We start from the raw sequence: 57,671 nt of genomic DNA on the forward strand, positions 1-57,671 counted from the left end.
CCATGTAGTGAAACAACATCTTGGATCTGTATTAAGTTGATTTGAAATGGCCTTCTTCCTGAGTATATCAGGAGGGTTAACATAAGGTAGTTTGAAAAAGTTATTTGTTGATGCTGAAAAGCTAACGTACTCAGCCTGATTATTTCATTTAACTGTTTGTCGCTAAATGGACCTTTATCATAATCGTGAGTATTTACGTTTTTCTTAGCGTCAGGTTTTTTTACTCTTACATTTTGTATTAGCTCTTTCACACTGTTGTCTAATAAATTGGGAAATTGGGAGTTTAACTTTAGAAGAAAATACTTCATGGTTTCTGAATGAGTATAGTTATCACATTCAAAACGATTAAAATAGTTTGCAACTTCTCCGTAGCTAAATTCTATAACACCCCCTTTAACTTCTTTCTGGTAATGCTTTATAGCGAAGAACATTTTTCTAACATAGCTTACGCTATGCTTTTTTAAGCAATACGCAAAAGTACATTTTATAAGCATTAAGAATTTGTCTGTGCCTATAAGCTGGTTGAAGTTAATCTTTATCCCGTAATCTAAGCTCCATATTGAATCAGAAAAACAGACTTTCTTTTTTCCGTTCACAGTTTCAAAATCCGAATATTGATTTTCTGGTTTTTGTAATATTTTGTGCATGCTTTTTCGGTTCCTTTTCAAGAAGGCTAGTAGCGTTCATAAATTGCATTATCTTATATGACTCATTTATGAGATAACGTTGTGTATATACTTCAGAAGTTTTACTTCTCCTGCTCCAACCCATTAGATAATTTCTGACTTTTTCATACATTTCGTAGTTAGCTGGGTTAGCTAATTGGTATACATGTTCTGAGTAATTCACGTTCCAGGTATGCCGTAGCGAATGCGCGACAAAATTCTTTAGCAAAGCTTCATTCATCCTAATAATATTGAATATTTTTTGGTAGCCCGAAATAGTTAATGGACTCCCCATAACAAAGTTAGAACTATGTGTTACCATCAGATAATTATGTCCTTTGGATAGTTTTTGATTACTCCTCTCCTTATCTATATAAATTTTTATTCTTTCACAAAGTGCCTTAGTCAAAGGTATCTTACGTTCAGCCGTTTTAACTAATGGTTGCCTTAACCTTGTTTCTTCTTTATCGTCGGGCCTTCTGATTATATGAAGTTCCTTTTTATTGTATTTAAAGTCATCAGTTTTTAGGTTAAGTAGCTCACCACCTCTTATGCCTGTCTCTAATAAAATACTTATTATCACTTCGTTTCTGAATTTCACACAGTCTTTAAAGGGATTGCTCTCACTGTCAATTTTGATCAATTCCTTTAGTGCTTTAATCTGATCTTTATCTAATGACTTATTCTCAAGCTCTGAGTATGACTTTCTTACCTTAATGTTTGGCCTTACATATTCAAAGTTACGTGAAATCAGTTCTGCATCTTTATTGTTGCTCTCTATAACATTTAAGAAAAACCATACTAGGTATTTTTCTATGACGCTTAACTTATAGTGAAGAGAGCATTCTGATATGATTCGTTCTTCTTTAATTTTTGTTACTTTTGCTTCTTTATGTTTAGATGAAAAATGAATCATTGTGTCATATGCTAATCTACCCTCTAATAACCTTTCTTTATTAACTTTGCTATCAAGTGTTATGCCTTTGTCATTTAGATATTTTGCATATGACATTAGCACTCCTGCAATTGATTCAATTGTTGAGTATGAATAGTTTTTGGTACGAGACAATACAGCCACATATAAATTCTCATATACTAACGGCAGGCCATTACTTGCATTTACTATCATGCAAGTACGAACACCATTATCATTCCTTAGCCTTTTTAATTTTAATACACAGTCCATTTACACCCTCTATTTACATTTTATTATTGAGTGGTACTAAATAAATCATATGAAAAAAGCTATTTACAAAAATATATTTGTTTTAAGTGTAAGAATGTTTTGCCGCTGGGGTTTGCAGCCCGGAAATTTTAATAACCCTCTAGAGGGTTATTAAAATCCTTTAGTTTTACTTTGAAAACTTAACTCTTTAATAAATAAAGTTATTTACTAACTTTGCAAATAAAACTGTAAACAGCAAACTGTTAACTTATAAACCTGTTTACAAATCAATCAGGATTTATTAGATAGTTTAAATGTAATAAACTTAAGAATTAGATTTTCCATGTCGTCTCTTTCCTTAAATAAACGAATCCAAGTTTCATATACTCTCAGTTCCTCCGAGTCATTAAATGTTTCAACAATACGGAATGAAACATATGAATTCCCTAATAAGTACATATTTAAAAGATTAATTACTGCACGATTAAAATCGTCATCTGATAAATCTTCAATTATTGATAAATCAAACCTTCTTTCAATCTCTTCAAAGTCTAAATTTTCAAAATAACCATTCCCCATAATAAAATCTGAAATATTCATATTGTTATCCTTCTAATTTAGTCAATGAGCGTGATTTACTGATCAATTCCTGAAGAAAATCTTCGATTTCGCTTTCAATAAATGCCACCGCACGAGAGCCAATTTTGATAGGTTGAGGAAACTGCTTTTGATTAATCAACTCATAGATCCAGGAACGACTGAAGCCGGTTCTCTCAATCACAATAGGTAAACGGATTAGTTTCGTATTATGTCGGTTCATGGTGCTCTCCTCGATTGGTTTCAATGAGAGCAACTGTAACGAAGACAGGAAGGCACGAGTTAGTGTGGTCCCTGACAGCAGGACCACTGAAGACTGGGTCAGTTGGAATCCGAGAGTTTCATGACGTCTGAAACTCTCATATTTTTAAGGTGGGGGTTTCGATTTATGAAGAAGTTGAATTGGCGAACGAAATCAATCGTTGCTGCTTTCATAGCCAGTGGTCTATCAGCGTCTTTGATATGGTAGCTAAGACGGATAACTGCCTCATCGTCTTCATCTGTGTACAGCAGTCTGGAAAGCCGATCGTCTGAAACGCGCAAGTCATACACCTTTGCCCATAAAAGAACGTCGAGCATTGCTATGAGACGATAAGAGATAACCTTCTTGATTGTGCCGTAGCCGAAGCGCACAGCCCCTGACTCGTCAGCTTCAATCCCCTTCACGCGTCTCCATTGCGGAAGAGCTGATTTGATAGACTCTGCAATTTCATCGTCTGTACCACTGGCAAGGTCGATTTCTAAAAGGACGGTGCTTTCACATATCGCTGACATAACCGTAGATACATATGCTTCATGGTGGGGAAGGTTTACGCAGTACTCGTCACTACCTTGCTCCCAGGAGAACAGATTTACCCGGAGACCAGTTACACTGAGTTGAGCAAGGCGGCTTATGTCTGTAATGAAGATATGTGGTGGGCTTTGAAGAGTTTGATAATCTTGCATGTAGTTAAGCTGTTCGGGCTCGAAGAGGAAAGGCTTCCCATTGAAGATCTGTCTCATATAACCACCGAGGCCGACCTTTTCTTCTTCACTAGGCCATGGCTTAAAAAGAAGGGCTCTTGCCCATAACTCATGATAGAGACAGTTAAGCGTGGTCTCTTCGAACTTTCTATAGTTTGAAATGTTCAGCCAAGCTTTAACTGCTCTTGTATCCTCAGTAGACCAATTTTTCACCACTTCGCTCCTAGCCATATTCTCGAACCATAATCATTACTGAGATTACGACCTCAGGCTATAGCCATATGCAAATCCGCTTCAAATGACATGTCAGAATGCTGTACCCTTAACGACTATCTTATAAAAATATGTAAAATATTTAATTCAGACTTATAAATAACATTCATTATGTTTTTTGGTTCCTTTTTAGAGCCTTTATATAATTTTAAAATAAATAATCTTTATTCTTATTAAATAGATAAAAGCTCAATTACAGAGACGCCAGCCCACCAAAATTCTTGGTTGATGGTTACCAGAACCATCATCGAAGTCCTGTAAGCCCGCACGGTGAAAGCATTGCGGGCTTTTTTGTGTCCTTAATTTGTCCCGCGAAGTCCGAAGGGAATTAATTAATTACCAATCTTTTAGGCACCTCTGACCTGCTCCCCGTTGATTAGTACACACCGATATTAGTAATGTTTTCATAAGCCACATGAGGACATCCCTATCAACAAGAGATTTTCCTACGCCACCTTTTACACGTGGCGTAGGAAGTATGACGGTATGTTAGTGCCCGAGGTTAAACGTCTTAAGTCGCCTAAGGAAGAGAACGCCAGATTCAAGAAGCTGCCTGCAGGCTTAAGCGTTTGCCCCTATCGACCTGCCGTTATTATGCTCAGCGTCCATCTGCTGATGCACATTTATCAAGGCGTATCAGTTGACCGGTGCTTGAACGTAGGCGTTTTGGTTATCGGCGCATCTCGCAGCTACTGCGTCGGGAGGATCTTAACGTTAATCAACAAGCGGGTATACCGCAGACTGGCGGCAGGACTATAACGAGTCCAGAGCTCATTCATCGCTGAATTATCAGACGCCAGTTGAATTTGCAGCAGGCTGGAGAAATGGAAAATTAGAAGGTAAACAAACCGACATTACTAACTGATCGTTGTATCTAATACTGGGAGCAAGCCAGCCGCTTTCAATGTCATAAAGATTTGATATATAAACCAATACTTTGCCTAAATCATTAGACACATTTACAATATCCTGCATGATTGAAGTATCAATGGACAAAACAGACTTAAATTTTTAACTAAGCAACTGTTTCAATGGAGGAAATCACATGCCGCGCAATCTGGCCCCCGCTTACTGTGTAGTTCAACAACCTGGCAACCTCGGATTCCAGGCAAGAATGCTCTTTAATGACAGTAACTCTGAAGCAGCTCGTCTCTTTATGCAGACCAATGCAGACACACCATGGCTTAGTCCGGGCCAGATAGTTATCGTAGCAGATCCAGCTTCTTCACAAACTATGCAAATGTTGGGCGCTTTAAGGCAGGCCAAACAGAAAACTAATACTGCATTTGTTGGAGTGACTCCTGACGAAGCAGGTTTCATGCAGCAGCATTATGGTTTAATCGCTGCATTGACCGCTGCGGGTGATAAAGTGTTTGGAATTATTGGTGACGCCGGTGAGAGATACTTTTCTGAGATCGAGAATACCCTCAAAAAGATAGAGATCAGTTACCAAAATCAGTTCCGTACTCAGGGAACACTGATTAGTCAGCAATTCTTCGCAGAGCGTAACCAACTCTTTAATCAGCTAAAAGAACTTGTGAACAAACCGATACTGAAATCATTGATACGTTATGCGGTGAAGTTCAAGCCTTACGACGACATGCGTAGAGCGCTAAATCTATCCAGCCGCTCCATAGTACATGAATGGTCTACAGTGGGACTGGCAGGGATACCAGGATATTCAAGTTATATCGGCAATGCAGCAAAAGCGGCAAAGTTTTTAAAATCAGGTGGTTACATAGGGATGGGATTTGCCTTTGCTGGAACTACCAATGACGTAGTCAATGCCTGCGTTAAAGGTCGTGAGAGTGAATGTAAAAGAACTGCGTTCAAAGAGTACGGTAAGTTCGGCGCTTCGACTTTAGCAGGTATAGGAGGTGGTGCAGCAGGTTCTCTGGCAGGAGTAGGTGTGTGCGCAGCAATAGGAATCGCCACCGCAGGAACCGGCGCAGTAGTATGCGCAGCAGTTGGCTCAATCGCTGGAGGTTACGCAGGTGGCAAAGCGAGCGACTCAGTTATGGATACTATCTATGAATACATGGGAATTTGAAAATGAAATCGGCCCTGATGGTTTTGATTATGCTTCCTTTGGTTTGCTTAATAGTAAGTGTTCTATTGTATCTAATAAACAGATCCCGTTACCAGGAATTGATCTCAGACTTCCAACAAAAGCATACACTTCCCACTCCTTACTTGTTGCACTGCAATATGGGATATATAGGTTCACCTCTAATGACATATTTTTTTATGCGATTAAAACAAAACAAAAAAATCCCTTTTTTAAACAGGAGCGACAATGCTTATAGCTTTGCATATGAAGATAAAAATCTTAAAAAAATAAATACTCTCAAACCACTTTACTATACTTTTGCATTTGGTTTTTCATGCTGTTTGTTATTTGGACTTATCGCATTTTTGATCCGGCTTAATATTATTTAACTTTTCCAGCATGAGGATAGTCATGGAACAAACTCTCTCGGTAAGACTTGTTGAGAAAAGTAAAGCGACTGATTTTCAGCAAGCCGTTTCTGAAGTATTGATCGATAACAAACCGACGGGTATCACTGTAAAAGGACAGGTACTCGAAGCATCCGTTAAAATCGACAATGACAGGTATATTCTTTTCACAACGGATGATGTGAGCTTTGAGGAGTTCCTTACTGTTACTCTCATCAGCCTGAGTCAGGGTATTGTTGAAAGTTTGCAGGTTGGCAATGAGTATTCGTCAGGCTCTTTCGAGGCGCTGTCTGTCAATCACGAAACCATTGAGTTCAATTTCATTGGCGGGTCTGTCCGGACAATTAAAGTGAACGGCTCGCCAAAGCTCCGAGTCCCTTTTTTTTCCGATCCGCGTGGCGTAAAACGCTCTTCAGGTCTGAAAGCGTATCTGACGATAGATGCAAAGCCATCGCCCTCACCTGCATAAAAAACCATTTAACAGAAGCAATTGGTATATGTTTATATATACCAATAATTTTATAATTAATAATTTTCATTTAAATTCATAAAGATAAAAAATCCATTCAGATTCCACCAGCAAAAAATTAAAGGGTTACGTTCCAGCGCAACCCTTTTTCTTTTTCTGTTGCGGCAAATCGACGACAGCGAAAGTCATCCGCCCCCAATGGTTTGATAATTGTTATGATGCCTGTGCTCTTGCTACTTTTCCCAGTGTGAGTAAGGTGCCTGGTATGCTTCATAACGATCCGAAAACGTTTATATACCACAAACAACCCTTCAGGTTTGCTGTGCTCTACTTCTTTTTAACCTTACATTCCAGTATTCACCACACAGCCAGATCACATAGTGGTTAAAGGATCACCAGAAATTACTACATAGAGCACATCCTTGAGATATGCTGGTTTTGATAAGAGAAAGTACGCAATAAAAAAGGCCATGATTAGTATCATGGCTTTGGCGTTTAATATCATAACTTACAGATTATGTGACATAATAATCATGCTTCACCTTTTAGCTTATCCATTAGATAAGCGATAAACCAGGCCAGTATGAAAAAACCAAAAAAACCAACAATCTTTAATGGCCAGCCTTCAAATATAAACAACGAGAAAAATGCTGCGAAGGAGCAGATCCCCGTGGAAAAAGCTTCAACCACATTAGTAGTTTGTATACCTATGAACTTAACAAATTTTAGTAGAAATGATTTTGCAGAGTTCATTCTGTATACCTTTACACATTAACGTATGGCTGTTGATGTACATCAGATAGGGTTCAAGTGGCTTCTCAACTAGAAAATAGACCATATCCAAATTCAGTCGGGAAACCTTAGAATAGGTCTTTGGGAATCTGCTTTTCATCCGTCTTGATGCGAGTGAAGCCTCTTCGATTAACCCTTGAATCATGAGAAGGTTCAACGATAGCGACGAACCAACTCTCACAAACCGCTTAAAGGTCTCAGCAGTAACAATACGAGTTAATATTTTTTTAGCTATAAACTGGGCCAGAATAAATTGTGAACCTACCCTTCCCCCTAGCCTGCCAGCACCATAACCCAGTTTACTATCAATAGCTTGCTTACTCTCATTATCGAGCTTTGCATAAAAATCGAAAATCACAATAGTAATCAGCTATCGGATTGGTTCATGCCTGCCTGTATTGGCCTTAACCAACCGCATAAATCGTTCTGTTTCCCTTCGATTCCGGTTCTTAAGATCGCTCCCTGCAAGGCCGCTACCCTGCCACGTTCTTTTAACTCCCTGATACATGCTCGAAGGAATCGATGACATACCATCCACAATTCCATAAGCAATTTGCTTTGCGTCCATACTCTTCCTTATAAGCAAATTATGTCCCGGGTTGAGAATATCTAATCTGACGCAGGATTTCCATTGGAACTATATTCCAGCACCACCACTAATTAGACCCCATGTTAAAAATTGATTTATATAGTTATTTAACGATTATAATTATAAACATGTTATCTAAAAGACGATCCATTTAAATATACATAAACAGAATTATTTTAAGCTATAAAAATAAGTTATGTTTTTCTTTAGCTCCTTTTGGAGATCCTATTACTAAAAATTCCTGAAATTCTTTTCACTCTTTTCAATTGTCGAACTTTGGCAGAAACTCAGCAGCGGCTGGCCTGTTGTGCGGTTTCGCGGCGTCCAGGCGATTGTCATGGTGTCGCTGTTCAGCTGCATCTTTGTGACCCGCTGGCCGTGCACCTCCACGCCCGGACGCAGTGACTGGACACAGGTACGGTCAGCAGAAGAAACTATATCGAAAGCGCTTTTCGCTAACCGTGACGAAATAAAATCGGTGTTGAGCGGAGGCAGGCTGACTATTCGCAATGCATCTGGCAAAGCAATCGGCTATGGTTTCCGGCGCGGAGGTAGCCAGCGAATAGTCATGAAAAATGTGAGAGTTGTTATCGAGTTTCAGCAATATAACGGCAAACCCTACTACCTTCTCACAGCATTCCCGGATTTATAGGTAGAAAATGCAAAAATTCCACTTTCTTGACCAACTGATTTTCGGTTATTTCAATCAGGACGCAGACATCATCAATGATGGCGAGGATACGATCAAAGGCATCGTGCGGCTTTTCAAAAAGTCAGTACCAGACTGGATGCTTAATGATCTCGTTGAAGAAGTTGACGATTTTATCTCAGCCTATGGTGGCAATGTCGAAGAGGAATTCAGGAAACGATATGGGTTTGATTTTGCCCCTGAACTTTGGGAAACCACTGCTCATGAATTCCTGATGACTGTTCGTCAGATCTCTTCAGAGAAATAAGGCTTTCAGGAGTACATTTTCCTGGTTGATGATTACCCGATCCATCATCAAACTCCCTAAAGCCCCGAAGATGAAAACCCTACGGGCTATTTGCGTTTCCAGTTTTTTCATACAGCCTGAATCTACCCATTCCATACCCAATCTTTCAGCCACCGGTTAAAGCTCTTTACGACAGCCCCTATCAGCGCATCATCCTAAAAACCAAAACCACCGGCTACCTTTCTGACCACCAGCGCTTTCCCACGCACCATCTCAGCGCACTAAATCTTTGCACTTCATCACACTAAACCTCTAAGCCATCTTATTACATGTTGATATTAATGGTTATTTTTGTTGGCACATTTTCTGCTTAATTCTCTTCTTACACCTATGTACCGGCATATCGGTCTCAGTAATCTGGCATTAGCAGCAGGCAAAGGTTTGGAACTGCGCAATGCCAGAACAGTGTGTAAACAGAGCAGACTGATTTCAGCTGTGTAGCAGAGCGTAAAGTGGAGACATAATAATGACCTCGATAAGCGAACCGGTGGTAATAGCGAAAAACAGCAAATGGGTGCAGCTTCTGCTTGGACTCATTTGCATGGCGGCTATTTCCAGCCCGCAGTACGTCTGGACGCTGTTAACCAAACCGATGATTGCCAAACTCGGCGTCGGGCTGGCGGAACTGCAGGTCACGTTCTCGCTGCTGATTATTCTGCAGACCTTTTTTTCACCCTTCCAGGGCCGGCTGGTTGAGCGCTTTGGTCCACGTCTGCTGATCTCCATCGGTACGCTGATGGCGGGCTTCAGCTGGGTAATCGCGGCCCGGGTCGATAGCCTGACGGCTCTCTATCTGGTCTATGGCTGCCTGGGCGGACTGGGGACGGGGATTGTGTATATCGGCGTAGTGGGACTGGTGATGAAGTGGTTTCCACAGCAACGCGGTTTTGCCGCCGGAACAGTGGCGGCAGGCTATGGCATGGGTGCGATTTTTACCACCTTCCCGATTTCCATTTCTCTTAATAGCTACGGGCTGGAACAGACGATGACGACATTTGGTCTCATCTTCGCCGCTGTGGGCCTTCTCGCCAGCCAGAACCTGAGGCTGCCTGAAAGCAGCGCGATGATGCCGGTCAGCAACACATCGTCACCCGTACGAGGCCAGCGCCAGTTTAAATCCAGAGAAATGCTGCGCCAGCCGCTGTTCTGGCTGATGTTCATGATGATGACAATGATGTCGACCTCAGGGTTGATGGTCACTTCGCAGATGGCGATTTTTGCCGAAGACTTCGGCATCAGCAAAGCTGTCGTTTTCGGTATGGCCGCCCTGCCCCTGGCGCTGACCATCGACCGTTTCACCAATGGTTTGACGCGCCCGCTGTTTGGTTTTATTTCCGACCGCTACGGCCGCGAAAATACCATGTTTATTGCCTTCGCACTGGAAGGTGTCGCGATGACGTTGTGGCTCGCCTGCCGTGAAGATCCCGTGCTGTTCGTACTGCTTTCAGGCGTCGTGTTCTTCGGGTGGGGTGAAATCTTCTCGCTGTTCCCCTCCACACTAACCGATACTTTTGGCAGTGAAAATGCCTCCACGAATTATGGCTGGCTCTATATGTCTCAGGGAATTGGCTCGATCTTTGGTGGGCCGCTGGCGGCGCTGATGTATCAGCACACCCATAACTGGCACCTGGTCTTTGGCTGCGCGATTACCTTCGACTTTATCACGGCCGGTCTGGCGTTGTGGGTGCTCAAGCCCTGGCGTGCACGCTTTATGCACGCGCAAAATAATCGTGCACATTAATTGTCGGTGAGTGACATCGCTGAATGAGATCAGAACTGAACAGGCATCTTCTGCGTTCTTACAATGCATCGTCAGGACGGACTGATTCTGATGTCAGGCTCTGATGGAACCCGTAGTAACCACTTAAAGCGCAAAAACAGCCGGGACTGCTGATGTCCCGGCCGGCGCTGACGATCAGAAACTGTAATCAACAGCCGCGAAATATCTGCGGCCATCTTCGTTATAGCTGTAGTCGTCGCGGTTGAGATCTTTATCGGTCAGGTTCAGAACGCCAGCATTGATTTTCACCGCTTTGTTCACCTGATATGACCCGCCGGTATTCCAGGTGGTATATCCGCCTGGTGTTGCATTGCCATCGGTCACCGTGCGGCTCTTGCCTTTGTAATTCGCGGAAAGATAGAAGCTCCAGTCCTCCAGCGGTTTCCAGTCAAGCGTCGCATTTGTCGTGTGGAACGGCAGTTCAGACAGCGGTTTGTTGCCGCCGTTACTCAGATCGCGGGCGTCATTGTAGGTGTAATTCAGCCGGAGATTCAGCTTGTCGGCGACCGGCAGACCGAGCTCCGTTTCCAGCCCGCGGATCCGTGCTTTATTCACGTTGTAATAGCGGAAGATCGGATTGCCGCTGGCATCAAATCCGGCAAAGTTTGGATAGGATGGCGCCAGACTGCGGTTGGCGGTGCGGATAACCGTAATCATGTCGTCAATGTCGTTCTGAAACACCGTCGCGCTGGCGGTAACATCTTCAAGCCACCCTCTCTGACCGGCGTAATAGAGTCCGAACTCCATGCTTTCGCTGGTTTCTGCTTTCAGATCCTTATTGCCCACCACATTGCAGCTCCCGCGGCATGAACCACTGAGCCAGTCCGGGCTCAGTTGAAGCAGAGAAGGCGCTTTGAAAGCGGATGCCCAGCCGCCTTTCAACGTGACCGTATCGGTGGCGTTGTAGACCAGATAGGCACGCGGGCTCCAGTTGACGCCGTAGTTCTCGTGGTCATCCATGCGTACGCCGCCAGTCAGCGTCAGGTTTTCGAAGATGTGCCATTCATCTTCCAGGAACAGCGCATACTGATTAGCCTGCACGCTGCCGCCATTTTTCATGTTTACCGCATCTTCCAGCTTATCATTGCGGTATTCACCGCCGAACGTCAGGAATTGAGTGTAATCACCCAGCGGGATCACGACTTTGCCGTCGAGAGAATTGTTTTTCGAGGTAATGGTTTTGGCGTTTTTATTTTCGATTTTTTCACCGTAAAAACGCAGTTCGGTATTCGCCACTCCCCAGCGGCCAGCGTGGCCGAGCGAGTAGTTTTCGCGCTCGATACGGTTTTTATCCAGCGTGTCGGAATCCCGATCCTGACGATCCATCCCGTAACCGAACGTGATGTCCTGATCTTTATCCGGCGTCAGTGAGAATTCCACATTAGCATTACGCGATGTGTAACCTTCAATGCGCGGCTGACCAGTGCTGCCACTGGCGGAACTGGCCTGATCTTTATTGCGTTTACCCAGCGCACCATAAACTTTCACGCCCAGTAAATCGTCAACCAGCGGGCCGCTGGCAAAGAAATTGCCGTTGCCGCTGTCACCGCGATCGCGGTGTTCCTGAACGGTGGTGTCTGCGCTCAGCGTGCCGTGCCACTGGGTGCCGACTTTACGGGTGATAATGTTGACCACACCACCCAGCGCATCGGACCCATATAAAGAGGACATTGGCCCGCGCACCACTTCAATACGTTCGATCGATTCTGCCGGGATCCAGCTCAGATCAAAATCGTTATGGCGGAAGACGGCGTTGCGGGAATTCACGCGTTTGCCGTCGACCAGGATCAGCGTGTAGCTGCTGCCCAGTCCGCGAATGCTGACACCCTGTCGGTTATCGCTTTCATTGGTGAGCTGTACGCCGGGAACGTCTTTCAGCACCTCTTTGAGGTTTTGTACCGGTTTTCTCTGCAGATCTTCGCGAGTGATTACGCTGATACTGGCGGGGGCATCTTTGAGATTTTGTTCGACAGAGGAGGCTGTAACCACCATCTGATCTTCATTTTCTTTCACCTCGCTGGCCTCTTCTGCCATCACCGGCATCGTGGCAGTAATCAGTTGTGCAAACAGCCCCGCTTTAACGGCAGGTGTAAAGTTAGTCTTAACCATTTCTTCTCTCCGAGAGGTAAAACGCCCCGGCAGCCGGGGCAAAGTTCCTTTTACTCTGTCCAGTAAGTGCCGGTCGGTTCGACAGCGAGGAACTGTTTATAAAGTTGTTTTTGTGTTTTCTGCGGATCGAGCCCGGCAAACTTTTGCGGATAAAATGCTTTGGCAAAGTACTGAACGGCCAGCACGTTATAGGGAGAGTTGTAATAGTTGTGCCAGATGCCAAAACTGCGCCCCTCTTGCACGGCTTTCAGCGTGCTGATGCCTTTACGCGCCAGCAGCGGCTTCAGGCTGGCGCTTGCCTGTTCTGGTGAGGTCTGCGCGCCCAGCACTAAACTGACCGGCTGCGGATCACCCGCTTTCGGTGGTCTGGCACCGCCGCTGACCAGATAGACATCCGGCTGCGCGGCAATGACTTTTTCCAGATTCACCTGACCGAGCGCGCCCGGCAGCAGAGGTTTGGCGATATTCACGCCACCCGCCAGATCGATAAAATCACCCATGTTGCCGTTACCGGCTGAGCGGCAACATTCATCTGCTGTGGAGGCTCGCAGTTCGATAAAGACTTTCGGTTTATTCTGCAGCGGGATATCGCGGGTCACATCGGTGACGCGTTTAATATTTTCCTGATAGAAGCGGATGTACTCCTGCGCCTGTTTCTCACGATTCAGTACTTTGCCCAACAGTTCCATACTCGGCAGAGTGTTTTTGAGCGGAGAGGTGCGGAAGTCCACAAACACCACGGGCACACCGGCGTTTTGCAGCTGTTTCACCAGCTCACTTCCTTTGCCCGGACCGTGACCCGACAAACCGAAAATCGCCAGCTGCGGATTCAGTGTCAGCACTTTTTCAGGGCTGATGGTGTCGGCACTGGTCGTGCCGATCAACGGAATGTTGTCGATTTGCGGGAACTTCGCCCGATAGGTGGCGTAGGTTTGCGGGTCAAGTTTACGGAAATCGCCCTGCCAGCCGACGATTCGGTCAAACGGTTTCTGGCCCTCAAGCAGCGAAAGAGCGAAGAACAAGCGGCCTTCTCCGAGTACCACACGCTGAACATCATCCGGCACGGTAACCGTGCGTCCCGCAACGTCTGTGACGGTGACCGCCTGTGCCGTTACACTAAGCAAACCGAACGTGAGGCCTGCGAATCCGGCAGCTACCTGCTTGCCAGAAAGCACTTTTACTAATTTCTGAGGATAATTCATCTTCTTCCGATTCCTTTGCGTTTCCCTGAAGAAGAACGAACAATAATGTAAACGATAACTATTATCAATTACATTTACATTTGTACGTAGCCCGGTGATTGAGCGCACTAAAGCGCCCATAAACAACGGTCAGAGAGTCACAAAACTGAAAGATGAAAAGCGTGAACGAGGCTGCGCATTCCATTACGGCAGTCTCGTGATCATAAAAGCAGAAACCGCTCAGCGGAAGAACCATTGCCGGAACAGCTTGATTTTCGTCTGAATCACCAGGACTGAGTCTGTTATTTTTTCTCTTTCCATCACCCTCAGGTGACTTAACAGGAACGCTGAGAAAGTCAGGCGTGGATTTAAACGGTCAAACCCACACAAACGGTCATAAACAGTCACGCCATAGCAACAATGTCTATATAGTTTATTAACCCTTTTGGTGATTGCTACCTGCCGTATAAGGCTAATTATGTGAGCAAAATCACTAAATAATGCAATGAGCCGCAATATTTTTCATGAAATATTTCGACTTCATCACCTTATAAACGCCAGCGAAATTTACCCACGTGGACTCCTGCCCAGTCCACATTTTCCCGTGTCTGCTTCCAGTACTTTATATCCATCGGAGGATAAGTATGTTGCCGATTGAAAGACAGCAAAGAATTATTAATGAGATTAATATAAATGGCCGGGTAATTGTCTCAGAACTGGTCACTCTGTGTCAGGTTTCACAGGAAACTATTCGGCGTGATTTAAGCCAGCTTGAAAAGCGCGGTTTATTACAACGCAGCCATGGCGGCGCCGTTCTGATAAAAAAACAGAACACTGGCACACAAGGAAATAGCAGAATCGCTAACCAAAGTGAATTAACTTTTCGGCAGCGAATTAATGAGCACGTTGATGAAAAAATGATTATTGCCAAACGCGCGCTCGACTTTATCAGCCCCGGCGACTGTATTTTACTGGATAGCAGTACCACCTGCTGGTATCTGGCGCGACAGTTGCCAGACATTGAATTAACGGTATTAACCAATTCGCTGCGCATCGTACAGACGCTTGCCGCTCGCGGCAGTATTCGCACTATCTGTCTGGGCGGTGAATATTCCGATCGTGATGAGGCTTTCCATGGGGTGGTGGCTGAGCAACCACTACGGGAATTTCAGATTAATAAAATATTTTTTTCCTGTAGCAGTCTGGGTAACGACGGATATTTACGCGAAGGCAATGAGAATAATGCACACCTGAAACAACAGATGCTGCTGGCCGCCGAAAAAAAACATCTTTTAATGGATGGCAGTAAATTTCTGCGGCCCTCGTTCGCCCGGATATGTCATTACCGCGATGTCGATTTTCTTATTACTGACCAATTAAAAGATAAAGAGCTTGAACAGGAACTGGCGTGGAATGGCGTTAATGTCATCGTCTGTTCACAGCGTTATCAATCCATGCAGCTAATTAAAAATTAACCCGGAGTCTGTATGAAAAAACATCTTATCGCCTGCTCTTTACTTGCTCTGTTTGCCGCCACGGGCGCGCAAGCTGCTGATAAATTGCGTATGGGTATTGTGGTCAAAATTGGCGGTATTCCCTGGTTCAATGCCATGGAAACCGGCATTAAAAGTGAAGCAGCGAAGCGCGGTATTGATGCGTGGATGGTCGGCCCTACTGCCGCTGACCCGGCACTTCAGGTGCGTGCCATTGAAGATTTGATTGCGCAGAAAGTCGATATCATCGGCGTGGTCCCCAACGATCCAAAAGTGCTGGAGCCGGTGCTGAAACGGGCACGCGATGCCGGTATCGAAGTCATTACCCATGAGTCTCCCGGTCAGCAGGGCGCCAACTGGGATTTTGAACTGGTCGATGCGACAACCCATGGCATCAATCATATGAAAGCACTGGCGAAGTGCATGCACGATGAAGGCAAATACGCCATGTATGTGGGCAGCCTGACGGTGCCGCTGCATCAGCAGTGGACTGACGCCGCACTCGCTTATCAGAAAGAGCACTACCCCAAAATGCAGCTGGTCACCGACAAATTTGGCGTTGGTGAATCACTGGATGACTCCATCCGTACCACAAATGAGCTGATGTCTAAATATCCGGATCTGAAAGGCATCCTGGCGTTTGGTTCGCAGGGGCCAATCGGTGCCGGACGTGCGGTCATGAACCGTAAAAAAATCGATCAGGTTTGTGTCCTTGGCTCTTTCAGTCCGGGACAGGGTGCCTCCCTGGTTCAGCGTAACGCCATCAAAGGAGGCTACATCTGGAATCCTGAGACCGCAGGCGAAGTCTTTGTGCGTATTGCCGACATGATGCAGAAGAAAGAGCCGATTACTGACGGCATGACGATTGAGGGGCTGGGCAAGGTAAAAGTGGATGAAAAGACCCACACCATTCTCGGTAACAACACAGAGAGTCTGGATAAAGAAAACCTGCCAAAACTGGTAAAAATGGGGCTTTGATATGCAAGAGGTCACTCCACAGACACTGATTGCGCTCGATAACCTGTCGAAAACATTTGGTGGTAACCGCGCGCTGAGCGATATCTCCCTGACCTTACTGGCAGGCGAAGTGCACTGTCTCGCTGGCACCAACGGCTGTGGCAAGAGCACTCTGATCAAAGTGATTTCCGGGGTGCACGCCCCGGACAGCGGCAGCCGCATCACCCTGGGCGACGGCGCGCCACTGCCGCGCCTCACTACCCGGCAGGCGCGCGACTTCGGTATCCAGGTGATTTATCAGGATCTGTCGCTGTTTCCCAACCTGAGCGTGGCAGAGAACATCGCCTTTGAGCATAACCTCAACGGCCTGCTGCGCTGGCACCACCGCACGCGGCTGCAGGAAAGCGCGCGCAGCATTATTAATGAGTTAAAGTTCGACCTGAATCTGGATGAAAAGGTCGCAGCGCTCTCCATCGCGCAGCGTCAGCAGGTGGCGATCTGCCGTGCCCTGGTCGCCGATGCGCGGCTGGTGATCATGGATGAACCCACCGCCTCCCTGACCCGAACCGAAGTAAATCAGCTGCTGCGAACCGTACGCTATCTGAAAGACAAAAATATCTGCGTGGTGTTTGTCAGCCACCGGCTTGATGAAGTGCTGGAGATTTCTGACCGCGTTACGGTAATCCGTGACGGGCGCAAAATGGGCTGCTGGCCCGCGCAGGAGATGACGCCGCACCACCTGACGGAGCTGATGACCGGTCTGAAACTCGACTATCAGCTGAAAGCGCCGACGCGCAACGATGACCGCGCCATTCTGGAGATAGAAGATTTAACCCGCGCCGGCCAGTATCACAACGTCAATTTTAAATTGTATGAAGGCGAGGTGCTTGGGCTGTGCGGCCTGCTCGGCTCCGGACGCACTGAACTGGCACTCTCACTATTCGGCATGACACGTCCCGACAGCGGTAAAATTTGGCTCGACAGTAAGCCGGTACGCTTTCGCGGCCATGAAGATGCAATCAAAGCGGGTATCGGCTATGTGTCGGAAGATCGCCTGACGCTGGGCCTGGTGCAGCAGCAGTCTGTGGCAGACAACATGGTGCTGCCGATCCTCGACAAACTCCAGAACCGGTTTCACCTGATTGATGAATACCGCAAGAACAAGCTGATCCTGCAGTGGATCCAGCAGCTTGGCGTGCGCGTGGCCGATCCGAACCTCGCCATTTCTACCCTCTCCGGCGGCAATCAGCAGAAAATTGTGCTGGCGAAATGGGTGCTGACCCAGCCGCGAATTCTGATCCTCGACTCGCCTACCGTTGGGGTAGATGTGGGTGCCAAGGCCAGTATTTACCAGTTGATCCATGAGCTGGCGAAAGAGGGCCTGTCGATCATTCTGATTTCCGATGAAGTGCCAGAGGTCTGGTACAACTGCGACCGCATCCTGCATTTCCGCGATGGCACGATCCATGCCGAATATCAACCTGATAGCGTCGAGCAGCAGCAGCTGGCGGAGGTGATCAATGCCTGACTTTTCCCGTTTTCGTCCGCACTCCAGTCAGGGCTGGCTCGCCTGGGTACTGCTGGCATTCATTCTGTTTTTCTCGGTTGCCAGCGATCAGTTTCTCACCATGCAGAATCTGCTGGATCTGGCAGAGAGCTATGCCGTCACCGGCATCTTTGCACTGGGTCTGTTTGTGGTGCTGGTCACCGGCGGTATCGATATCTCCTTTGCGGCTGTCGCCTCCGTGGTGCAGTACCTGCTTGCGTCACTCTTTGTGCAGTTCCAGTTCGATAATGCGCTGCTCAGCATTGTGCTGGCGGTGATGTGCGGCACGCTGTTCGGCGTAATCAATGCGCTCCTGATTACCACGCTGCGGGTGGTCTCCATCATCATCACCATCAGCATGCAATCGCTGCTGTTCGGACTGCTGATGTGGGTAACCGGTGGCCGCAGCCTCTATTCGCTGCCGGAGTGGTGGATCACGCTGCGCAACGTGCTGCCGTTCAGCTGGCAGGGAGAGAGCTTTCAGGTGGGCCTGCCCCTGGTCACGATGCTGCTGATTGCTGCAGTAACGGCCCTGCTGCTGAACAAAACCAATCTGGGCCGTCAGCTTTACGCCGTCGGAGGGGATGCGGAGTCAGCCCATCGTATTGGTATTCGCGTTGGACTGATCCACGTTTTCGCCTATGGCTGGCTGGGCGCGATGGCGGCGATTGGCGGGCTGGTACAGGTCTATCGCATGGGCGAAGTGGTGCCGAATGCGCTGGTTGGCGGTGAGCTTGATGTCCTGGCGGCGACAGTGCTGGGCGGCGCCAGCCTGATGGGCGGCAAAGGCACAGTCAGCGGCACACTGATGGGGGTTTTCCTGATCGCCATTCTGAAGAACGGCCTCAATCTGGTGGGAGTATCGAACTACTTCATGAATATCGTGGTTGGCGGCGTCATCATGATTGCGATCGCCGTGACCCATTACAAAAAACGCAAAGAAACTGACGTCAGTTTCGTGTGACAGAGGGCACTGATGATGAAATCACTGACTGCACTGCGCCCGGACGGCACCAACATCGGCCTGATGCTGCTTATCGCGCTGGCGCTGGCCATCTTTACGGTGATGCTGCCGGGTCGCTTCCTGACCGACTCAACCTTTATGAGTATGGCATTTCAGCTGCCGGAGCTGGGCTTACTCACACTGGCGATGTTTATCGCCATCCTCAGCGGCGGCCTGAACCTTGCCATTATCGCGACCGCTAACCTGACGGCGCTGTTTATCGCCTGGACGCTGATGAGCGCCCTGCCCGCCGGAGCCGGCATGGCGCTGCAATTGCTCTGGCTGTTCATCGCCATCATTGGCGCCATGCTGATCGCCGCCGTAATCGGCGTGGTAACGGGTCTGATGGTAACGCGAATCGGCGCGCACCCGATTCTGGTCACACTCGCAACAATGATGACGCTGAACGGTATCGGTATCTGGCTGACCAAAGGGGCTGCCGTCAGCGGCATGCCGCCGGTGGTACAGGCGCTGGGTGCTGATACGCTGCTGGGTATGCCGCTGCCGCTCTGGGTATTCCTGATCGCCGCCGCGCTACTGGCACTGTTTCTCGGTAAAACCCGCGCGGGAAAATGCATTTACATGGGCGGCAGCAATATCAACGCCACCTGGTTCAGCGGCATCAATACCCATCGCATGGTGATGCTGGTCTATGTGATCTCCAGCCTGCTCTGCGTACTGGCAGGCCTGATTATGATGGCGCGCTTTAACTCCGCGCGCATGGGTTACGGCGATGCTTATCTGTTACTGACGGTACTGGCGATTATTCTTGGCGGCACCGATCCCAACGGCGGATTCGGTCGCGTCACCGGTGTGGTGCTGGCACTGATTGCGCTGCAGGTACTTTCAACCGGTTTCAATCTGATGAACATCAGTCAGCACGTCAGCCTGGCAATGTGGGGCGCGGTATTGATTGTGGTCCTCGCCTTTAAACAATTTAAAACCCGATTCAACGAACACCGTGCAGTAAAGCTCAGCAGGCTGGCCGCGGTGCTTAATCCTCTGTCTGAAAAGAAGGAAGTATGATGCGTACTCAAATCTCCCCGTCACTGATGTGTATGAACCTGATGGAGATCAAGCACCAGCTACAGGTTCTCGACTCGCGCGCTGACTTTCTTCATGTGGATATCATGGATGGTCATTACGTTAAAAATATAACGCTCTCCCCTTTCTTCATTGAGCAGATCCGTCCTTTCACCCGCGTGGCGATCGACGTGCATCTGATGGTGGAAGAGCCGACTAATTTTATCGAGGCGGTTGCAAAAGCGGGGGCTGACTATATCTGTCCGCACGCGGAGACGATCAACCGCGACGCGTTTCGCGTCATTAATCTGATCCGCAGTTATGGTAAAAAAGTGGGCGTGGTGCTCAATCCAGCCACCCCAATCTCATATATTCAGCACTATATCCATTTGCTCGACAAGATCACCGTGATGACGGTGGATCCGGGCTACGCCGGCCAGCCTTTTATCCCGGAAATGGTTGAAAAGGTGCGTGAGCTGAAAGCACTGAAGCAGCAGCACGGATATCACTATCTGATCGAAATCGACGGCTCCTGTAACACCCGCACTTATCACCAGCTTATTGGCGCGGGCGCAGAAGTCCTGATTGTCGGTACCTCGGGCTTATTTAACATTCATGACGATTTAGCCACCGCGTGGAAGATGATGCGCGACAGCATTGATGAAGCCCAGGGGCTGGCGCAGGTGTCTGCATGAAACCGCGCTGGCTCGGTATCGACATTGGCGGCACCGGTACCCGGCTGCAGCTCATGGAAGCGGGAGGCGTCTGGAGCAGCTTTCGCAAGGTGCCCACCGCCAGCTGGGCCCGGCAGCCGGACGCGCTGCAGGCACTGGCTCAGCTTATTGATGATACGCTGGAACAGCAGCCGGTCAGCGGCATTATGCTGGGCCTGCCGGGTATCCTCAGCCGCGACAGAATGCAGGTGATTTCGCTGCCTTTTATCCAGGCGCTGGACCACCAGCCTGTGGCGGCACGTCTGGCAGCGGAGCTCGGTGTGCCCGTGGCGATGGACAAAGATGTGAACCATCTGATGCTGTGGGATCTGCTGCAGCTGGAGCAACTGCCGGATAACGCCGTCGGCCTCTATCCCGGCACCGGAATGGGCAACAGTCTGTGGCTCAATGGCCAGTTTTATCATGGCGAGCATGGCGGTGCTGGCGAACTGGGGCATGTGCCGGTGGCAGGCAATGATCTTCCCTGCCCGTGCGGTAATCGCGGCTGTGCGGAGACCCTGACCTCAGGCCACTGGCTGAGTCACTGGGCCGAGCTGAACGCCGCCGACACGCCTATTTCTGCGCTGTTTACCCATCACGGCGACCAGCCTGAACTTCAGGCATTTGTGCGACGGCTGGCGCAGCTGATTGCAACTGAGATGAATATACTCGACCCGGAATATCTGATCCTCGGCGGCGGTGTGCTGGCGATGGCTGATTTTCCGCTGGCGTTGCTGCGCAACCAGATTCAGCAGCATCTTCGGCCACCGGTCACGCGCGAAAACCTGAAGATCATTTTCAGCCACTCAACCGACTACACGGGCTGTCGCGGTGCCTGTCTCGCCGCCGAACGCCTGTTCAGGAGCGCAGGATGAAAGGAAAAGTATGTGTTTTCGGTTCCTTTAACCTCGATGTTGTTGCCGTGATGCGTCGCTTTCCGCTACCAGGGGAGTCGCTGACAGCGCACAACAGCATGATGGGCGCGGGCGGTAAAGGCGCCAATCAGGCTACGGCGGCGCTGCGCGCTGGTGCTCGGGTGCACTACATCGGTAAAGTGGGCAATGACGATTTTGGCCTTTTCGCGCGACGTCATCTGGAGAAAACCGGCTTTGACGCCATTACGCTGTTTACCTGTAAAGAGAAACCCACCGGTAACGCGCTGATTTACGTCGCAGGCGACGACGCTGAAAATATGATTTCTGTCTATCCGGGCGCCAATACCACCGTGACCGCTGCAGAGGTCACGCGCTGCCAGCCTACGGTAGCCGCTGCCGATATTCTGCTGGTACAGCTGGAAAACAACCTGAGTGCCATTCAACGCATGGTTGATAACGCGCGTGCCAGCGGCACCTTTGTGATTCTCAACCCGGCGCCGTGGCAAAAAATCAGCGATGCGCTGCTGGCAAAGGTTGATTTGCTGACGCCTAACAGCACGGAAGCGAGCCAGCTTAGCGGGGTAACCGTTACTGATTTTGCCAGCGCACGTCGCGCCGCTGAGGTACTGCATCGTAAGGGTGCGCGTCAGGTCATTATCACGCTGGGCATTGCTGGCGCCCTGCTCTCTACACCTGCGCAGCAGCAGCGTATTCCGCTTTTTCCGGCACAGCCGCGCGATACCACAGGTGCTGGCGACGCGTTTAATGGCGCGCTTGCCGCCCGGCTCGCGTCCGGCGAGGATCTGCCCCAGGCGGCGCGATTTGCTGCGGCATTTGCCTCACTCTGTGTCGAACGTGCCGGCGCAGCCGACTCGATGCCCTCCTATGCCGAGGCTTTCGCGCGGCTGCAGGCGCATCCGGAATGTATTATCGAGCCGATTGAGAGCGTAATCGCGTGATGCAGACCGGCAAGCTGATCTTCATCAGTTCCACTCTGAACTCGCGCTGAACAGCGCGAGGATTTTCAGGAGAGTGCTCATCGGGCATCTCCTCCCGTGCCTGGCAGGAAACCGTCGTGCTGCGACGTGTTGATGGCGTTAAAGCCCGGCGATCAGTTATCAGGAGGGGAATCGTTTTTTGCTCAGTATAAAATGCTCAACGCCTGAAGATGTGCGCTGAAGCCCTTCCCCCTTTACAGCTCCCGCCCAAACACGAAATAATCTCCTTTTGAGCCATGCCACGAACGACGGTGAGGCCTTAACGTAACTTCAACGCTGCGGACACCCTATGAATAACGAAATTTCTCTCAAATATTATGATGTCGCAGATGAGTATGCGACGGAGTCTGCTAAGCCGGTAAGCGAAGCAGAACGTACCCCGCTGGCCCATTACTTCCAGCTGCTGATCACCCGTTTGATGAACAACGAAGAGATCAGTGAAGCGTCGCAGCAGGATATGGCGCGTGAAGCCGGCATTGATGAGCAGCGTATTGATGATATCGCGGAGTTCCTGAACCGCTGGGGCAACGAGTAACTGTTACTCATCGCCAGACGAGTGAGCGCCATACCGTCGCTCCCTGGCGCAGCTGAAAATTATCATCCAGACTTGTATAGTCTGTGCAGGCATTGTGTTTTACACTGCGCGCTGTAAAAAACTGAGTAGATTAAGCAGGCAAAAATGGCGATGAACGGAACGATCACAACGTGGTTTGAAGATAAAGGTTTTGGCTTTATCAAAGATGAAAACGGCGATAACCGCTATTTTCATGTGATTAAGGTCGCCAACCCTGACCTGATCAAAAAAGATGCGGCGGTGACCTTTGAACCCACCACCAACAACAAAGGCTTATCTGCCTATGCGGTGAAAGTCGCGCCGACAAGTAAATACATCTATATCGCAGGCGAGCGGCTGAAGATCACCTCGATCAAATCTTACCTGGTCTACAGCGAAGAAGTCCCGGTCGATGCCGGTGTCGACAAAGAGAACGCGGTGCTGTCAGTCGGCCTGTTGCTGAATAATATCCGGCCGAAATCCGACACGAAAGCGAATGAAATGCGTTCGCTGAAAAAGCTGGCGGTCACCACATTCCAGGGAACCACGCTGACCTTCTCTGAAGATGAGATCGACATCGACAGCACGGTTAATGTGCTTAAAAGCCTGAAATAATCCCGCAGGTGGGCCAGTATCCTGTGAAAAGGATGCTGGCCTGACAGACCGCTTCGGTCTGCTCTACAGGTTTTTCCCCGGATACATCATCCCTGCCAGCTGTGCGCAGTGGCCAGAAAACGATACTCGTGCAGATCAAACTGCCCTGCTCTTCCAGCTAATCCATTGTTTATGAAAAAACAAAGGTCAAACGCGCTGGTCATCAAGGATCATCCCCATAAAGCCACATTCCAGGGTAGAATCAGATTCTTTGTTCAGTCATTGCCAATATTTCCATCATCGCAAATTGATACGAAAAGTGGGTGAAATAAGGTATAAAGCCGCATGAAAATCCCAAACAGAATCCAGCCACTGGTCGATGACGGCCTGATTGACGATGTCCTGCAGCGGCTGAAAAGCGGCAAAGAAGCAGACGTCTATACCGTGCTTTGCGGCGGCAAGGTGCAGTGCGCCAAAGTCTATAAAGAAGCGACTCAGCGTAGCTTCAAGCAGGCGGTGCAGTATCAGGAAGGACGTAAAACCCGCAACAGCCGTAACGCCCGCGCCATGCAGAAAGGCACGAAATTTGGCCGTAAGCAGCAGGAAGAGTCCTGGCAGACTGCCGAAGTAGACGCATTGTTCCGCCTGGCTAACGCCGGTGTTCGTGTGCCGCAGCCTTATCTCTGCATCGACGGTGTGTTACTGATGGAGCTGGTAACTGACGCCAACGGTGCGGTTGCGCCTCGCCTCAGCGATGTCATGCTCTCCGAAGAGCAGGCAATCACCGATTTCAACACCATGATCCGTAACATCGTCCGCATGCTCTGTGCAGGTATCGTGCATGGTGACTTATCCGAGTTCAACGTGCTGCTGGACGATCAGGGACCGGTGATTATTGACCTGCCCCAGGCGGTTGATGCGGCGGCCAATAACCATGCCGAGTCGATGTTCGAACGTGACGTAAACAACATCACTTCATACTATGGTCAGTTCGCTCCGCAGCTGCTTAAGACGCGCTATGCCAAAGAGATCTGGTTGCTGTATGAGGATGGCAAGCTCACACCAGAAACGCCGCTTACCGGAGAGTTTGTGGAAGAGGAGCGCGTGGTTGATATGGATTCGCTGATGGATGAGATCATCACTGCAGAGGATGAATATTACGAACGCCAGCGCGCCAGCCGTGAGCGCGACGAAGAGTAATCGCCCATTAATAAAAAAGGCAGTGAGTCGCCTCGCTGCCTTTTAATGTTCGCAGTTTTACAACGCTATCATCGCACCACGACCGTCAGCGCAATCAGAGTTAAGCCGATAATCATCACGCCGACAAAAACTTTATCGAGCCTGCCTTTTTTCATCTTCTCCTCCCTAGAACCACTGACCAAACCTGCGGATGTAGACATGTTTCATTCCCTGCGCCACCAGGCAGTAGCTGAACAGCGTCAGCACCAGCCACGGGAAGTATTGCCATGGCAGTGGCACCAGACCGACCATCGCGCCCAGCGGTGAGAACGGAATCAGGATGCCCAGCGCCATAATCGTCAGCGTGGTCAGCATCACCGGTAAGGTGGCGCGACTCTGGATAAACGGAATCTTCCGGGTACGCAGCATATGCACTACCAGCGTCTGTGACAGCAATCCCTCGATAAACCAGCCGGACTGGAACAGCGACTGCACGCCCGCATGATTCGCGCCAAAAACGAACCACATCAGCGCAAAGGTCGTGACGTCAAAAATTGACGACGTCGGCCCCATCCACAGCATGAAGCGTTTAATGTTGCCGGCATCCCATTTACGCGGCTTATTCAGAAACTCACGGTCAACCTTGTCCCACGGCAGTGCCAGCTGGGAAATGTCATACATCAGGTTCTGAATCAGCAGATGAATGGAGAGCATCGGCAGAAACGGAATAAAGGCACTGGCCACCAGCAGCGAGAAAACATTGCCGAAGTTGGAACTGGCGGTCATGTTCAGGTACTTGATGATGTTGCCAAAGGTCTCGCGTCCTTTGAGGACACCTTCATTCAGCACCTGTAAATCTTTCTCCAGCAGGATGATGTCCGAGGAGGCTTTCGCCACATCTGCCGCGCTGTCCACGGAAATCCCGGTATCCGCCGCCCGGAGTGCAGGCGCGTCATTAATGCCATCTCCCAGGAAACCGACGGTGTGACCATTCTGCTGCATCAGCCGCACCAGACGTGATTTCTGCAGCGGCGTAAGCTGGGCAAACAGCGTGCAACGTTCCACTTCCTGCGCCAGTTCGTCATCGTTCATCGCCTCAATCTGATCGCCGGTCAGCATCGCCGGATCGGTCAGTCCGACATCGGCACAGACACGCAGCGTCACCAATGGGTTGTCGCCGGTCAGCACTTTCACCGCCACACCACTGTCGCGCAGGGCTTTAATCGCTTTACCCGCGCTGGCTTTTGGCGGATCGCGGAAGGTCAGCATGCCCTGAATAACCAGATCGCGCTCGTCACTGTCGTTGAGCGGCGCGCGCAGCTCCTCATCACGGGTTGCCACGAGCAGCACACGATAACCCTGCTGATGATAGTGTTCGGTCTGTGTCAGCAGCGCCGCTCGCTGCGCCGCATCCAGTGCAACGACCGCATCGCCCTTGCGCACGGCGATACTTACCGCCAGCATCTCTTTGACTGCGCCTTTGCAGATCAGCTGTGAACGATGCTGAGCCAGATCTTCCACCAGCACTGAAACCCGGCGGCGATCAAAATCAAACGGCAACTCATCCACCAGTTGAAACTGGCTGCGCAGAGACTGCGAAATGATTTTATCGCCCGCGCTGAGTACGGCGCGGTCCATCAGGTTTTTCGCGCCACTCTGGCTGCTGCCGTTCAGCCATGCCAGCAGCAGGACCTGAGCATCTTCATTGCCCTGTGCATCCAGATGATGCGCCAGCAGAATGGTGTCCTGAGTCAGCGTGCCGGTTTTATCCGTGCAGAGCACGTCCATTGCCCCAAGGTTCTGAATGGCATTGAGCTTTTTAACGATGACTTTGCGACGAGACATCGCAATTGCGCCTTTGGCCAGGTTGGCGCTGACAATCATCGGCAGCATTTCCGGGGTCAGCCCGACCGCAACCGCCAGTGCAAATAGCGTGGCATCCATCCAGTCACCTTTGGTGAAGCCATTTATCAGCAGCACCACCGGCACCATCACCAGCATAAAGCGGATCAGCAGTTTGCTGACGCTATTCACCCCGCGATCAAATGCAGTTTGCGGACGGCTTCCGGTCAGCGATGAGGCCAGCGAGCCAAACCAGGTTTCGCCACCGGTCGCGACGACGACGGCGCTGGCTGTACCGCTGGCTACGCTGGTACCCATCAGGCAGATATTCGCTGACGCCAGCAGCTCTTTAGCAGTCTGGCCTGTGCCGTCAATACCCGCATCACTGCTGTGTTTCTCAACCGGCAGCGACTCGCCGGTCAGCACCGCTTCACTGATAAACAGGTTACGTGAACTCAGGAGGCGCACATCGGCTGGCACCTGGTCGCCAGTGCTGAGCAGAATAATATCGCCCGGCACCAGTTCACTCATATCCACATCCTGGCGCTGTGCGGTTTCGCTGTCCGCCTCACGCCGCAGCACGGTAACCTGGCTACGAACCAGTGACTGCAGCGCCTGCGCCGCACGGTTGGTGCGAAACTCCTGCCAGAAGCGCAGCAGCCCGCTCAGCATCACCATGGTGCAGATGATGATCACCCCGGAAAGATCGGTCTCCTGACCGGCGCGCAGCGGCAGCCAGTAGTCCGTTACAAAACTCACCAGCGCCAGGACCAGCAATACGTAGATAAACGGGTTATTAAACGCCATCAGCAGCTGAATCAGCGCCGGTGGCGCTTTCTCATGCGCGACTTCATTGCGGCCGTACAGGCTCAGGCGTTTCGCCGCTTCAGCCTGAGTCAGGCCCTGGTGGTGGCTGCGCAGGTTTGCCAGCGTCGTCTCAATGTGCTGGCCTGCCTGCTGTGCCACAGCAAACATTTTTTTACTTTTTTTATCGTTACGGTTGCCGGATGAAGTGATCGCAACCTGCTCCAGTTTCATGTCGCTCATTTCGACATCTCCCTGATTTAAAGCAATAGTTGTCCTGCACGCAAAATAAGGTGCATGGATAAAACCTGGCGAAGCCGGGTTATTTAATGCGGTGACCTTCAGGAATAATCACGTTATTCCGCCTGCACGCAAAATAATGACGCGCACAGGATTAGCCGACGTCGGTTAAACGCAGCATGTTGAAAGTCTGAGATCGTCAATCGGGCGTAGCATGCGCTACGCCAATCGGGGCGGAGGAAAAAGAGCGAATATAAACAGCAGCATAAGGCGCACTCCTGTGAATGACAGGATTTAAAAAAGGAGCGCGATCGTTAATTAAAGCGGGGATCGCTGCTCGCCGGTTGGCAAGCAGCAAAGAAAATTCAGCTTGCCAGAATTAAAGTTAATCGGGTATCACTGTCCAACTGAATTCTCCTGAAATTATCTGCAGCCATTATAAAGAGCGTCTGGCTGCGGTAAAGCAATAATAACCTGAATAATGGTTTCGTTGAGGTTTTGTTTCTGCTCAGCTTACCGCTTCGTTAACAGAGTGGCGATCTTCTTATAACCAGCAGGTAACCCTTATAACCTTTTGGCATATGATTAGCCCATATTCGACTATTCTTCACACCGGCCCTTTCGTAAACTCGCGTAACTTTTTAGAGGCAAGGAAATTTCATGAAAACTATAATTCCATCACTGCTGGCGCTGACGCTGGCTGGCGCCTTCACAGCACAGGCCGCAACACCAAAAGATACGCTGGTAATTGCACAATCTACTGACGACGCCGACAGCTTCGATCCGGCCAAAGGGTTTGAACTGACCAGCGTTCAGGCTTTTACAAACATCTATCAGCGTCTGGTCCAGTCCGATCCGCAGAACCCGGTGGACCTGAAGCCTACTCTGGCGACCTCATGGCAGCCCGGCAGCGACAACCGCAGCCTGACCTTTGAACTGCGCAAAGATGCGAAATTCTCTACCGGCAACCCACTGCGTCCGGAAGATGTGATCTTCTCGCTGGGCCGCGTGGTAAAGCTGAACCTCGATCCCTCTTTCATCCTGACACAGCTTGGCTGGACTAAAGATAACGTCGACGGCTTCCTGAAGAAGGTCGACGACAATCACGTGCAGATTAGCTGGACGGCTAACGTCAGCCCGACCTACGTGCTGAGCCTGCTCTCTGCCCCGGTTTCTTCCATCATTGATGAAAAAACCGCGATGGCGAACGCGAAGAACGGCGATTTTGGTAACGCCTGGCTGGCAACTCACTCTGCGGGCAGCGGTCCGTATCAGATCCGTAAAGTGGTGATGCATCAGGTGGTACTGCTCAGCGCTAACCCGACCTCACCGGCGGGCGCGCCAAAGATGAAAAATATCCTGATCAAAAACGTACCGGAACCGGCTGCGCGTCGTCTGCTGCTGGAACAGGGCGATGCCGATATCGCCCGTAACCTGGGTGCCGATCAGATCGCTGCGCTGAACGGCAAGAAAGGCGTGAAGACGGAAGCGATTCCCATGGCGTCGCTCTACTACATCCAGTTCAACATCGGCGCAAACGAGACGATGAAGAATCCGGCCTTCTGGGAAGCAGCACGCTACCTGTGGGATTACAAAGGTATTGCCAACGAACTGCTGAAAGGCCAGTTTGACGTGCATCAGAGCTTCCTGCCGAAGGGCTTCCTGGGCGCAATCAACGACACGCCATACAGCTACGATCCGGAAAAAGCCAAAGCGATCCTGAAGAAAGCGGGCCTGAGCAACGTGACCTTCAAGCTCTCTACCAGCAACCAGCCGCCTTATCTGGATATCGCACAGGCGCTGCAGGGCAGCTTCGCCAAAGCAGGCGTGAAAGTGGAAGTGGTGCCGGGCCTGAGCTCAGAAGTGTCGACCAATGTGAAAGCGCATAAATATGAAGCGACGCTGAACGCCTGGGGTTCTGACTACTTCGATCCCAATACCAATGCCGCCTCGTTTGCTTACAACCCGGAAGATGGCAGCAAAACCATCGCTTACCGTTCAGACTGGCATATTCCTGAGCTGAACAAGCAGGTGATTGCGGCGACAGCAGAAAGCGATCCGAAAAAACGCGTGGCGCTGTATGAAGCAATGCAGCGTGAAGTAATGAAAAATTCACCTTACGTGATTGGGATGCAGGCGAAGAACCTGATCGCCCTGCGCGACAACCTGAAAGGCTACGTGCAGGGTATCAACCCTGACATGGTGTATTATTCGCAGGTTACTAAGTAATGGCACAGTCTGTCCCTTCAGCCGGGTTCGCCCGGCTTTTTTGGCAGCGTGGCGGACGGCTGATCGGTAGCGTATTGTCGCTGCTGGTCACGTTGCTTGGCCTGCTTGCCTTCACCTTTATGCTGTCGCATCTGTCGCCGATTGATCCGGTGCAGCAGATTGCCGGCGATCACGCCAGTGAAGCGACTTACGCGCAGGTGCGTCATGACCTGGGTCTCGACGAGCCGGTGCTGATGCAGTTCTGGCGCTATGTCGAACATCTGGCGCACGGCGATCTGGGTGTCTCCCGTCTGACCAATCAGTCGGTGAGTGGCGATCTGATGTCCACGTTCCCGGCCACCATTGAGCTGGCGACCTGCGCGATGATCTTCGCGGTGGTATTCGGCGTCGCGCTGGCGCTGCTGGCGGCCTGGAAACCGGGCAGCTGGATCGATAACCTCGCCCGCTTTATCTCGCTGCTGGGCTACTCGGTGCCGGTGTTCTGGCTCGGCCTGCTGGGTCTGCTGCTCTTTTATGCGGTGCTGCACTGGTCCGCCGGACCGGGACGACTGGATGATATCTGGGTCTATACCCTTGAGCCGAAAACCGGCTTTGTGCTGATCGACAGCTGGCTCTCAGGTGAACCGGAGATGTTCCGCAACGCGATTGCGCACCTCTGGCTGCCGGTGGTGATTCTCGGTCTGCTGGCGATGGCGGGCATTACCCGCCTGCTGCGTGCGGCGCTGCTGGAAGAGAGCAGTAAAGAGTATGTGGTGCTGGCGCGTGCCAAAGGTGCCGGTCGGGTGCGCATCCTGCTGCGCCATATATTCCCTAACGTGCTGGGCACGCTGGTTACGGTGATCGCCCTCTCCTACGCTACGCTGCTGGAAGGCTCGGTGCTAACCGAAACCGTCTTCGCCTGGCCGGGTGTGGGTCGCTATATGACCAATGCGCTGTTCTCCGGCGATGTGCCGGCGATTCTGGGCTCAACCCTGTTGATTGGCAGCTGCTTTATCCTGATTAACACCCTGGCAGATGTTTTAACCTGGTTAACCGATCCGAGAACCCGATGACGCAACAACTCTCTGAACCCGAAACGCTACGACCACGCCGTCGCCGTCAACGCGTGACCTCGTTAACCGTTGGCCTGACGCTGGTCGCGATTCTTATCCTGATGGCGCTGCTGGCACCGCTGATTGCACCTTTCGACCCGAATGTGCAGACCATGTCGAGCCGCCTGCTGGCGCCGTCAGCACAGCACTGGTTTGGCACCGATGGCTTTGGCCGCGATCTGCTGTCGCGCGTGATTTACGGCACACGCCCTACGCTGCTGCTGGTATCGCTGATTCTGGTGCTGACTATTCCGGCCGGACTGCTGATCGGCATCACCGCCGGTTACGTTGGCGGCTGGACCGAACGCCTGCTGATGCGCATCACCGATATTTTCCTGTCGCTGCCCAACCTGGTAATCGCGCTGGCGCTGGTGGCGATTCTCGGCCCTGGCCTGATGAACGGCGCGCTGGCACTGGCGCTGACCAGCTGGCCGCCGTTTGCCCGTCAGGCACGCGCTGAAACGCTGGCACTGCGCCGCAGCGATTACCTCGCCGCCGCGCGGATGCAGGGCATTACGGGCTTTCGCCTGATGTTCGGTCATATCCTGCCGCTCTGCATGCCGACGGCGGTGGTCCGCGCTGCGCTAAGCCTGGGCGGGATTATCCTGGCTGCTGCCGGACTCGGTTTCCTCGGTATGGGCGTTCAGCCGCCGACGGCTGAATGGGGCTCAATGGTCGCCGAAGGCAGTAAAGTGATCTTCGATCAGTGGTGGGTTGCGGCTGCACCGGGTGCGGCGATTCTGTTTGCCAGCCTGGCCTTTAACCTGACAGGCGATGGCCTGCGCGACCGACTGGATACCCGTCATGCAAAATAATCTGCTCCTTGCCGAAGGGCTGACCATTCGCAGTGATGAAGCACTGCTGGTCGATAACATCAGCTTTTCCGTGGGCCGCGAACGTGTGGCGCTGGTCGGTGAGTCCGGCTCCGGGAAGTCGCTGACCGCCCGCAGCCTGATGGGACTGCTCTCGCCCGCGCTGCATCTGCAGGCCAGCCAGCTTCAGGTGGCCGGTGAGAATGCGCTGACGCTGAGTGAGCGTCACTGGAACCAGCTGCGCGGTAACCGCGTGGCGATGGTGATGCAGGACCCGAAATATGCCCTTAATCCGACGCGCACCATTGGCTGGCAGGTGGAAGAACCGCTGATGCTGCATCGCCGCCTGAGCCGTGCCGAGCGTAAAGAGAAAGTGTGTGAGATGCTGGATGCGGTCGGCCTGCCCGATCCGCGTCGGCTGATGCAGCAGTATCCGCATCAGCTCTCGGGCGGCATGGGCCAGCGTGTGATGCTGGCAATCGCACTGATCACCGATCCTGACTTCCTGATCGCTGATGAACCCACCTCTGCACTGGATCATGCCATGCGCGATCAGGTGCTGGCGCTGATTCGCGGTCTGGTGGAAGCGCGTAACATGGGTCTGCTGCTGATCAGCCACGATTTGCAGCAGGTTTCGGAACATTGCGAGCGGGTGATGGTGATGTACAAAGGCCGGTTGCTGGATACGCTGCCCGCCGCTGAACTGCCTCACGCGACCCATCCTTACACCCGCACACTGTGGGCCTGCCGTCCGGGTAAAGCGACCCACGGACAGACTTTACCGGTGCTGGATCGCGCTGCGCTGGAGGCGAATTATGATTGAGTTACACAATCTCAGCGTCGCCCACAAACAGGGTTATGACCTTCGCACCGTGGTGCATGAGGTTAATCTTGAGGTTAACGCGGGCGAGTGTTTTGGTCTGGTGGGTCCTTCGGGCTGCGGCAAATCGTCACTGCTGTGGGTGCTGGCAGGTCTGAACCCACACTGGCAGGGCCAGATGCAGCTTGCCGGTCATACTGTTCAGCCGGGCAAAGCCTTTACCGGTGCGCTGCGTCAGGAAGTGCAGATGGTGTTCCAGGACCCTTATGCCTCGCTGCATCCGCGTCACCGGCTGCGTCGCACCCTGTCGGAGCCGCTGAAGCTGCTGAAACGCGAGAATATCAACGATCGTATCGATCAGGGTTTCCGTCACGTCGGACTCGATCCTGCACTGGCAGATCGCTATCCACATCAGCTCTCCGGCGGTCAGCGTCAGCGCGTCGCCATCGTGCGCGCCCTGCTGCTGCAGCCAAAGATCCTGCTGCTGGATGAGCCGACATCGGCACTGGATATGTCAGTGCAGGCGGAGATCCTCAACCTGCTCAACGATCTGAAACAGCAGGATGGTCTGACAATGGTGCTGGTCAGCCACGATCCCGATGTTATCGATCATATGTGCGATCGCGCAGTGCGTATGGCACAGGGCCGCATCATCGAACAGATCTCTGCCTGAAACCCGGCCGGACGGCGTTAATCTGCCGTCCGGCGCTGTTTCACTCGTCGCGCATTTCGTAACTCGCCTCTTAATCGGCATTAACCCCTCTTCTCTCCTGCCGGACGGTGTGTGGTTCTCTCACAGCCATCTTGATTGCCACGCTACGCTATTGTCGGTTGTACGATAAAGCAGCGCCCCTATACGACTGCACAAAACGCAGCACCAGGCTGATGCGGTATACTCGCGGCAACTATTTCATGAGAGGAAAAAGCGATGACGGTAAAACTGCGTCCACTGGAGCGGGAAGACCTGCACTTTGTCCATCAGCTGGATAACAACGCCAGCGTGATGCGCTACTGGTTTGAGGAGCCCTATGAAGCGTTTGTGGAGCTGTCCGATCTCTACAACAAGCACATTCATGATCAGACGGAACGCCGCTTTGTGGTGGAGCATAGCGGGCAGAAAGCGGGATTAGTGGAACTGGTGGAGATTAACCATGTGCACCGCCGCGCCGAGTTTCAGATCATTATCGATCCGGCGCATCAGGGCAAAGGGCTGGCAACCCAGGCGGCAAAGCTGGCGATGGATTACGGCTTTTCGGTTCTCAATCTCTATAAGCTCTACCTGATTGTCGATCAGGAAAACGAGAAAGCGATCCATATCTATACCAAGCTCGGCTTCGAGATCGAAGGCGTGCTTAAACATGAATTTTTCATCAATGGGGAGTACCGCAACACCATCCGCATGTGCATTTTCCAGCATCAGTATCTGGAACGCCATAAAACGCCAGGCGGGATGGTGAAGCCGACCGCGCAGTGATCAGCCGCGCGCGCCAACCGGATTCATGAAGGGACGTGGATGTTCCGGCTTGAGGTCGTACATGCCGCCATAGAAAGGATCGACCAGCAACCAGCCGGGGAATCCACCTAATGGGATATTGCCCAGCAGATACCAGAGGTTAGCGCGAGCCTCGATAGGCACTGTAACCGGCACGTAGCCCGGGCTTTCCAGCATCAGCAGATAGTGCTTTTTGCCGAAGTAGCGGCCGGTGGATTTTGCCAGCTCAACGGTCTGCGGCGTGAAACCCTGCGCAACTGCGTAGCCACGCTCATCCTGCACGGTAAAGCGCGCGCCCTGCGGCAGAGAGTCGATGCGCACCATTTGGGTTTCAGTGCCGACAATGGTGGCACAGCCGCTAAGCAGCAGCGCGGCGGCCAGAGCCAGAATTCGCTGTTTCATGAAGGGGTCCACAGAGTGATCAGTGCTCAAAGTGTAGACCGCCTTCTTTGTCTCAATCGGGCTATCATCGCCCGATTCAGCCAGCTTATTGCGGTTGACAAGCGCGGGCGATAGCCGCGATGTCGTTGGGTGAGGTGCGACAGCAGCCGCCAATCAGCTTCGCGCCCGCCTGCTGCCACTCATCCAGCTTGTCGTGCAGCGTGCAGCCCGACGGCGCGGAATGCCAGGTTTTGCTGCTGGCAGCATACTGCTCGCCGGAGTTGGGATAGACCACCAGCGGTTTGTCGGTCAGCCTCTGCAACTGCTGCAGCGCAGGCGTTACGCTCTCCAGCGCTACGCAGTTGATCCCCAGCGCTATCACCTGCGGCTGCTGATTCAGCCAGCTCACCACCTCTGACAGCGGCGTGCCGTCGCTGATATGCCCGGCATCACGCAGCGTAAACGTGAACCACGCGCGGCCTTCCGGGAATTCAGCCAGCAGCTTCACCAGTGCCTGCGCTTCCGCAAACGAAGGCAGGGTTTCACAGGCCAGCAGATCGGCACCCGCCGCCAGCAGCGCCTGCACGCGCGGACGGTGAAACGCCATCATTTCCGCTTCCGGCAGTGCATAGTCACCGCGATATTCCGAACCATCCGCCAGGAAAGCACCATATGGCCCCACCGATCCCGCCACCAGCAGCGTTTTCGCATCGGGCCGGACCGCCAGATAATCCTGACGTGCGCGGCGCGCCAGCTCGACGCTCTGGGCGATCAACGCCAGTGACTGCGCTTCATCAAGACCACGTGTGGCAAAGCCCTGCGGCGTCGCCTGATAGCTGGCGGTAATGGCACAACGCGCACCGGCGACAAAATAGTCGTAGTGCACCTGATAGATGAGCTCAGGATTTTCCATCAGCACCTTTGCTGACCAGAGCGCATCGGCCAGATGGCAGCCGCGGGCTTCCAGTTCGGTGGCCAGCGCGCCATCCAGAATCAGCAATGGTGACTCTGTTAAAGCCTGCGCGACAGGGTTATGCGACATCTTTGGCCTCCTCAGGCTTCGGGGATGATTTGTGGGTCAGATGGTATGCGGCGTAGCAGAACAGGACAAACGGGATGCCACACCATAGCGCGATACGCTGAGTTGGATCGAATGCCAGACCAACACAGGCCAGCAGACAGAGCAGAAAGCCCAGAATCGGCGTCAGCGGATAGAGCGGCGCGCGGTAAGCCAGATCGGCCAGCGATTTGCCCTGCTGAAGGTGACGGCGACGGAAAACAAAATGCGAGGCGCAGATGCTGAGCCAGACCGCGACCACCGCAAAGCCAGAGATAGCCGACAGCGCCACAAACACCGTGTCTGGCGCAACCACGCTGGAAACCAGCGCCAGCAAACCGCCCACCATGCTGACAGTAATTGCCAGCATGGGTACGCCGCGCTTGTTCACCCGGGAAAAGGCACGCGGCAGCGTATTTTCGTTGGCCAGCGACCAGAGCATACGGCCCGATGCGTAAAGGCCGGAGTTGGCTGCTGACAGGATTGCAGTCAGGATCACAAAGTTAATGATGTCAGCCGCATACGGGATGCCGATCTTTTCGAACACCAGCACAAACGGACTTTTTACGATGCCAGCCTGATCCATCGGAATCAGCGCCGCCAGCACAAAGACTGTGCCGATGAAGAAGATGATCAGCCTGGCCACGGTGGTGCGGATCGCCAGCGGCAGCACTTTCTCCGGCTGCTGGGTTTCACCGGCCGCAATCCCGATCAGCTCGGTGCCAGAGAAGGCGAAGTTCACCGCCACCATCGTCATCAGAATCGGCAGTACGCCATTGGGCAGCCAGCCGTGCGCGGTAAGATTGCTCAGACCGGGCGCGGGCGTGCCATCTTTCATCGGGATAAAGCCAAACATCGCTGCGCCGCCCAGCACGATAAAGGCAACGATCGTGACCACCTTAATCAGCGAGAACCAGAACTCCCCTTCGGCGAAGAAGCGGGTTGAGATGACGTTCAGCAGATAGATAGCGCAGCAGAAGACCAGGCACCATATCCATACCGGAATCTGCGGGAACCAGTACTGCATACAGAAGCCCGCTGCCGTCAGGCTGGAGCCCAGGGCCACCGTCCAGGTCAGCCAGTAGAGCCATGCCACGGTATAACCGGTTGCCGGACTGAGATAACGCGCAGCGTAAACGTGGAACGCGCCGGTTTCCGGCATCGCCACAGAGAGTTCACCCAGACAGACCATCACCAGCCAGACCACCAGCGCGCCAATCAGATAGGCAAGCAGCGTACCCGCTGCTCCGGTAGTAGAAATGATATAGCCGGTGTTAAAAAACAGGCCAGTACCGATCACGCCGCCCAGCGATAACATCACCAGATGGCGCACTTTCATGGTGCGTTTAAATTGTTCCTGCGAGGGAGTTGGCTGTTCGCTCATCTTTTTTATCCGTATGGACGTCTAAACATCTATAGTGGACAATTTTATACGCGTCACAGCGGGTAATTGCAACGGCAGGAAACAGGGAGGATGGAAAGGCCGTTCAGAGCCCCGTCGCGGCGGGGCCTGATGCGTCAGCCGAAAACGCTTTGAATATAGCGTTCCAGCGCCATGCGGGAACTGAATCCGTGCGGGATGCCGTAATGTTCCTGTGAATCACCCGCCAGGTAGAGAGGGAATTGGGTGTAGTGATCGCAGGTCTTCATTTCTGAAGCGGGTTCAGCGAACGGCTGGCTCTTCTCTTTCAGTGTCGGGTGAATCACTAAAGCCATGCGCCCCATGCGCGCTTCGCGATTCACATAAACGTAGTTCTCTCCACGGCGATAGCCATAGGCCCGTGGGGTAATTTCATCGACTTCGAAACCCGCTTTTTCCAGTACGCGCGCTACCTCATCCGGTCGTAAATACATGCTCGATCCTCTCCTCTTTCAAAAGCTTCGCAACCTTACAACAGCATGACAGAGTGGGCATTCGGAATTTTCCCTAAAGAACACTCCCGCGTCTCGTTAATCTCAAGGTCGTCTACACTAGTATTACGTTTTTAAATCAAAGGGAGCTAAAAAATGTTTAATCGCACTGTAAAAAACGATGACATTGATATCAATCAGGACGTTAACGAACTGGCCGATTCACTGGAAGCGCTGTTGAAATCTTACGGCAGTGACGCCAAAGACGAAGTGGACTCAGCCCGCAGTCAGGCAGAGAAGCTGCTGAAACAGACCCGCTCTAAACTGAACGGCGGCAGCAACCGTGTTTCACAGGTTGCGCGTGATGCTTCCGCTCAGGTTGATACCTATGTCCATGACAAACCATGGCACGGTGTAGGTATCGGTGCCGCATTCGGTATCGTTGTCGGTGTGCTGCTGGCTTCACGCCGCTAAGCTAAGCGCTGAGAAATCCCCTGAGCCCTGCCCTGTGCGGGGCTTTTTTTTGCCTTTTTTCCGGCCAGCGACATTTACAAAAGATTTTTCCAGGCTGCAGGGCGCATCCCTGCTGGCTTTTCCTCTGTTGCGCAAATACAAATCATAAAACCCTATATCTGGTGGGCTTGACCACCAAAACCACTACATCTAGTATTTAGCTCATCAGCACGACACCTGCTGTTCGTCACAATGAAGCCCGCAACCTGTCGCGTCTGCTTTGTTTTCGGGCATCAGAACCGCACACAGAGGGAAATACGAATCATGCGCATTATTATTTACACTAAAGATAACTGTGTCCAGTGCACGGCGACCAAAAATGCGATGGACCGTCAGGGTCTCGCCTATCAGTTAATCAATCTCGACAGCGAGCCGGAAGCGATCGACAACCTGAAATCACTGGGTTACCGCCAGGTGCCGGTGGTGATGGCAGATAACGATCACTGGAGCGGCTTCCGCCCGGACAAGATCGCCACTCTGCGATCGCTTTCTGCCGTCGGGGGCTAAGCGCATGTTCCCGCTGGTCTATTTTTCCAGCCAGTCGGAAAACACCCACCGGTTTGTCACGCGCCTCGGCCTGCCCGCCTGGCGCATCCCGCTTGATGCCCGTGATCAGTTGCATATCGACCAGCCCTATATTCTGGTGGTACCCAGCTATGGCGGTGGCAGCAGTCGCGGTGCAGTGCCCGGTCAGGTGATTCAGTTTCTTAATGATGAGGCGAACCGCCGTGGTATTCGTGGCGTGATCGCAGCAGGCAACCGTAACTTCGGTGCCGGTTACTGCCTGGCGGGCAGCATCATTGCAAAAAAATGTCAGGTTCCTTGTCTTTATCGCTTCGAGCTAATGGGAACCCCTGACGATATTGCGAAAGTTAAAGCGGGAGTAACCCAATTTTGGCAACAACAGATACCCTCAACGGCGTGACGCTCGATTATCACGCCCTCAATGCCATGCTGAACCTCTACGATGCTGACGGCCGTATCCAGTTCGACAAGGATCGCGAAGCGACACGTCAGTTTTATCTGCAGCATGTGCAACCTAATACCGTCCCCTTCTCCAGCAACGCCGAGCGTTTACGCTATCTGGTGGCGGAGAGCTATTACGAAGCGGATGTGCTGAATCAGTACGATTTTGATTTTCTGCTTGAGCTGCATGAGGTGGCGGAGACGTGGGGATTTGAGTTCAAAACTTTTCTGGGCGCCTGGAAGTACTACACCAGCTATACCCTTAAGACCTTTGACGGCAAACGCTATCTGGAAACCTTCGAACAGCGTGCCTGCATGGTGGCACTGACACTGGCTCAGGGCGATGAAACGCTGGCGCGAGCGCTGCTGGAGGAGATCCTCAGCGGCCGTTTCCAGCCCGCTACGCCGACCTTTCTGAACTGCGGCAAACAGCAGCGCGGTGAGCTGGTCTCCTGCTTCCTGCTGCGCATCGAAGACAATATGGAGTCGATTGGTCGCGCAGTGAACTCGGCATTGCAGCTGTCAAAGCGCGGCGGCGGCGTCGCCTTTTTACTGTCGAACCTGCGTGAGTCTGGTGCGCCGATTAAACGTATTGAAAATCAATCGTCGGGCGTTATCCCCGTAATGAAAATGCTGGAAGATGCCTTCTCCTATGCGAATCAGCTTGGTGCGCGTCAGGGCGCCGGCGCAGTCTGGCTTAATGCGCATCATCCCGATATTTTCCGCTTTCTGGATACCAAACGCGAAAATGCCGACGAGAAGATCCGCATCAAAACGCTGTCGCTGGGCGTGGTTATTCCTGATATCACTTTTCAGCTGGCAAAAGAGAACAGACCCATGGCGCTGTTCTCGCCCTATGATGTTGAGCGGATTTACGGTCAGGCCTTTGGCGATATCAGTATCAGCGAGAAGTATGACGAGATGCTGGCGGATGATCGCATCCGTAAAACGTATATTCAGCCACGCGACTTCTTCCAGACGCTGGCCGAGATTCAGTTTGAGTCGGGCTATCCCTATATCATGTATGAGGACAGCGTGAACCGCAGCAACCCGATTGCCGGTCGCATCAATATGAGTAATCTCTGCTCTGAGATTCTGCAAGTGAACAGCGCCAGCGAGTTCCATGATGACCTGAGCTATCGCCGCATCGGCAAAGATATCTCCTGTAATCTTGGCTCCCTGAATATTGCGCATGCCATGGATTCGCGCGATCTGGCGCGCACCGTGGATGTGGCGGTTCGCGCCCTGACCTCGGTGTCGATGATGAGCGAGATTGGCTCGGTGCCGTCGGTCGCCGAAGGCAATCGCCGTTCGCACGCCATCGGGCTGGGTCAGATGAACCTGCACGGCTATCTGGCGCGGGAAGGCATCGCCTACGGCTCACCGGAAGCGCTGGATTTCACCAATCTCTACTTCTATTGCATTACCTACTATGCGCTACGCACCTCTAATCAACTGGCGCAGGAGCATCAGAAGACGTTCGACGGCTTTGCGGATTCGCAATACGCCAGCGGCGTTTACTTCGATAAATATCTGCAGCGGGAATGGCTGCCGCGCACTGAACGGGTGACGACGCTGTTTGCCGATGCCGGACTGACACTGCCGACCCAGGCGGACTGGCAGGCGCTGCGTGATGCAGTGATGCAGCACGGGCTGTTTAATCAGAACCTGCAGGCGATCCCGCCGACCGGTTCGATCTCCTACATCAATCATGCCACCTCCAGCATCCATCCGATTGTCTCCCCTATTGAGATCCGCAAAGAGGGTAAAACTGGTCGCGTCTACTATCCCGCGCCGTTTATGACCAATGAGAATCTCCACCTCTATCAGGATGCGTATCAGATTGGGCCGGAAGCGATTATTGATACCTACGCAGAAGCGACTCAGCACGTCGATCAGGGCTTGTCACTGACGCTGTTTTTCCGCGATGACGTCACGACCCGCGACATCAACAAAGCGCAGATTTACGCGTGGAAAAAAGGGATCAAAACGCTTTATTACATTCGACTGCGTCAGATGGCGCTTCAGGGCACGGAGGTTCAGGGCTGCGTCTCATGCTCCCTGTAATGAAAACGATGAAACTTAAACAAATTCAGGCTATTAACTGGAATCGCATTCAGGATGAGAAAGATCTTGAGGTGTGGAACCGTCTCACCAGCAACTTCTGGCTGCCAGAAAAGGTGCCGCTCTCTAACGATCTGCCCGCCTGGCAGACGCTGGATAAACAGCAGCAGCAACTGACCATCCGGGTCTTCACCGGCCTGACGCTGCTGGATACCATCCAGAACGTGATCGGCGCGCCGGGACTGATGGACGATGCTATTACGCCACACGAAGAGGCGGTGCTGTCGAACATCAGCTTTATGGAAGCCGTCCATGCGCGCTCTTACAGTTCTATCTTCTCAACTCTGTGTAATACGCAGGATGTGGATGCCGCCTATCAGTGGAGCGAAGAGAATGTGCCGTTGCAGAACAAGGCGCGCATCATCCTTGAACACTACCAGGCGGATGATCCGCTGAAGAAGAAGATCGCCAGCGTTTTTCTGGAGTCGTTCCTGTTCTATTCCGGCTTCTGGCTGCCGATGTACTGGTCGAGCCGGGGCAAGCTGACCAACACTGCCGATCTGATTCGCCTGATTATTCGCGATGAAGCGGTGCACGGTTACTACATCGGCTACAAATATCAGCAGGCGCTGGCCACGGCTGACGATCTGCGTCGCGAAGAGCTGCAGCAGTTCGCCTATGATCTGCTGCTGGCGCTGTATGAGAATGAAGTGGCTTACACCGAGGCGCTCTATGCCGATGTCGGCTGGGTGGAAGAGGTGAAAACCTTCCTGCACTACAACGCCAACAAAGCGCTGATGAATCTGGGCTACGAGGCGCTGTTCCCGGCGGAGCTGACGGCGGTAAATCCGGCCATTCTGTCGGCGCTGTCACCCAATGCTGACGAGAACCACGACTTCTTCTCCGGTTCAGGCTCCTCCTATGTGATGGGTAAAGCGGTCGAAACCGAAGATGAAGACTGGAATTTCTGAGGGTTACCGGGTGCTGTTTTATCAGCATCCGGTTTTCACTGGCAATGGCATAGCAGCCGCGCCACCGCGACTCATCATAAGAAAAAAATATTACTGCAATACCGCCTGACTATTTCATTGTTTATTGATGTTCATCCGCCCCGTATTTTCTTTTTTTCGGCCAATTATTTCACTGAACATGGTCGTTTCAGGCGTGATTATTTTCCTGCATCGGTCCCCATTATTTCCGTAATATTTCACGTTGGTGACGTCTGTTTTTCTCCCTTTCACGCAGCAAATCGACCTAAATGCCAATAAATCCCTGATTATTTCACAAAAAATTAATCCGCGCTTATCCCTTGTGAGCACTGAAGATAATCTACATCTGAATGCCCCGTGCCCGGCAAACATCCCAACTCAGGGTTGTCAGATAACGTCAGTGTGCTACGGTATGGCCTGCTTAAATTTCAGCGGGAACGACAGGTTAATATCAGATATTTCAACCAGGATTTAATGACTGCATGGCTATTAAGCTCGAAGTAAAAAATCTCTATAAAATATTTGGCGACAATCCGGATCGCGCGTTTAAATATATTGAAAAGGGTGCGACCAAAGATGTCATTCTGGAGAAGACCGGTCTCTCTCTTGGCGTAAAGAACGCCAGTCTGGCTATTGAAGAAGGCGAGATATTCGTCATCATGGGGTTATCTGGTTCAGGAAAATCGACCATGGTTCGCCTTCTCAATCGTCTGATAGAGCCGACGCGCGGCCAGGTGATTATTGATGGTGTCGATATTGCCAAAATATCGGCCAGCGAACTGCGTGACGTGCGCAGAAATAAAATCAGCATGGTATTCCAGTCATTTGCTTTGATGCCGCACATGAATGTATTAAATAACACGGCATTTGGCATGGAATTAGCGGGCGTCGCACTGGCTGAACGCCAGGAAAAAGCCCTGGAAGCGTTACGTCAGGTCGGGCTGGAGAATTATGCGCACGCTTACCCGGATGAACTTTCCGGGGGAATGCGACAGCGCGTCGGATTAGCCCGCGCGCTGGCAATCAATCCCGACATCTTATTAATGGATGAGGCCTTCTCCGCACTGGATCCGTTGATTCGTACTGAGATGCAGGATGAGCTGGTTAATTTACAAGCCAGGCATCAGCGCACCATCGTCTTTATTTCCCACGATCTGGATGAAGCGATGCGTATTGGCGATCGCATTGCCATTATGCAGGGTGGCGAAGTGATACAGGTTGGTACGCCGGATGAGATCCTGAATAACCCAGCCAACGACTATGTCCGCACCTTTTTCCGTGGCGTCGATATCAGTCACGTATTCAGCGCCAAAGATATAGCCCGTCGTAGCGCGGGAGCATTGATCCGCAAAGCGCCTGGTTTCGGTCCGCGCTCCGCCATGAAACTGCTGCAGGATGAAGACCGCGATTACGGCTACGTGCTGGAAAAGCAGAAATTTATCGGCGTGGTTTCCACCGATTCTCTGAAAGCGGCGCTGGCAGCAGGCGAAGGTATCGACAGCGCCCTGCTCGACACCCCGGCGGCGGTTCCCGCCGATACCTCATTGAGCGATTTGCTCTCTCACGTCGCGCAGGCACCCTGTGCGGTGCCCGTGGTCGGCGAAGAAAATCACTATGTCGGTCTCATTTCCAAAAGCACGCTGTTGCGCGCGTTAGATCGTGAAGGAGCCCAGCCATGAGTCAGGACACCACCAATCCGTGGGATAGCGGCACCGCTGCCAGCACTCAGGCTGCGCCCACCAGCAGCGGCGGTGCCGATGCCTGGGGCACGCCCGATGGTAGCGCGACAACCCATGCAGCCAGTAGCAGTGACTGGCTCAACAGCGCCCCTGCACCCGCACCGGAACATTTCAGTATCATGGATCCGTTCCACAAAACCTGGATCCCGCTTGATCACTGGGTGACCACCGGTATCGACTGGGTGGTCAACCATTTCCGCCCGCTGTTTCAGGGTATCCGGGTGCCGGTTGACTATATCCTCAGCGCCTTTCAGCAGCTGTTGCTGGGAATGCCAGCGCCAGTGGCAATTCTGGTGTTTGCGCTGATTGCCTGGCAGATCGCAACCCCCGCCATGGGCATTGCCACGCTGGTATCGCTGATCGCCATAGGGGCCATTGGCGCCTGGTCGCAGGCGATGGTGACGCTGGCGCTGGTGCTTACCGCGCTGATGTTCTGCATTCTCATCGGCCTGCCGCTGGGGATCTGGCTGGCCCGTAGCGAACGGGCAGCGCGTATTGTACGACCTCTGCTGGATGCAATGCAGACCACACCCGCCTTTGTCTACCTGGTGCCGATTGTGATGCTGTTTGGTATCGGCAACGTGCCGGGCGTGGTGGTAACGATTATCTTCGCCCTGCCACCGATTGTGCGTCTGACTATTCTCGGCATTAAGCAGGTACCCGCCGATCTGATCGAAGCGAGCGAATCCTTTGGTGCCAGTCCGAGACAGCTGCTATTCAAAGTGCAGTTGCCGCTGGCGATGCCCACCATTATGGCGGGCGTCAATCAGACCCTGATGCTGGCGCTGTCAATGGTGGTGATCGCCTCGATGATCGCCGTCGGCGGGCTCGGTCAGATGGTCCTGCGCGGTATTGGCCGTCTTGATATGGGGCTGGCTACGGTGGGTGGCGTGGGAATTGTGATTCTTGCCATTATCCTTGATCGCCTGACCCAATCGTTTGGTCGCGATAGCCGCAGCCGCGGTAATCGTCACTGGTATCACACCGGCCCGCTGGGCCTGATCTTCTCTCCTTCGCGTAAAAAATAATCTGTCGGGCGGTGCCTGCGCGCCGCCCATCCTGACGCGACATCTTAAATAAGGAATGACTATGCGCAACAGAGCCTCTCTGCTCGCCGCCGTGGTAACCACGCTGGCCGTTTCACACGTCTCCGCTGCCGATCTGCCGGGCAAAGGTATTACGGTGCAACCTATACAGAGTACTATCGCTGAAGAGACTTTTCAGACCCTGATTGTCAGCCGCGCGCTGGAAAAACTCGGCTATCAGGTCAGCAAGCCGAGTGAAGTGGATTACAACGTTGGCTACACCTCTATCGCCGCTGGCGACGCCACCTTTACCGCGGTGAACTGGCAGCCGCTGCATGACGACATGTATAAAGCTGCCGGTGGCGATCAGAAGCTGTATCGACAGGGAACCTACGTTACCGGTGCCGCCCAGGGTTATCTGATTGATAAGAAGACCGCCGAGAAATATCACATAACCAATATCGAACAGCTGAAAGATCCTAAGATCGCCAGACTGTTTGACGCCAACGGCGATGGCAAGGCGGATATGACCGGCTGTACGCCAGGCTGGGGCTGTGAAGCGGTAATTAATCATCAGAACAGCGCCTTTGGTCTCAGTGATACCGTGACCGCCAATATGGGTAACTATTCGGCGATGGTGGCGGATACGCTGGCACGCTACAAACAGGGTAAGCCGATCCTTTATTATACCTGGACGCCCTACTGGCTGAGCGATGTGCTGAAGCCGGGCCGCGATGTAGTCTGGCTGCAGGTGCCGTTCTCGTCGCTGCCTGGCGAACAGAAGGATGTCGATACTAAGCTGCCAAACGGCGCGAACTACGGTTTCCCGGTTAATACCATGCACATCGTCGCCAACAAAGCCTGGGCGGCGAAAAATCCGGCGGCGGCCCGTCTGTTTGCGGTCATGAAGCTGCCTATTACCGATATCAATGCTGAAAACTCAGCGATGCATGCCGGACAAAACTCAGAAGAGGCGATTAACCGTCATGTTGATGGCTGGATTAAAGCGCATCAGGCTGAGTTCGATAAATGGATCAGCGAGGCTCAGGCCGCCGCGCAATAACATGAAAACATGTCCACCCCAGGGTGGTTGATAAAAGTGCTGGCTCAGAGAGCATACGCCTTAAGTCGGACAGTGATTAAGGGCGGAAACATTTCTGCCCTTTTTTTATGCCTGCTATCCCGACTGGTATGGCCTGTTAATAAACATGCGTGTGAAATAGTTTTTTGAGTTATTATTAACCTTAAATGATTATTAGCGACCGATGCTGTTTATGAATGCGACTCGCCAGGGTCTGACGCCTGCTTTAGTGGTTCTGATGTCGGTAGCAACCGGCCTCTGTGTAGCCAGTAACTACTACGTTCAGCCACTGCTTAATACCATCGCCCAACAGTTTGATCTCTCTGTGAGCCTAGCCGGGTTTATTGTCACCACGGCGCAACTCGGCTATGCCTGCGGATTGCTGTTGCTGGTGCCGTTAGGCGATCGCTTTGAACGACGCAGCCTGATTGTGACGATGATCCTGCTGGCTGCGGCGGGCATGGTCATCATCGCCCTTTCACACTCCTTCCTGTTTTTACTGCTGGGCACAGTCATGACTGGCCTGTTTTCGGTCGCTGCGCAAATCCTGGTGCCGCTGGCTGCCACACTGGCCGAGCCGGAGCGACGCGGCAAAATCGTTGGTACCGTCATGAGCGGTTTGCTGCTGGGGATTCTGCTGGCGCGCACCGTGGCAGGCGGCCTCGCACAGCTTGGCGGCTGGCGTACGGTCTACTGGACAGCCAGTTTGCTGATGGTCGTGATGGCGCTGGCGCTGTGGCGAGCGCTGCCACGTGTTAAGCAGTCCGTGCCAATGAGCTATCCACAACTGCTGGCCTCTATCTTTCGCCTGTATGCAGGTAATCGCGTGATCCGCACCCGCGCGTGGACCGGCTGTCTCGCGTTTGCCAATTTCAGCCTGCTGTGGACCTCAATGGCGTTTCTGCTTTCTGGCGCGCCTTATCACTTCTCAGAAGGTGAGATCGGCCTGCTGGGGCTGGTCGGTGCCGCAGGGGCGCTGGCTGCTCGTCAGGCGGGCTCACTGGCTGACAGGGGTAAAGCGAAGCTGACGACCCGACTCGGCCTGCTGCTCATGTTGCTCTCCTGGGCCGCTATTGCATGGGGCGCAGCGCAGCTGGTGCCGCTTATTATTGGCATTCTGCTGCTGGATCTGGCGGTGCAGGCTGTCCATATCACCAATCAAAGCGTGATCTATGCGCAGATGCCGGAGGCGCGTAACCGTCTGAATGCAGGTTACATGACCAGCTACTTTATAGGTGGTGCGGCGGGTTCGCTGCTCTCCGCCACCGCTTATCATCTGTGGGGCTGGCATGGCGTCTGTGGCGCTGGCGCACTGCTTACGCTGACTAATCTGCTGATCTGGGCAAAGGGATCGCGCTTTGAGCCGGAAATAATCAACTGAATCCTGGCCCGACAGTGCAAGGGTCTGGTCACAAATGGTTAGGTTTGTTATGGTTAGTAACAAAGCTATTCACTTCGGTTATTTTTCCTCGCGATATTATTAAATTTGCCCTCTTTTGAAAACGTCCCGGCTCAGCGCTGCCGCCGGGTGTACGGGTTTTTGACCCAGGGCCAGGGAGTGGCCTGGAATACCTTTGATGGTACAGAGTGCGGGTCTGAGAGCGATCACCTGCCAAAAAGTGACTACGCTTACCCTGTCACCATAGTTATTATACAAGTTGCAATTAGTGAGGTTTTTTTTAATGGAAAGTTCGTTTACTCCCATTGAGCAGATGCTAAACATCCGTGCCAATCGCCATAAGGATTTTCCGTTACAGGAAATTATTCTGACGCGTCTCTGTATGCATATGCAGGGTAAACTGCTGGACAACCGTAATAAGATGCTGAAAGCACAGGGGATTAATGAAACCCTGTTCATGGCGTTGATTACGCTGGATGCGCAGGAAAACCACAGCATTCAGCCTTCTGAACTCAGTTCAGCCCTTGGCTCTTCGCGCACCAATGCGACGCGCATTGCCGATGAGCTGGAGAAGCGCGGCTGGATTGAGCGTCGCGAAAGCGATCACGACCGTCGCTGCCTGCACCTGCATCTGACCGATAAAGGCATGGAGTTCCTGCGTCAGTTGCTGCCCCCTCAGCATCAGAGCCTGCAGTATCTCTGGTCGTCGCTGTCAGTCGATGAGAAATCCCAGCTGGAAGGTATTACCCGTAAGCTGCTTAATCGTCTTGATAAAATGGATGAAGATCAGCTGATCGCCTCGCTGTCCCGCTAATAGCAATAAGTGCGACACAATCACCCGTCGAAATCGTTATTTTAACTTCCTTTTTTATCTGGCCAGCGCCTAGTCGCTGGCTTTTTCGACTCGGGCGCTGGCAGAAATGGATTTCTGCTGCCCGTCTAAATGGAAAACGTGGAGAAAGTCATGAGTGCAACGGCAGAAGCACAAAGTCCGCAACCGTCAGCCAGTAAAAAGAAGAAGCGCAAAAGTGTGCTCATTGTGCTGGCGCTGATCTTTGTGCTGATTGGTATTGCCTGGGGGGTTTACTGGTTCCTGGTCCTGCGCCATTTTCAGGAGACCGATGACGCCTACGTTGCAGGTAATCAGGTGCAGGTGATGGCACAGGTTTCCGGTAGCGTGAACAAAGTCTGGTTTGAAGATACCGATTTCGTGAAAAAGGGCGATGTGCTGGTTTCACTCGATAAAACGGATGCTGAACAGGCGTTTGAAAAAGCGCAGACGGCACTGGCCACCAGCGTGCGTCAGACGCATCAGCTGATGATCAATGGCAAACAGTACCAGGCCAGCATTACGTTGCAGCAAACTGCGCTGGCGCAGGCACAGGCCGACCTGAAACGTCGTGAGCCATTGGGTGCAGCTAACCTGATTGGCCGTGAAGAGTTGCAGCACGCCCGGGACGCTGTCGCGACGGCTAAAGCGCAGCTGGATGTCGCGATTCAGCAATATAATGCTAATCAGGCGATGATCCTTAATACCTCGCTGGAGAATCAGCCAGCTGTGCAACAGAGCGCAGCTGAGTTGCGTGATGCCTGGCTGGCACTGCAGCGCACCGAGATCCGCAGCCCGATGGATGGTTTTGTTTCACGTCGCAGCGTGCAGGTCGGTTCACAAATCTCCACCAGCACCCCGCTGCTGGCTGTTGTACCTGCAACGAATCTGTGGGTCGATGCCAATTTCAAAGAGACCCAGTTGGCTGGCGTACGCATTGGTCAGCCTGCCACCGTGGTTGCCGACATTTACGGTGACGACGTCGTTTATCATGGCAAAGTCGCAGGACTGGATATGGGCACCGGCAGCGCCTTCTCTCTGCTGCCTGCACAGAATGCTACCGGTAACTGGATCAAAGTGGTTCAGCGCCTGCCGGTTCGTATCGAACTGAATCAGGAAGATATCGCCAGACATCCACTGCGCATCGGCCTCTCCACGCTGGTCAAAATCGATACCACCAGCAACGAAGGCAGTGTGCTGGCTACCAGCGTCCGCCAGCAGGCCGCTTACAGCAGCAATGCCCTGGCGATTGACCTTGCGCCGGTCAATCAGCTGATCACCGATATTGTCCGCGCCAACGCCGGATGATGACGCGGAGGCTGTAATGGCACAAAAACCGCTTGAAGGGATGCCGCTGGTCCTGATGACCGTAGCGCTGTCGCTGGCGACGTTCATGCAGGTGCTGGACTCGACCATCGCCAACGTGGCCATCCCTACGATTGCCGGGAACCTGGGCGCGTCGAACTCTCAGGGTACATGGGTAATCACCTCGTTTGGTGTCGCGAATGCGATCTCGATCCCGCTGACCGGCTGGCTGGCAAAGCGCATTGGTGAAGTGAAGTTGTTCACCTGGTCGACCATTCTGTTTGCCATCGCCTCCTGGGCGTGTGGTATGTCAGATAGCCTGGAGATGCTGATCTTTTTCCGTGTCATTCAGGGGATTGTTGCGGGTCCATTGATCCCGCTGTCGCAAAGTCTGCTGCTCAACAACTATCCGCCCGCTAAGCGCAGTCTGGCACTGTCGCTGTGGGCGATGACGGTGATCGTCGCGCCGATCTGTGGCCCGATACTGGGCGGCTGGATCAGCGATAACTATCACTGGGGCTGGATCTTCTTTATCAACGTGCCGATTGGTGTGGCCGTGGTCATACTGACGCTGCAAACGCTGCGTGGCCGGGAAACTAAAACCGAAATCCGGCGGATCGACATGGTCGGGCTGGTGCTGCTGGTCGTGGGGATCGGCTGTTTACAGGTCATGCTGGATCGCGGAAAGGAGCTCGACTGGTTTAACTCGGTCGAGATTATCGTGTTAGGGGTCGTGGCATTGATTGCGCTCACAGTCCTGCTGGTCTGGGAGCTGACGGACGATCACCCGATCATCGACCTCTCCCTGTTTAAGTCGCGCAATTTTACCATTGGCTGTCTGTCGATCAGTCTGGCGTACATGCTCTACTTCGGCTCGATAGTCCTGTTACCGCAGCTGCTGCAGGAGGTTTACGGTTATACCGCAACCTGGGCAGGCCTGGCGTCGGCACCGGTAGGCATCATACCGGTGATCCTGTCGCCGATCATTGGTCGCTTTGCGCATAAGCTCGATATGCGACGGCTGGTCACATTCAGCTTCATTATGTATGCCATCTGCTTCTACTGGCGCGCGTATACGTTTGAACCGGGGATGGACTTTGGCGCCTCAGCCTGGCCGCAGTTTATCCAGGGCTTTGCCGTGGCCTGCTTCTTTATGCCACTGACGACTATTACGCTGTCGGGACTGCCGCCGGAGCGCATGGCCGCAGCATCCAGCCTGTCGAACTTTATGCGTACGTTTGCTGGTTCGGTAGGCACGTCGATTACAACCACGATGTGGACGAATCGCGAGTCGATGCATCATAGCTATATGACCGAGTCAATTACCCCGTACAACGTTAATTCACAGCAGATGTATAGCCAGCTGGAGAGCCTGGGAATGACGCAGCAGCAGGCCTCGGCGTATATCGCGCAGCAGATTACCAATCAGGGACTGATCATTTCAGCGAATGAAATTTTCTGGGCATCGGCGGGGGTATTCCTGATCCTGCTGGTGCTGATCTGGTTTGCCCGTCCGCCGTTTGGTGCAGGCGGTGGCGGCGGTGGCGCACACTGACGTGACAAAGCAAAACGGGCCTTTCGGCCCGTTTTTTTATGCGTTCTGACGCCACCATTCGGCGAGCAGTACGCCGGTTGCGACCGAAACGTTGAGACTTTCTACGTTGCCGGTGCCGCCAATCGACAGGCTCATGTCACCCTGTTTGAACGCGGTGTCAGAAAGACCTTCACGCTCCTGACCTAACACCAGCACCATTTTCTCCGGCAGCTTAGCCTGCGCCAGCGGCGTGCCCTGATGGCTGGAGGTGGTCACGATGGTGTAACCCGCTTTACGGAACGCTTCCAGACCTTCGCTGAAAGTTGCGCCGCTGATGGCCTGAACATGCTCGGCACCGCCTTCTGCGGTGCGCACTGCTGCACCCGACTCCAGCAGTGAGGCATCGTTTACCAGCAAACCTTTTACGCCAAAGTGCGCGCAGCTGCGCATAATCGCGCCCAGGTTATGCGGGTTACTGACATCTTCCAGTGCCAGTACGCAATCTTTGGTTGTTGCCTGGCTCAGCCATTCCGAAACTGCCATACCCATACGCTTTTTGATCAGGAAGCAGACGCCACCGTGATGCTCAGTGCCTGATGCTTTGGTGATCTCTGCATCTTCTACCACGTGATAGGCTTTGCGGTTCGCCGCCAGCCAGCGCAGCGATTCACGGAAACGCGGAGTCACTTCCTGAATGAACCAGGCGCGAACAATCGCTTCCGGACGACTCTGGAACAGTGCCTGACAGGCGTTCTCACCATAAACGCGGGTTTCTTCGTTACGCTGACGACGGATCTGCTCAGGATCAACAAAGCTCTTGCCGCTGATGCCGCCATGATCGGGCTTATCACTCTCAGGCGATGCAGCACGGTCTGCTGATGGCGCGCGTGATACGGTGCGCCATGGGGAGTCGCTGCTGCCATAGGCGCCACGGCTATCATCGCCACGATCGTTGCGGCGACCTGCACCCTCGTCTGAACGGCGTGGCGCGCCACGTCCGCCTTCGTCACGGCGCGGTGAACTGCTGCGACCAGTGTCGTCGCTGCGACGCCCCGCGGAGCGACCACCTTCCTGACTGCGTTCTGTACGGGGGCCAGATGAACGACGATTATCATCCTGGCGGACAGCAGCGTGACCACCTTTGCCTGTACGAGGATTCGGCGCACGCGCACTTTTATCGTCCTCGCCACGCACGTACATCACCTTAACCTTGCCGCTCTTGCCTTTAAATTCGTCGTTCATATCTTCCTCCTGCATTGAGAGCGCGCAGATTACCTGATGTGCTGGCGCTTAGCTATCAACTATTGAACCTATAGAGCAATCCAGATTGAGCAGGAATCCGCCCTCTTTCATAATGGACAACAATTACCAGACTGACACTTTTAAACCTCAGAGGTTCCTATGAATACGGTATGCGCTTCCTGCCAGGCAACCAATCGCGTTCCTGAAGAACGCCTTGCCGATGCGGCGAAATGCGGCCGCTGCGGAAATGCGTTGTTTGATGGCGAGGTGGTCAATGCCACCAGCGCTAACTTTGACAAATATCTGCAGGACGATCTGCCGGTGGTGATCGATTTCTGGGCGCCCTGGTGCGGTCCCTGCGTCAATTTTGCGCCCGTGTTTAAAGATGTCGCCAGCGAGCGCAGCGGGAAAGTCCGCTTTATTAAAGTGAACACCGAAGCAGAACCGGCCCTCAGCGCCCGTTTCAACATTCGCAGTATTCCTACCATCATGCTGTTTAAGAACGGCGAGCGGGTGGACATGCTGAATGGTGCCATGCCCAAGGCACCGTTTAACGAATGGCTGGATGAATCACTGTAATATTCAGAGGCCAGCCAGTCTGGCCTTTTCCTTTTCACCTGCGCTTCGATTACACTGACGTTTTTTCCTGCCCTGAAACCTCATGTCTGATAATGCTGTTTTGCGCTTGCGCACCCAACGCCTGGCGCGTGCCACCCGTCCTTTCCTTGCGCGTGGAAATCGTGTCATTCGCTGCCAGAGTTGTCTGCTGCCAGAAGCCAACTGTCTTTGCAGTCAGATCGTTCCTGCGTCTGCACGTAGCCGCTTCTGCCTGGTGATGTTTGATACCGAGCCGATGAAACCGAGCAATACCGGGCGTCTGATTGCCGATATTCTGCCGGATACCCAGGCGTTTGGCTGGTCACGCACCGAGCCGGATCCGCTGCTGCTGGCGGCCGTGCGCAATCCTGATTATCAGCCGCTTGTCGTCTTTCCGGCCGCCTATGCGGATCCTGGTCGCGAGGTGCTGACAACGCCACCCACCAGCGGCAGGCCGCCGCTGTTTATTATGCTGGATGGCACCTGGACCGAAGCACGCAAGATGTTCCGCAAAAGCCCCTGGCTCGACGCCCTGCCGGTGATGTCGCTGGATGTGAGCACCCCTTCGCGCTATACACTGCGGGAGGCGCACGGTGAAGGTCAGCACTGTACCGCTGAAGTGGCCGCGGCGCTGCTGGCGCAGGCGGGCGATCGGCTGGCGGCAGAAGCACTATCTCACCATTTTGATCAGTTCCGTGCGGCCTACCTGGCAGGGAAACCGCATCACGCGGGACAGGCTTAACCGCATCCCTCTTCTTCCGGCAGGCGAGCGCCTGGGCTGACCGATCCGAAGATCCGGATCTTCAGCCTGCGATCTGCCCGGAAGCACTGCCAGCAAAAAGCGTTTACAATCACGCAAATCCCGATCTCTGGAGGGCGAGATGAGCCAACGCGGACTGGAAGCGCTGTTACGACCTAAATCAATTGCGGTGATTGGTGCCTCGGTCACGCCCGGGCGTGCCGGATACTTTATGATGCGTAACCTGCTGGCGGGCGGTTTTAGCGGGCCGGTTTTGCCGGTGACGCCAAAATATAAAGCAGTGAGCGGCGTGCTGGCCTGGCCCACCATCGACAGCTTACCTTTCGTGCCCGACCTGGCGGTCATCTGTACCCACTCCAAACGTAACCTAGAGTTGCTGCAACAGCTCGGCGAAAAAGGCTGCAAGGCCTGCATTATCCTCTCCGCGCCCGCCAGCCAGTCGGCCGAGCTCAAAGCCTGCGCAGGTAAATGGCAGATTCGATTGCTGGGACCAAACAGTCTGGGCCTGCTGGCGCCCTGGCAGGGATTGAATGCCAGCTTCTCGCCGGTGCCAATTGAGAAAGGCCGCATCGCGTTTATCTCTCAGTCCGCCGCCGTCTCTAATACCATTCTCGACTGGGCGCAGCAGCGTAATCTCGGTTTCTCCTGGTTTATTGCGCTGGGTGACAGTCTGGATACCGATGTCGATGACCTGCTCGACTTCCTGGCTCGTGACGGCAAGACCAGCGCCATCCTGCTCTATCTTGAGCACCTCAGCGATGCGCGTCGTTTTGTTTCCGCTTCCCGCAGTGCCTCGCGTAATAAACCGATATTGATCATCAAGAGTGGTCGCAGCCGCGAAGCCCAGGCGCTGCTTGGCACCCACAGCGGCCTTGACGCCGCCTGGGATGCGGCCATTCAGCGCGCCGGGTTGCTGCGGGTCCAGGATACCCATGAGCTGTTCTCCGCCGTTGAGTCGCTAAGCCATATGCGCCCGCTGCGAGGCGACAGGCTGATGATCATCAGCAATGGAGCCGCACCTGCCGCGCTGGCGCTGGATGAACTCTATGCCCGTAACGGAAAACTGGCGCAGCTCAGCGATGAGACACGTCAGCAACTGGAGGCGCTGCTACCCGCGGGTGCAGGTCGCGGTAATCCGCTGGATTTGAAAGATGACGCCACAGCGGAACGTTATGCCGCCTGTGTGGAGATTCTGCTCAACAGTCATGAACTTGATGCATTAATGATTATTCATGCGCCAAGCGCGGTCGCGCCCGCAACTGAAACGGCCGCACATCTGATCGACACCATTGCCCGTCACCCGCGCGGTAAGCTGGTGACGCTGCTGACCAACTGGAGCGGCGAGTTCTCTTCCCAGGCTGCACGTCGTGCCTTCACGCAGGCGGGCATCCCGACCTGGCGCACGCCGGAAGGCACCGTCACCGCCTTTATGCATCAGGTTGAGTATCGCCGTAACCAGAAGCAGCTGCGTGAAACCCCTGCCCTGCCCACAACACTGAAGCAGGATAGCGCTCAGGCTCACCAGTTGCTGTCACAGGCGCTGTCGCGCGGCGTTACCGCGCTGGATACGCACGAAGTGCAGCCAGTATTGCAGGCATACGGGCTGGCGACACTGCCGACCTGGATCGCCAGCGACAGCACATCGGCTGTGGCGATTGCCGATCAGATTGGCTATCCGGTGGCGCTGAAACTGCGTTCACCCGATATCGCCCATAAGTCGGAGGTTCAGGGTGTAATGCTCTATCTGCGCAATGCCAGCGAAGTAGAGCATGCCGCTGAGGCCATTTTTGATCGGGTCAGACAGACGCTGCCGCAGGCGCGTATTGAAGGGCTGCTGGTTCAGAGCATGGCCAGCCGTGCGGGCGCGCAGGAATTGCGGGTCGTGGTCGAACAGGATGCCCTGTTTGGCCCAATCATTATGCTGGGCGAAGGCGGCGTTGAATGGCAGGCCGATAAACAGGCTGCGGTTGCCTTGCCTCCCCTGAATATGACACTGGCACGCTATCTGGTGATTCAGGCAATCAAGAGCGGAAAAATCCGCAGCCGTAGCGCCCTGAATCCGCTGGATATCCCCGGTTTAAGCCAGTTGCTGGTGCAGGTCTCTAACCTGGTGGTGGATTGCCCGGAGATCCAGCGACTGGATATTCATCCGCTACTGGCAGCGGGTAATGATTTTACCCTGCTGGATGTCACCCTGACGCTGGCTCCGTTCGATGGCGATAACGAAGCGCGGCTGGCAATTCGTCCTTATCCTCAGCATCTTGAGGAGCAGGTGGAATTAAAGAATGGGCAATTCTGCCTGTTCCGGCCGATCCTGCCAGAAGATGAACCTTTGCTGCGCGACTTCATTAGCCAGGTGACCAAAGAAGACCTTTACTACCGCTACTTCAGTGAAATCAATGAATTCACCCATGATGATCTCGCCAATATGACCCAGATCGATTATGACCGTGAGATGGCGATCGTAGCGGTGCGTCAGCATCAGGGACGACCTGAGATCATCGGTGTAACCCGCGCTATCTCTGATGCGGATAACATTGATGCGGAGTTTTCGGTGCTGGTCCGTTCTGACCTGAAAGGGTTAGGGATGGGCCGTCGTCTGCTGGAAAAAATGATCCGCTACACCCGACATCACGGCTTGCAACAATTGAACGGTATCACCATGCCCCATAATCGCGGCATGATTACGCTGGCCCGTAAACTTAACTTTCATGTTGATATTCAACTGGATGACGGTATTGTCAGCCTGAAATTGTCCTTACAGAATGAGATCAACCCACCTTGTAGAGAAAGGTAAAAAACGTTCGAATTGACGGAGTTGATGTTATTATTTGTGGTTATAACCCTGATTTGATGGCAAAAGGCCATGCAATGAACAGAGAAGAAGTGCACTGTGATGTTGTCTAAATTCAAACGTAACAAACACCAACAACACCTCGCACAGCTGCCTAAACTGTCACAATCCGTTGCGGATGTGTCGACACTTTATTCGCCTGCTGAGTTTCGCCAGACGTTGCTGGAGAAAATAGCGACCGCACAGACACGCATCTGTATTGTTGCGCTTTATCTGGAAAATGATGACGCCGGACGTGCCGTTATGGATGCGCTCTATAGCGCGAAGCAGGCGCGGCCAACGCTGGATATTTCGATTCTGGTCGACTGGCACCGCGCGCAACGTGGCCGAATTGGCGCAGCACGAGGCGTAACCAATGCTGACTGGTATTGCGAAATGGCCACACGCTATCCGGATATTGCCATCCCGGTTTATGGCATCCCGGTTAATACGCGTGAAGCGCTGGGCGTGCTTCATCTAAAAGGCTTCATTATTGATGATATGCTGCTCTATAGCGGTGCCAGCATCAATGACGTCTACCTGCATCAGCATGATAAGTATCGGTATGATCGCTATCAGGTTATCCGGAATCCCCAGCTGACCGATACCATGTATGAGTGGATCACGCTGAATCTTAAGCCTGCAGAAGCCGTCAACCGGCTCGATTTTGCAGAACGCCCTTCAAGTCCTGAAATCAAAAATGAGACACGCCAGTTCCGTCAGGATCTCCGGGGCTTCAATTACCAGTTTGAAGGCAATGCCGGCAATGATGAACTGACGGTCACGCCACTGGTCGGTCTGGGCAAGCATAGCCTGCTCAATAAAACCATTTTCCATCTGATGCCCTGTGCGGAACAGAAGCTGATCATCTGTACCCCTTACTTCAACATGCCCGCCCTGCTGGTGCGTAATATCATTCATCTGCTGCGCCAGGGGAAAAAAGTCGAGATCATCGTCGGTGATAAAACCGCCAATGATTTCTACATTGCGCCTGATGAGCCATTCAAAATAATCGGCGCGCTGCCTTACCTGTATGAAATCAATCTGCGTCGCTTCATGAGCCGTCTGCACTACTATGTTACGACCGATCAACTGGTCGTGAGACTCTGGAAGGATGGTGAAAACAGTTATCACCTTAAAGGGATGTGGGTTGATGACGAATGGCAGCTGATTACCGGTAATAACCTCAACCCGCGTGCATGGCGGC

54 protein-coding genes and 2 pseudogenes (2 of these 56 only partly in view) are annotated in these 57,671 nt (G+C 52.7%); 41 read left to right on the forward strand and 15 right to left on the reverse strand.

The features are described 5' to 3' along the window. The 5 genes from H7K52_RS03390 to H7K52_RS03410 all read right to left on the reverse strand — a co-directional run. Positions 1-647, reverse strand: partial view of a tyrosine-type recombinase/integrase gene (locus H7K52_RS03390; RefSeq protein ID WP_182629687.1) — the 5' portion only. The gene continues 697 nt to the left of window position 1, outside the view; only the first 647 of its 1,344 coding nucleotides appear in the window; it begins with the start codon at positions 645-647; its stop codon lies off the left edge, out of view. Further along, the gene (locus H7K52_RS03395; protein WP_182629688.1) at positions 601-1,677 is read right to left on the reverse strand and encodes a site-specific integrase; all 1,077 of its coding nucleotides are present in this window, start codon (positions 1,675-1,677) and stop codon (positions 601-603) included. Before H7K52_RS03395 ends, H7K52_RS03390 begins: the two co-directional genes overlap by 47 nt. A gap of 444 nt (positions 1,678-2,121) precedes the next feature. After that, positions 2,122-2,430: a hypothetical protein gene (locus H7K52_RS03400; protein WP_182629689.1), complete on the reverse strand. Its 309-nt coding sequence runs from the start codon at positions 2,428-2,430 to the stop codon at positions 2,122-2,124. 4 nt (positions 2,431-2,434) lie between these two features. Beyond that, positions 2,435-2,650 (reverse strand): helix-turn-helix transcriptional regulator, encoded by a 216-nt coding sequence (locus H7K52_RS03405; protein ID WP_022624082.1) that lies wholly within the window; start codon positions 2,648-2,650, stop codon positions 2,435-2,437. A gap of 98 nt (positions 2,651-2,748) precedes the next feature. Next, positions 2,749-3,603: a DUF6387 family protein gene (locus H7K52_RS03410; RefSeq protein WP_182629706.1), complete on the reverse strand. Its 855-nt coding sequence runs from the start codon at positions 3,601-3,603 to the stop codon at positions 2,749-2,751. Positions 3,604-4,107: 504 nt separating this feature from the next. Between H7K52_RS03410 and H7K52_RS03415 the strand changes: the two are divergent. The 5 genes and pseudogenes from H7K52_RS03415 to H7K52_RS03430 all read left to right on the forward strand — a co-directional run. Then, positions 4,108-4,401, forward strand: a pseudogene (locus H7K52_RS03415) (IS3 family transposase); the annotation flags it as partial. Then, positions 4,400-4,528 (forward strand): annotated as a pseudogene (locus H7K52_RS19030) (integrase core domain-containing protein); the annotation flags it as partial. The pseudogenes H7K52_RS03415 and H7K52_RS19030, both read left to right, overlap by 2 nt. Before the next feature lie 180 nt (positions 4,529-4,708). Then, entirely contained in the window at positions 4,709-5,713 is a 1,005-nt protein-coding gene (locus H7K52_RS03420) for a hypothetical protein (protein ID WP_182629690.1), read from the forward strand. After that, positions 5,694-5,969, forward strand: coding sequence for a hypothetical protein (locus H7K52_RS03425; RefSeq protein ID WP_140033130.1), 276 nt, complete (start codon positions 5,694-5,696; stop codon positions 5,967-5,969). Before H7K52_RS03420 ends, H7K52_RS03425 begins: the two co-directional genes overlap by 20 nt. Before the next feature lie 155 nt (positions 5,970-6,124). Continuing rightward, complete coding sequence (locus H7K52_RS03430; protein WP_140033129.1) at positions 6,125-6,589, forward strand: hypothetical protein; 465 nt, start codon at positions 6,125-6,127, stop codon at positions 6,587-6,589. Between the two features lie 531 nt (positions 6,590-7,120). Here the strand turns inward: H7K52_RS03430 and H7K52_RS03435 are convergent. After that, the gene (locus H7K52_RS03435) at positions 7,121-7,342 is read right to left on the reverse strand and encodes a hypothetical protein (RefSeq protein ID WP_050556827.1); all 222 of its coding nucleotides are present in this window, start codon (positions 7,340-7,342) and stop codon (positions 7,121-7,123) included. 992 nt (positions 7,343-8,334) lie between these two features. Here H7K52_RS03435 and H7K52_RS03440 point away from each other — a divergent pair. The 3 genes from H7K52_RS03440 (at position 8,335) to oxlT (ending at position 10,706) form a co-directional block, all read left to right on the forward strand. Continuing rightward, the gene (locus H7K52_RS03440) at positions 8,335-8,622 is read left to right on the forward strand and encodes an RNase A-like domain-containing protein (RefSeq protein WP_238329310.1); all 288 of its coding nucleotides are present in this window, start codon (positions 8,335-8,337) and stop codon (positions 8,620-8,622) included. A gap of 7 nt (positions 8,623-8,629) precedes the next feature. Beyond that, complete coding sequence (locus H7K52_RS03445; RefSeq protein ID WP_140033128.1) at positions 8,630-8,926, forward strand: contact-dependent growth inhibition system immunity protein; 297 nt, start codon at positions 8,630-8,632, stop codon at positions 8,924-8,926. A 505-nt stretch (positions 8,927-9,431) separates the two neighbouring features. Further along, the gene (gene oxlT, locus H7K52_RS03450; RefSeq protein WP_140033127.1) at positions 9,432-10,706 is read left to right on the forward strand and encodes an oxalate/formate MFS antiporter; all 1,275 of its coding nucleotides are present in this window, start codon (positions 9,432-9,434) and stop codon (positions 10,704-10,706) included. 174 nt (positions 10,707-10,880) lie between these two features. On the opposite strand, the gene cirA is transcribed toward oxlT, so the two are convergent. Beyond that, complete coding sequence (cirA, locus tag H7K52_RS03455) at positions 10,881-12,854, reverse strand: catecholate siderophore receptor CirA (RefSeq protein WP_182629691.1); 1,974 nt, start codon at positions 12,852-12,854, stop codon at positions 10,881-10,883. Between the two features lie 50 nt (positions 12,855-12,904). Next, positions 12,905-14,056, reverse strand: coding sequence for an ABC transporter substrate-binding protein (locus H7K52_RS03460; RefSeq protein ID WP_182629692.1), 1,152 nt, complete (start codon positions 14,054-14,056; stop codon positions 12,905-12,907). Between the two features lie 623 nt (positions 14,057-14,679). Between H7K52_RS03460 and H7K52_RS03465 the strand changes: the two genes are divergently transcribed. From H7K52_RS03465 to H7K52_RS03515, 11 genes are all read left to right on the forward strand, one after another. Continuing rightward, positions 14,680-15,510: a DeoR/GlpR family DNA-binding transcription regulator gene (locus H7K52_RS03465; protein WP_008926749.1), complete on the forward strand. Its 831-nt coding sequence runs from the start codon at positions 14,680-14,682 to the stop codon at positions 15,508-15,510. A 12-nt stretch (positions 15,511-15,522) separates the two neighbouring features. Beyond that, entirely contained in the window at positions 15,523-16,506 is a 984-nt protein-coding gene (locus tag H7K52_RS03470; RefSeq protein ID WP_008926750.1) for a substrate-binding domain-containing protein, read from the forward strand. A 1-nt stretch (position 16,507) separates the two neighbouring features. Beyond that, complete coding sequence (locus tag H7K52_RS03475; RefSeq protein WP_182629693.1) at positions 16,508-18,013, forward strand: sugar ABC transporter ATP-binding protein; 1,506 nt, start codon at positions 16,508-16,510, stop codon at positions 18,011-18,013. Further along, positions 18,006-18,995: an ABC transporter permease gene (locus H7K52_RS03480; protein WP_182629694.1), complete on the forward strand. Its 990-nt coding sequence runs from the start codon at positions 18,006-18,008 to the stop codon at positions 18,993-18,995. Before H7K52_RS03475 ends, H7K52_RS03480 begins: the two co-directional genes overlap by 8 nt. A 15-nt stretch (positions 18,996-19,010) precedes the next feature. Then, a complete protein-coding gene (locus H7K52_RS03485) occupies positions 19,011-20,060 on the forward strand; it encodes an ABC transporter permease (protein WP_105099276.1) in 1,050 nt (349 codons plus the stop codon). Next, positions 20,060-20,752 carry a D-allulose 6-phosphate 3-epimerase gene (gene alsE / locus H7K52_RS03490; protein ID WP_003850331.1) on the forward strand — a complete coding sequence of 231 codons (693 nt, stop codon included), beginning with the start codon at positions 20,060-20,062 and terminating at the stop codon, positions 20,750-20,752. The genes H7K52_RS03485 and alsE overlap by 1 nt, the downstream gene beginning before the upstream one ends. Further along, positions 20,749-21,645 carry an allose kinase gene (gene alsK / locus H7K52_RS03495; RefSeq protein ID WP_182629695.1) on the forward strand — a complete coding sequence of 299 codons (897 nt, stop codon included), beginning with the start codon at positions 20,749-20,751 and terminating at the stop codon, positions 21,643-21,645. Before alsE ends, alsK begins: the two co-directional genes overlap by 4 nt. After that, positions 21,642-22,604, forward strand: coding sequence for a ribokinase (locus H7K52_RS03500; RefSeq protein WP_003850334.1), 963 nt, complete (start codon positions 21,642-21,644; stop codon positions 22,602-22,604). Before alsK ends, H7K52_RS03500 begins: the two co-directional genes overlap by 4 nt. A gap of 328 nt (positions 22,605-22,932) precedes the next feature. Next, positions 22,933-23,178, forward strand: coding sequence for a YmjA family protein (locus tag H7K52_RS03505; protein ID WP_003850337.1), 246 nt, complete (start codon positions 22,933-22,935; stop codon positions 23,176-23,178). A 144-nt stretch (positions 23,179-23,322) separates the two neighbouring features. Then, on the forward strand, positions 23,323-23,811 hold the full coding sequence (locus tag H7K52_RS03510) for a cold-shock protein (RefSeq protein WP_003850339.1): 489 nt from the start codon (positions 23,323-23,325) through the stop codon (positions 23,809-23,811). A gap of 324 nt (positions 23,812-24,135) precedes the next feature. Continuing rightward, positions 24,136-24,990, forward strand: coding sequence for a PA4780 family RIO1-like protein kinase (locus tag H7K52_RS03515; protein WP_003850345.1), 855 nt, complete (start codon positions 24,136-24,138; stop codon positions 24,988-24,990). 68 nt (positions 24,991-25,058) lie between these two features. Here H7K52_RS03515 and mgtU read toward each other — a convergent pair whose 3' ends face one another. Continuing rightward, positions 25,059-25,190: a magnesium transporter protection protein MgtU gene (gene mgtU / locus H7K52_RS18920; RefSeq protein ID WP_008926754.1), complete on the reverse strand. Its 132-nt coding sequence runs from the start codon at positions 25,188-25,190 to the stop codon at positions 25,059-25,061. Next, positions 25,156-27,858 (reverse strand): magnesium-translocating P-type ATPase, encoded by a 2,703-nt coding sequence (gene mgtA / locus H7K52_RS03520; protein WP_003850349.1) that lies wholly within the window; start codon positions 27,856-27,858, stop codon positions 25,156-25,158. Before mgtA ends, mgtU begins: the two co-directional genes overlap by 35 nt. 657 nt (positions 27,859-28,515) lie before the next feature. On the opposite strand from mgtA, the gene H7K52_RS03525 reads away from it, so the two are divergent. The 6 genes from H7K52_RS03525 to speG all read left to right on the forward strand — a co-directional run bounded on the left by H7K52_RS03525 (position 28,516) and on the right by speG (position 34,281). Next, complete coding sequence (locus H7K52_RS03525; protein ID WP_008926756.1) at positions 28,516-30,084, forward strand: ABC transporter substrate-binding protein; 1,569 nt, start codon at positions 28,516-28,518, stop codon at positions 30,082-30,084. After that, complete coding sequence (locus H7K52_RS03530) at positions 30,084-31,136, forward strand: ABC transporter permease (protein WP_003850352.1); 1,053 nt, start codon at positions 30,084-30,086, stop codon at positions 31,134-31,136. The genes H7K52_RS03525 and H7K52_RS03530 overlap by 1 nt, the downstream gene beginning before the upstream one ends. After that, the gene (locus H7K52_RS03535) at positions 31,133-31,990 is read left to right on the forward strand and encodes an ABC transporter permease (protein ID WP_003850353.1); all 858 of its coding nucleotides are present in this window, start codon (positions 31,133-31,135) and stop codon (positions 31,988-31,990) included. The genes H7K52_RS03530 and H7K52_RS03535 overlap by 4 nt, the downstream gene beginning before the upstream one ends. Beyond that, positions 31,980-32,810 carry an ABC transporter ATP-binding protein gene (locus H7K52_RS03540; RefSeq protein WP_140915753.1) on the forward strand — a complete coding sequence of 277 codons (831 nt, stop codon included), beginning with the start codon at positions 31,980-31,982 and terminating at the stop codon, positions 32,808-32,810. Before H7K52_RS03535 ends, H7K52_RS03540 begins: the two co-directional genes overlap by 11 nt. Further along, positions 32,803-33,480 carry an ABC transporter ATP-binding protein gene (locus tag H7K52_RS03545; RefSeq protein WP_105098873.1) on the forward strand — a complete coding sequence of 226 codons (678 nt, stop codon included), beginning with the start codon at positions 32,803-32,805 and terminating at the stop codon, positions 33,478-33,480. The genes H7K52_RS03540 and H7K52_RS03545 overlap by 8 nt, the downstream gene beginning before the upstream one ends. Positions 33,481-33,735: 255 nt before the next feature. Continuing rightward, a complete protein-coding gene (gene speG / locus H7K52_RS03550) occupies positions 33,736-34,281 on the forward strand; it encodes a spermidine N1-acetyltransferase (RefSeq protein ID WP_003850356.1) in 546 nt (181 codons plus the stop codon). On the opposite strand, the gene H7K52_RS03555 is transcribed toward speG, so the two are convergent. From H7K52_RS03555 to H7K52_RS03570, 4 genes are all read right to left on the reverse strand, one after another. Then, entirely contained in the window at positions 34,282-34,701 is a 420-nt protein-coding gene (locus tag H7K52_RS03555; protein ID WP_003850357.1) for a hypothetical protein, read from the reverse strand. It abuts the gene before it with no gap. Between the two features lie 85 nt (positions 34,702-34,786). Continuing rightward, positions 34,787-35,722, reverse strand: coding sequence for a homocysteine S-methyltransferase (mmuM, locus tag H7K52_RS03560; RefSeq protein WP_182629696.1), 936 nt, complete (start codon positions 35,720-35,722; stop codon positions 34,787-34,789). After that, positions 35,712-37,121: an S-methylmethionine permease gene (gene mmuP, locus H7K52_RS03565; protein WP_008926759.1), complete on the reverse strand. Its 1,410-nt coding sequence runs from the start codon at positions 37,119-37,121 to the stop codon at positions 35,712-35,714. The genes mmuM and mmuP overlap by 11 nt, the downstream gene beginning before the upstream one ends. A gap of 134 nt (positions 37,122-37,255) precedes the next feature. Further along, positions 37,256-37,591, reverse strand: coding sequence for a DUF2002 family protein (locus H7K52_RS03570; protein ID WP_003850360.1), 336 nt, complete (start codon positions 37,589-37,591; stop codon positions 37,256-37,258). A 153-nt stretch (positions 37,592-37,744) separates the two neighbouring features. Between H7K52_RS03570 and H7K52_RS03575 the strand changes: the two genes are divergently transcribed. The 12 genes from H7K52_RS03575 to emrB all read left to right on the forward strand — a co-directional run bounded on the left by H7K52_RS03575 (position 37,745) and on the right by emrB (position 51,053). Then, entirely contained in the window at positions 37,745-38,062 is a 318-nt protein-coding gene (locus tag H7K52_RS03575) for a DUF883 family protein (RefSeq protein ID WP_003850361.1), read from the forward strand. A 303-nt stretch (positions 38,063-38,365) separates the two neighbouring features. Further along, a complete protein-coding gene (nrdH, locus tag H7K52_RS03580) occupies positions 38,366-38,608 on the forward strand; it encodes a glutaredoxin-like protein NrdH (RefSeq protein WP_140033120.1) in 243 nt (80 codons plus the stop codon). 4 nt (positions 38,609-38,612) lie between these two features. Then, on the forward strand, positions 38,613-39,026 hold the full coding sequence (nrdI, locus tag H7K52_RS03585) for a class Ib ribonucleoside-diphosphate reductase assembly flavoprotein NrdI (protein ID WP_003850364.1): 414 nt from the start codon (positions 38,613-38,615) through the stop codon (positions 39,024-39,026). Continuing rightward, positions 38,996-41,134, forward strand: a complete 2,139-nt coding sequence (gene nrdE, locus H7K52_RS03590) for a class 1b ribonucleoside-diphosphate reductase subunit alpha (RefSeq protein WP_182629697.1) — start codon at positions 38,996-38,998, stop codon at positions 41,132-41,134. The genes nrdI and nrdE overlap by 31 nt, the downstream gene beginning before the upstream one ends. A gap of 8 nt (positions 41,135-41,142) precedes the next feature. Further along, on the forward strand, positions 41,143-42,102 hold the full coding sequence (nrdF, locus tag H7K52_RS03595; RefSeq protein ID WP_003850367.1) for a class 1b ribonucleoside-diphosphate reductase subunit beta: 960 nt from the start codon (positions 41,143-41,145) through the stop codon (positions 42,100-42,102). A gap of 500 nt (positions 42,103-42,602) precedes the next feature. After that, positions 42,603-43,799, forward strand: a complete 1,197-nt coding sequence (proV, locus tag H7K52_RS03600; protein WP_003850372.1) for a glycine betaine/L-proline ABC transporter ATP-binding protein ProV — start codon at positions 42,603-42,605, stop codon at positions 43,797-43,799. After that, positions 43,796-44,887 (forward strand): glycine betaine/L-proline ABC transporter permease ProW, encoded by a 1,092-nt coding sequence (gene proW, locus H7K52_RS03605; protein WP_003850374.1) that lies wholly within the window; start codon positions 43,796-43,798, stop codon positions 44,885-44,887. Before proV ends, proW begins: the two co-directional genes overlap by 4 nt. Positions 44,888-44,948: 61 nt before the next feature. Next, on the forward strand, positions 44,949-45,947 hold the full coding sequence (gene proX / locus H7K52_RS03610; protein ID WP_003850376.1) for a glycine betaine/L-proline ABC transporter substrate-binding protein ProX: 999 nt from the start codon (positions 44,949-44,951) through the stop codon (positions 45,945-45,947). Positions 45,948-46,158: 211 nt separating this feature from the next. Beyond that, positions 46,159-47,346: an MFS transporter gene (locus H7K52_RS03615; RefSeq protein ID WP_039660448.1), complete on the forward strand. Its 1,188-nt coding sequence runs from the start codon at positions 46,159-46,161 to the stop codon at positions 47,344-47,346. Between the two features lie 301 nt (positions 47,347-47,647). Continuing rightward, positions 47,648-48,178 (forward strand): transcriptional repressor MprA, encoded by a 531-nt coding sequence (gene mprA / locus H7K52_RS03620; RefSeq protein WP_003850381.1) that lies wholly within the window; start codon positions 47,648-47,650, stop codon positions 48,176-48,178. A gap of 150 nt (positions 48,179-48,328) precedes the next feature. After that, positions 48,329-49,501, forward strand: a complete 1,173-nt coding sequence (gene emrA, locus H7K52_RS03625) for a multidrug efflux MFS transporter periplasmic adaptor subunit EmrA (protein WP_003850382.1) — start codon at positions 48,329-48,331, stop codon at positions 49,499-49,501. Positions 49,502-49,517: 16 nt separating this feature from the next. Further along, positions 49,518-51,053 carry a multidrug efflux MFS transporter permease subunit EmrB gene (gene emrB / locus H7K52_RS03630; RefSeq protein WP_003850384.1) on the forward strand — a complete coding sequence of 512 codons (1,536 nt, stop codon included), beginning with the start codon at positions 49,518-49,520 and terminating at the stop codon, positions 51,051-51,053. A 36-nt stretch (positions 51,054-51,089) separates the two neighbouring features. On the opposite strand, the gene H7K52_RS03635 is transcribed toward emrB, so the two are convergent. Next, the gene (locus tag H7K52_RS03635; RefSeq protein WP_182629698.1) at positions 51,090-52,274 is read right to left on the reverse strand and encodes a tRNA/rRNA methyltransferase; all 1,185 of its coding nucleotides are present in this window, start codon (positions 52,272-52,274) and stop codon (positions 51,090-51,092) included. Between the two features lie 159 nt (positions 52,275-52,433). Between H7K52_RS03635 and trxC the strand changes: the two genes are divergently transcribed. The 4 genes from trxC to pssA all read left to right on the forward strand — a co-directional run. Beyond that, a complete protein-coding gene (trxC, locus tag H7K52_RS03640) occupies positions 52,434-52,853 on the forward strand; it encodes a thioredoxin TrxC (protein WP_008926766.1) in 420 nt (139 codons plus the stop codon). Between the two features lie 82 nt (positions 52,854-52,935). After that, entirely contained in the window at positions 52,936-53,613 is a 678-nt protein-coding gene (locus tag H7K52_RS03645) for a tRNA-uridine aminocarboxypropyltransferase (RefSeq protein ID WP_182629699.1), read from the forward strand. A gap of 139 nt (positions 53,614-53,752) precedes the next feature. Continuing rightward, positions 53,753-56,428, forward strand: coding sequence for a bifunctional acetate--CoA ligase family protein/GNAT family N-acetyltransferase (locus H7K52_RS03650; protein WP_182629700.1), 2,676 nt, complete (start codon positions 53,753-53,755; stop codon positions 56,426-56,428). Positions 56,429-56,527: 99 nt separating this feature from the next. After that, positions 56,528-57,671: the 5' portion of a CDP-diacylglycerol--serine O-phosphatidyltransferase gene (gene pssA / locus H7K52_RS03655; RefSeq protein ID WP_003850394.1), read on the forward strand. It continues 212 nt past the right edge of the window; the window shows 1,144 of its 1,356 coding nt (coding positions 1-1,144); its start codon is at positions 56,528-56,530; its stop codon lies off the right edge, out of view.

The organism is Pantoea hericii (assembly GCF_014155795.1).
Lineage (GTDB): Bacteria > Pseudomonadota > Gammaproteobacteria > Enterobacterales > Enterobacteriaceae > Pantoea > Pantoea eucalypti.

Bases quoted from the DNA above. Each gene is read 5' to 3' on its own strand.
- H7K52_RS03395 (WP_182629688.1), bottom strand. From the start codon at position 1,677: ATGTCATATGCAAAATATCTAAATGACAAAGGCATAACACTTGATAGC.
- H7K52_RS03400 (WP_182629689.1), bottom strand. From the start codon at position 2,430: ATGAATATTTCAGATTTTATTATGGGGAATGGTTATTTTGAAAATTTA.
- H7K52_RS03405 (WP_022624082.1), bottom strand. From the start codon at position 2,650: ATGAACCGACATAATACGAAACTAATCCGTTTACCTATTGTGATTGAG.
- H7K52_RS03420 (WP_182629690.1), top strand. From the start codon at position 4,709: ATGCCGCGCAATCTGGCCCCCGCTTACTGTGTAGTTCAACAACCTGGC.
- H7K52_RS03425 (WP_140033130.1), top strand. From the start codon at position 5,694: ATGAATACATGGGAATTTGAAAATGAAATCGGCCCTGATGGTTTTGAT.
- H7K52_RS03430 (WP_140033129.1), top strand. From the start codon at position 6,125: ATGGAACAAACTCTCTCGGTAAGACTTGTTGAGAAAAGTAAAGCGACT.
- H7K52_RS03435 (WP_050556827.1), bottom strand. From the start codon at position 7,342: ATGAACTCTGCAAAATCATTTCTACTAAAATTTGTTAAGTTCATAGGT.
- H7K52_RS03445 (WP_140033128.1), top strand. From the start codon at position 8,630: ATGCAAAAATTCCACTTTCTTGACCAACTGATTTTCGGTTATTTCAAT.
- oxlT (WP_140033127.1), top strand. From the start codon at position 9,432: ATGACCTCGATAAGCGAACCGGTGGTAATAGCGAAAAACAGCAAATGG.
- cirA (WP_182629691.1), bottom strand. From the start codon at position 12,854: ATGGTTAAGACTAACTTTACACCTGCCGTTAAAGCGGGGCTGTTTGCA.
- H7K52_RS03460 (WP_182629692.1), bottom strand. From the start codon at position 14,056: ATGAATTATCCTCAGAAATTAGTAAAAGTGCTTTCTGGCAAGCAGGTA.
- H7K52_RS03465 (WP_008926749.1), top strand. From the start codon at position 14,680: ATGTTGCCGATTGAAAGACAGCAAAGAATTATTAATGAGATTAATATA.
- H7K52_RS03470 (WP_008926750.1), top strand. From the start codon at position 15,523: ATGAAAAAACATCTTATCGCCTGCTCTTTACTTGCTCTGTTTGCCGCC.
- H7K52_RS03475 (WP_182629693.1), top strand. From the start codon at position 16,508: ATGCAAGAGGTCACTCCACAGACACTGATTGCGCTCGATAACCTGTCG.
- H7K52_RS03480 (WP_182629694.1), top strand. From the start codon at position 18,006: ATGCCTGACTTTTCCCGTTTTCGTCCGCACTCCAGTCAGGGCTGGCTC.
- H7K52_RS03485 (WP_105099276.1), top strand. From the start codon at position 19,011: ATGAAATCACTGACTGCACTGCGCCCGGACGGCACCAACATCGGCCTG.
- alsE (WP_003850331.1), top strand. From the start codon at position 20,060: ATGCGTACTCAAATCTCCCCGTCACTGATGTGTATGAACCTGATGGAG.
- alsK (WP_182629695.1), top strand. From the start codon at position 20,749: ATGAAACCGCGCTGGCTCGGTATCGACATTGGCGGCACCGGTACCCGG.
- H7K52_RS03500 (WP_003850334.1), top strand. From the start codon at position 21,642: ATGAAAGGAAAAGTATGTGTTTTCGGTTCCTTTAACCTCGATGTTGTT.
- H7K52_RS03505 (WP_003850337.1), top strand. From the start codon at position 22,933: ATGAATAACGAAATTTCTCTCAAATATTATGATGTCGCAGATGAGTAT.
- H7K52_RS03510 (WP_003850339.1), top strand. From the start codon at position 23,323: ATGGCGATGAACGGAACGATCACAACGTGGTTTGAAGATAAAGGTTTT.
- H7K52_RS03515 (WP_003850345.1), top strand. From the start codon at position 24,136: ATGAAAATCCCAAACAGAATCCAGCCACTGGTCGATGACGGCCTGATT.
- mgtU (WP_008926754.1), bottom strand. From the start codon at position 25,190: ATGTCTACATCCGCAGGTTTGGTCAGTGGTTCTAGGGAGGAGAAGATG.
- mgtA (WP_003850349.1), bottom strand. From the start codon at position 27,858: ATGAGCGACATGAAACTGGAGCAGGTTGCGATCACTTCATCCGGCAAC.
- H7K52_RS03525 (WP_008926756.1), top strand. From the start codon at position 28,516: ATGAAAACTATAATTCCATCACTGCTGGCGCTGACGCTGGCTGGCGCC.
- H7K52_RS03530 (WP_003850352.1), top strand. From the start codon at position 30,084: ATGGCACAGTCTGTCCCTTCAGCCGGGTTCGCCCGGCTTTTTTGGCAG.
- H7K52_RS03535 (WP_003850353.1), top strand. From the start codon at position 31,133: ATGACGCAACAACTCTCTGAACCCGAAACGCTACGACCACGCCGTCGC.
- H7K52_RS03540 (WP_140915753.1), top strand. From the start codon at position 31,980: ATGCAAAATAATCTGCTCCTTGCCGAAGGGCTGACCATTCGCAGTGAT.
- H7K52_RS03545 (WP_105098873.1), top strand. From the start codon at position 32,803: ATGATTGAGTTACACAATCTCAGCGTCGCCCACAAACAGGGTTATGAC.
- speG (WP_003850356.1), top strand. From the start codon at position 33,736: ATGACGGTAAAACTGCGTCCACTGGAGCGGGAAGACCTGCACTTTGTC.
- H7K52_RS03555 (WP_003850357.1), bottom strand. From the start codon at position 34,701: ATGAAACAGCGAATTCTGGCTCTGGCCGCCGCGCTGCTGCTTAGCGGC.
- mmuM (WP_182629696.1), bottom strand. From the start codon at position 35,722: ATGTCGCATAACCCTGTCGCGCAGGCTTTAACAGAGTCACCATTGCTG.
- mmuP (WP_008926759.1), bottom strand. From the start codon at position 37,121: ATGAGCGAACAGCCAACTCCCTCGCAGGAACAATTTAAACGCACCATG.
- H7K52_RS03570 (WP_003850360.1), bottom strand. From the start codon at position 37,591: ATGTATTTACGACCGGATGAGGTAGCGCGCGTACTGGAAAAAGCGGGT.
- H7K52_RS03575 (WP_003850361.1), top strand. From the start codon at position 37,745: ATGTTTAATCGCACTGTAAAAAACGATGACATTGATATCAATCAGGAC.
- nrdH (WP_140033120.1), top strand. From the start codon at position 38,366: ATGCGCATTATTATTTACACTAAAGATAACTGTGTCCAGTGCACGGCG.
- nrdI (WP_003850364.1), top strand. From the start codon at position 38,613: ATGTTCCCGCTGGTCTATTTTTCCAGCCAGTCGGAAAACACCCACCGG.
- nrdF (WP_003850367.1), top strand. From the start codon at position 41,143: ATGAAACTTAAACAAATTCAGGCTATTAACTGGAATCGCATTCAGGAT.
- proV (WP_003850372.1), top strand. From the start codon at position 42,603: ATGGCTATTAAGCTCGAAGTAAAAAATCTCTATAAAATATTTGGCGAC.
- proW (WP_003850374.1), top strand. From the start codon at position 43,796: ATGAGTCAGGACACCACCAATCCGTGGGATAGCGGCACCGCTGCCAGC.
- proX (WP_003850376.1), top strand. From the start codon at position 44,949: ATGCGCAACAGAGCCTCTCTGCTCGCCGCCGTGGTAACCACGCTGGCC.
- H7K52_RS03615 (WP_039660448.1), top strand. From the start codon at position 46,159: ATGAATGCGACTCGCCAGGGTCTGACGCCTGCTTTAGTGGTTCTGATG.
- mprA (WP_003850381.1), top strand. From the start codon at position 47,648: ATGGAAAGTTCGTTTACTCCCATTGAGCAGATGCTAAACATCCGTGCC.
- emrA (WP_003850382.1), top strand. From the start codon at position 48,329: ATGAGTGCAACGGCAGAAGCACAAAGTCCGCAACCGTCAGCCAGTAAA.
- emrB (WP_003850384.1), top strand. From the start codon at position 49,518: ATGGCACAAAAACCGCTTGAAGGGATGCCGCTGGTCCTGATGACCGTA.
- H7K52_RS03635 (WP_182629698.1), bottom strand. From the start codon at position 52,274: ATGAACGACGAATTTAAAGGCAAGAGCGGCAAGGTTAAGGTGATGTAC.
- trxC (WP_008926766.1), top strand. From the start codon at position 52,434: ATGAATACGGTATGCGCTTCCTGCCAGGCAACCAATCGCGTTCCTGAA.
- H7K52_RS03645 (WP_182629699.1), top strand. From the start codon at position 52,936: ATGTCTGATAATGCTGTTTTGCGCTTGCGCACCCAACGCCTGGCGCGT.
- H7K52_RS03650 (WP_182629700.1), top strand. From the start codon at position 53,753: ATGAGCCAACGCGGACTGGAAGCGCTGTTACGACCTAAATCAATTGCG.